The following is a 57671-nucleotide window of genomic DNA, read 5'->3' on the forward strand; positions in this document are numbered from 1 at the left end:
CGAAATCACCCCCACCCAACTCACCCAGCTCCGCACCCTCGGCCACATCGCCGCCCACTACACCAACACCACAACCACACCCGAAACCACACCGAACACCGAACCCACCCACGACGCCGAATCAATCCTCCTCGACGTCGTCGCCGAAAAAACCGGATACCCCCGCAACATCCTCGAACCCCACCTCGAACTCGAAACCGACCTCGGCATCGACTCCATCAAACGAGTCGAAATCCTCTCCCACCTCCGCACCCGCCTCCCCCACGCACCCGAAATCACCCCCACCCAACTCACCCAGCTCCGCACCCTCGGCCACATCGCCGCCCACTACACCAACACCACAACCACACCCGAAACCACACCGAACACGAATCAGCCCGCATCGATTGTTCGTGCTGTGACCAAGGTGGTTCCCGCTGTCGTTCCGGGACTTGAGATTCCCGGCTTGCGCAACGGCCCCGTCGTCGTGGTCGACGGCGGTTCCGGCTTGGCGCAGGCGGTGGTGCGGGCGCTCCGGGAGCACGGCGTCGACGCGGCCGAGCAGTCGGCTGCGGTTCCGGGCATGAGCGCATTGGTGCTCCTCGGCGGGCTCTGTCCTGCAGTCACCGCTGAAGAGGCGATCGCGGTGAACCGCGACGTCTTCGGCACGGCGTGCAAGGCGGTCAAGGAGTTCGCGACGCCGGAGCGCACGCTCGTCGTGGTGCAGGACACCGGCGGCGACTTCGGGCTTCGGGGGGCCGGGGAACGGGCTTGGCTCGGCGGGTTGGCCGGTCTTGCCAGGTGCGCGAACCACGAATGGCGGTCTGGTGTGGCCAAGGCCATCGACGTGGAGAGGGGCGGTAGGTCCGCTGAGGAGCTCGCCGCGGTGATCGTCGCCGAACTGCTCCACGGTGGCGCCTGCCCGGACATCGCGCTGCGTGCGAACGGCACTCGGTGGACGCTGCGGGACGAGCGCGAGCCGATCACGTCCGAGGACTCGTGGAAACCGAAGAACCCGGTGCTCGTGGTGACCGGCGGAGCCAGGGGCGTGACCGCCTCGGCCCTGCTGGCCCTGGCCGCAGATGGACATCCGTCGGTGGCGCTCCTGGGCCGTACCGAGGTGACCGAGGAGTCACCTGAACTGGCTGGTGTCACGGGTGAACGGGAGTTGCGGCAGCGAATCGCCGAACTCAGCACTCACGCCGCACCCGCTGAGATCGGCATCAAGGCCAAACAGGTCATCGCGGCCCGAGAGATCCGGGCCACGCTCGCCGAACTGGAGAAGGCGGGGTGCACCGCTGCTTACTTCGCGGTCGACGTCCGCGATGAGGCAGCCGTATGTGCGACGCTCGATCAGGTGCGGACCGAACTGGGCCCCATCACCGGCCTCGTGCACGGCGCGGGCGTCCTCGCTGACGCCCTGCTGGAGGACAAGACCGGTGGGCAGTTCGACGCTGTGTTCGACACGAAGGTGGTCGGCCTGCGAACACTCCTCGCGGCGACCGAGAACGATCCTCTCGACCTGGTGTGCACGTTTTCCTCGGTGGCGGGCCGCTTCGGCAACGCCGGGCAAAGCGATTACGCGATGGCGAACGAGGTCCTGGCCCTGGTCGCCTCGGACGTGGCAGCACGCCGGCCCGGTTGCACTGTTCGGTCCATCGCGTGGGGCGCCTGGGACGGCGGCATGGTGGGACCAGCGCTGCGGGAGCACTTCACCACACGCGGAGTCGCGTTGATCGACGAGGCCGAGGGAGCGGAGGCGTTCCGCCGCGAAATCGCGTGGGGAACGGGTCCTGCGCGAGTCACCGTTGTGGCGACGGATCGGCCCGACGACACCGCTTTCGGTGGTCTTTTCGACGGCGAGCTGATCGGAGCGGGCTCTTCCGAGGCTGAGCCCGCGGCTGTCGGCACAGTCAGGCTGACCTCGCACACCCACCCCTTCCTGGAGGACCACGTCATCGGGCAAATGCCCGTGCTCCCCGTCGCGCTGGTCCTCGAGTGGTTCTTCGGCGCAGCACAGGCGCTGCTGGTGTGTGAGATAGGCACCATCTCCCTGCGGAACCTGGAAGTGGTGCGGGGCGTTCGGCTGCCGGACCTGGATGGCAACGGCCACGAGCTCACCGTCAAAGGGCATCGCCGCGGATCCGCTGCGGTGGGTCTGACGTTGACGGATGGCGACGGCAGGCTGTGCTACCGGGCCACTGCGGAGATCTCGACGCCGCGCGACGCGCAGAACACCTTCGCGACGTCGAACGGGATGCTGCTCGACTCCAGTTTCTGGTCCAAGGTGGATTCCCTCCCCGACTCGGCCGCCAAGGAGGACCACTACGCCGGAGAAGTCCTCTTCCACGGCAAGGCCTTCCGGGCACTCACCGATCTGCGGTGCCGCTCCACGGCCGGTGCTCTGGCGGACCTCTGCGGGGTGAACGGCCTCGACGGGTGGCCGCCAGCCGTCTGGCACACCGACCCCGCCGCCGTCGACGGCGCACTGCAACTGGCTCTGCTGTGGGCGGCCCAGGCGACCGGCGGCGCTCATCTCCCTATGAGCGTGGAGGAGATCCGGATCCATCTGCCCGGTCTGCTCACCCAGGGCCTCAGTTGTGCCGCGCTGGCGGTGAACCCGGACCCGGTCCAGCCCATCTGCGACATCACGATGTTCAGCGAGGACTGGGGCGTCGTGGCCGAACTCCTGGGAGTGGGACTCGTTCGCCGGCCCGGCCATGAGCAGGTGCGGGGATGAACGGTGCGGCCAGCGAACCCGTCGCGATCGTCGGGCGGGGGTGCGCGCTACCCGGTGCGCTCGACCCGGAGATGTTCTGGCTCAACGTGGTCATGGGCCGCTCGTCGGTCCAGCCGGTTCCGTCCGGCAGGTGGAGGTTCCCGCACACCGGTGCGAACCTGCCGCGCCGGATGCGCACCGGAACCGGCGGTTACGTCGAGGGCTTCGCGGATGTCTTCGAACCGGACGCCTACCGGTTGCCGGCAGGGCTGGCGGCGGACCTGGATCCCGTGGTCCAGTGGACGCTGTACGGCGCGGGCCAAGCCCTGCGTGAGGCAGGTCAGAACCAGCTGCTCGATCGTACCGGCCTGGTCATGGGCAATCTGTCCTACCCGACCTCAGGACTCGCCGAGTACGCGGAGGCCGTCTGGAAGAACGGGGACACACCGTCGCCGCACCACCGCTTCTCTTCCGGCCTGCCCGCTCAGCTGACCGCGCGCGGGCTCGGGCTGGGACTTGGCGGATTCGCCCTCGACGCCGCCTGCGCGTCCTCGCTGTACGCCATCGCAGTCGCGTGTGGACGGCTGCAGCGCCGAGAGGCGGCGATGATGATCGCCGGTGGCGTCAACGCGGCCGACAGCCTCTTCATCCATCTGAGTTTCGACAAGTTGTCCGCGTTGAGCCGCACCGGGAGAAGCATGCCCTTCCACGAAGGCGCGGACGGGCTGCTGCCGGCGGAGGGCGCCGCTTTCGTAGCGTTGATGCGGCTCCCAGACGCCATCGCGGTTGGAGCAAGGGTGTTCGGCGTGATCCGGGGAACGGGTCTGTCGAACACCGGGCGTGGCCGTGGTCCTCTGGTGCCGGACGAGCGGGCTCAACGCGATGCGATGGTCGCCGCGTACCGCGCCGCAGGGGTGTCTCCCACAACTGTTGGGCTGCTTGAAGGGCACGCGACCGGCACCGCCGTCGGCGACGGTGTGGAGATCCGCAGCACCGCAGCGGTGTTCGGAGACTCGCGCGATCTGCCGGCGGGTTCGGTGAAGTCCAACATCGGGCACACGATCACCGCGGCCGGGGCAGCGGGTTTGCTCAAGGCGCTGGGTGCGTTGGCCGCGGGTGTCCGGCCGCCCAGCCTCGGAGAAGGAACTCCCTCCTCCTCGTTGAACGGCACCCCTCTGCGGCTGCTGCGGGAGGCCGAGGAGTGGACCGGCTTCCGCCGAGCCGCGGTGAGCGCGTTCGGATTCGGGGGCAACAACGCCCATCTCATCGTCGACGCGTGGACCGGTGACGACCATGTCGCCGGAACGCCGATCATGCCTCCCGTGCCCGTACGGGAACCGTTGGCGATCGTGGCGATCGGCTCACGTGTGGCCAGCGGGCAGGACGTCGGCGATCTGCGGCGGTCGCTGGTCGAAGGCGTGCCTGACACTGCGGCACGCGAAAGCCTGGAGGTGTCCACCGCCGGACTGCGGCTTCCACCGCTCGACCTCCAGCACGTCCTCCCGCAACAACTCCTGCTGCTGGAGGCCGCGAGGGAAGCCGCCGCGGCGACCACCCTGCCGCCGGAGCGCACGATGGTGCTCGTCGGCATGGGATGCGACGCCGAAGCCGTCCGTCCAGTAGCGCGGGTGCGCGTCGGCACCGCGGTGGACCGGCCAGGGCAGGTGCAGGACGTGGCAGGCGCGACGCAGACCGCCGCAGCCGTGATCGGGGCCATGCCGAACATGGTGGCCAACCGCGTCAACGAGCTTCTGGACCTGCGAGGCCCGAGCTTCACGGTGAGCGACGAGGAGTCTTCCGGGTTCACCGCGATCGAGCTGGGCGCCGCAGCACTGCGGGCGAACGAAGTGGACGCCGTCCTCGTCGGAGCCGTGGATCTCTCTCACGAACCTGTGCACCGGGTGGCACTGGAAGCGCTCGGCGACCGGCGTCCGGTCGGCGACGGGGCCGTGGTGATCGCACTCAAGCGCTTGTCCAGCGCGGAAGACGACGGCGACGACGTGCTCGCCATCCTCGACGAGACGCGGGGAGAGAACGATGAGGAAATCGGATTCGTCATCGGAGATGGCTCTCACGACGACCTCCTCGACCCCGGACAGCTGTTCGGACGGGCACACGCGGCTCATGGTCTGCTCTCGGTCGTGACGGGCGTGCTCGCCCTGCGGCACCGCTTCCGGCCGCGAGGTGCCGGAACGCCGGCTGTGCCGACTTTCGGTCAAGCTGAGGTGACATGCGTGAGCCAGCCGCTGGAAGGACCGCGCAAGTGCCTTCGGCTGCGTGCTGGAGAAACAGCCGGCGTGGCCGACGCACTGCCCGTTAGGTTCCGCATCTACTCGGGAGCGAACCAGGAAGACGTTCTGGACGCGCTGGCCGCGGGTCGTGAGAGTGATGCGGGTCCGGCCCGGCTCGTCTTGTGGGCGCGTGGCGAGGACCAGTTCATCGCGCTGGCCGAGAGGACCGCTCGCTGGTTGCGCGGGAGTGGAGCGCAGCCGTTCGGCGCCGCCTTCCGCGCGAGACCGGTCAAGGGCGATGTCGCCTTCGTCTACTCGGGCGGTTCGATGGCCTACGAGGGCATGGGCCGGGAACTGGTGCTGGCCTTCCCGGAACTGGTTGACGCCGTGCGGCAACGGACCGGTCCTTTGGAGGACGCCATCGGCTGGGCGTTCGGAGAAACCGGCCAGCCGCCCCATCCGCTCGACCAGATCGCCGGGGCTTCGGTGCTGGCCCAGTTGCACACGAGGATCACGCAGGACGTGCTCGGTCTGCGGCCGCGGGCCGCGCTCGGCTACTCCTCCGGTGAGTCCAGCGCCCTTGCGTCACTCGGTGCCTGGCGCGATGTTTCTCCCCTGCTCATCGGTGCGCGCTCGTCGACACTGTTCACTTCGGACGTGGTCGGTACCCTTGACGCTCCGCGCCGAGCATGGCGGCGCGAGGGCGTCGGCGGAACCCGTTGGGCGAGCTACGTGGCCGAGACTTCCGCGGAAACGGTCGAGGCGGCGCTCCGCGAGGAGCCCTCGGTGCACCTCATGGTCATCAACGCACCGGACTCCTGCGTGTTCGGCGGAGAAGCCGACGCCTGCGAGCGGGTCGTGCGAAGGCTGTCCGGTGTGCCGACGCTCCGCATCCCGTACCAGATCGCCGCACACGTGCCGGAGGTCGCCGAGGTGGGCCCGCAGTGGCGCGAGCTGCACCACCTGCCCACGACCGAGGTGTCCGGCGTTCGGTTCTACACCTGCGCCACCGGCGACTGGTACAGCCCCACTGCGGACAACGCCGCCGACGCGATCACCGCACAAGGGCTGGGCATGATCGACTTCTCGCGCACGGTGGAGCGTGCGTGGGAGGACGGCGCCCGCACCTTCATCGAGCACGGTCCCCGGCGCCAGTGCACCGGCTGGATCAAGCGGACCCTGGGAGACCGCGAGCACCTGGCGGTGCCGCTCGACGCCGTGGACGGCAGGCGCCTCGACCAGCTGCACCAGGTCGTGGCCGAACTGACCGCCGCAGACGTGCCGGTCGACTCCGAACGACTCGAGGCGCACCTGCGGTCGCTCAACGTGGACCGTGCGGCTGGAAACGAGGGAACCACGGTGCGACTGCAGGCTCATCTTCCCGAGATGCGGCTGCCGTCGACCGCGAGCGCCGAGGAACCAGGCCGGCTCGTCGCGGTTGTGGCCCCGGTGGCTTCCGAGGCACCGGTTCCGACTTCCCTCGCTCTGCCGGCCCCGGCTCCGAGCACTGCATCCGCGCCCTCGCCCGCCTTCTCGACGAGCGACCGCTCCCCGGAGGTAACCGTGGTGGAACCGGCCGCTGCCGCGATCAGCGACACCCGCAGGAGCGCGGCTGCGGTCTTCTCCACCATGCAGGCGGAAATCGCCGAGGTCCATCGCCAGTTCCTGTCCGTTCAGGGCAACGTGCAGCGCCAGCGCTTGGACGGGCTGTTCAGGACTGCCGAACTCGTGCGCGCCGCGCTCGTCGGCCATTCGACCGTGGTGCCCGAGCCACCGACGCCGGTCGAGGCGGCGGCCGGAGCCGCAGCCGAGAACGGCTCGGCACCTGTCTTCTCACGAACTCAGCTCGAACAACTCGCCACCGGCCGGATCTCGGACGTCTTCGGGCCCCTGTTCAGCACGCAGGACGGGTACGCGCGGCAAGTCCGGATGCCCGCTCCCCCGCTGCTGCTCGCCGACCGTGTGACCTACCTCGACGGCGCACCCGGTTCGATGGGCACGGGCACGATCCACACGGAGACCGACGTCCAGGCCGGCACCTGGTACCTCGAGCCCGCAGGCCGCATGTCCACCGGCGCCCTGATCGAGGCCGGGCAGGCGGACCTCCTCCTCATCAGCTGGCTGGGAATCGACCAGATCAACCAGGGCAAGCGGGTGTACCGCCTGCTCGGCTGCGACCTGACCTTCCACGGCGAGCCGCCGTCGCCCGGTGAGACGCTGCGCTACGAGATCACGGTGGACGGGCACGGCGAGCACGGCGGCGTACGCGTGTTCTTCTTCCACTACGACGCCTACGTCGGGAACGAACTCCGGCTGTCGATGCGCGAAGGACAAGCCGGCTTCTTCACCGACGAGGAGCTCGCGAACACGCGCGGGGTGTTGTGGACTCCGGAAACCGCCCCGCTCAACGGGGGGCCGGCCGCCGCTCCCCCGCAGATCGCGCAGCCACCCAAGGCGTACAGCGCGGAGCAAGTGCTGGCGTACACCGAAGGGCGACCTGCCGACTGCTTCGGCGAGGACTGGAACCTCGCACGCTCGCACATCCGCAGCCCCCGCCTGGGCGAGGGACCGATGAGGCTGCTCAGCCGCGTGGTCTCGCACGACGCTTCGGGCGGCCCCTGGGGCAAGGGGTACGTGAAGGCCGAGACGTCGATCTCGCCGGACGACTGGTTCTTCGACGGGCACTTCCACAACGACCCGTGCATGCCCGGGACCTTGATGCTCGACGGTTGCTTCCAGGCCATGGCCTTCCACCTGGCGGCATGCGGGTACACCGTGCAGCGGGACGGGTGGCGATTCGAACCGGTTCCCGGTTCGACGTATCGCATGGCATGCCGGGGCCAGGTGACGCCGAGCAGCAAGTTGCTGACCTACGAGGTGTTCGTGTCCGGACGTGCCGCCGGCCCGGAACCCGAGTTGACGGCGGACGTCCTCTGCACCGTTGACGGAGTGCGCGCCTTCCACGCTTCAGGGTTGAAACTGCGACTGGTGCCCGACTGGCCGCTCGACCAGTGGAGCCCGCTCGCCCCTCCCGCTGTTCAACGGACGGGCCGCCCCGTGGCGCACCGTGAGCTCGCCGGACTGGCTGGGCACCACGAACATGTGCCGATCGCCGAGGTGAACGGCTTCCGGTATGACTACCAGGCCATGTTGGCCTGTGCCTGGGGCCGCCCCACCGAGGCGTTCGGTCCGGCCTACGCGCCGTTCGACGGGCACCGCCGGCTCGCCCGACTACCTGGCCCGCCGTTCCACTTCATGAGCCGGGTCGTCGAGGTCGAGGGACCGCCTCTGGTGATGCGGGCGGGCAGCGCGGTCACGGTCGAGTACGACGTGCCGGACGAGGTCTGGTATTTCGAGCAGAACGACGATCCCGGCACCATGCCGTTCAGCGTCCTGATGGAGGTCGTGCTGCAGGCGAGCGGCTGGCTGGCCTCCTACGTGGGTTCCGCGCTGACGAGCGAGACCGACCTGCTCTTCCGGAACCTGGACGGCAACGGCACCGTGCACGGCGTCGTCACACCGGAGACGAAGGTGTTGCGCACCAGGACGGTCCTGCTCGACGTGTCAACCGACGGCGACATGATCATTCAGACCTTCGGCGTCGAATGCGCCGCCGACGGCGTGCCGTTGTTCAGCCTCCGCACGGTGTTCGGCTTCTTCCCGCCGAGCGCGTTCGCCACCCAGGTCGGTTTGCCTCCCTCAGAAGACGAACGCGAGCTCCTCACGGCACCGAGCACCTTCCACGTCGACCTGAAAGCCCGGCCCCAGCGCTACTTCAACGGATCGCTGAGGCTGCCGGCACGGATGCTGCTGATGCTTGACCGGGTCACCGGCTATTGGCCCGACGCGGGTGCTGCGGGCCTCGGGCGGTTGCGTGCGGAGAAGGAGGTCGACGCGGACGAGTGGTTCTTCAAGGCCCACTTCTTCCAGGATCCCGTCCAGCCAGGTTCGCTCGGCGTGCAGGGATTGCTCCAACTCCTGCAGTTCTACGCGATCGAACGGGGCCTGGGCACCGGCAGCTCGAAGTTCGTGCCGGTCGTGCTCGACGAACCCGTGACTTGGCGCTACCGCGGTCAGGTCACCCCAGCGTCGAGACTGGTCACCGTGGAGGTCGAGATCGTGTCGGTCACCACCGACCGGAACGGCACGCAGCTCATTGCCGAGGGCTGGCTGTGGGCCGATGGAATCCGGATCTACCACGTGGGCCGTTTCGGCGTGGGAATCACCGAAGTCTGAACGGGCTTCGGCGCATCGTCGAACCGCCGGTACCCGTACTGCGACCCGATTTCGATGCTCGGTGAGACCGGGCAGAAGTGGTGGGCCGACCAGAGCTGGCGGGTCACGACGGGGTCGTCTCCGGGACATCTCCCGGAGACGACCCCGCAAGTCCGTTGTGGATCGTCCAACGGCGCGGGCTCGCCCGGCCGCCACCGGTGCTGGGCCGCTGGTGGGTCACAGATCCCGGTGAAAAACGGCCGGGTGGCGGCTCACGGGCGGACGCGCCCCGAGGAGACCAGCTCGTCGAGCACCTCGCCCAGCCGCGTCATCCAGGCCCGCGGGCCGAGGAACATCTTGTGCGAGATGACGAACCCGGTGACGTCCGCCGCCCGTTCCGCCTCCGGGCAGCCGTCGTTGCGGTGGTCGATCGGGTTGTCGAGGAACAGCGGGCGCCGGTACACCGGGTCGAGGTGGCCCTCGTGCGCCGACACCCCCTCCGCCGACAGCGCCTCGACGAGCTTGTCGCGCGACACCTGCTCCGGGTCCACCCGGAAGGGCACCGCGAACAGGCTCCACCTGGTCGTCGCCGCGAGCGGGGTCACCTGCTCGACCCCGTCCACGACAGCCGCGCGCAGTGCCTCCGCGTTGGCCGCCCGGTGCTCGACCTGCTCGTCGAGGCGGGGCAACCGGGCGCTGAGCACCGCGGCCTGGAACGGCGTGAGCCTGCCGTTGGTGGAGACCTCGTGCTTGTCCTGCTTGGGGGCTCCGCGCATCCAGAAGCCGTTGTGGTGGGCGAAGACCCGTCCGGCGACGGCCGGGTCGCGGGTGGCGACCGCGCCGCCCTCGCCCGCGGTGAGCTGCTTCTCCTGGTGGAAGGAGAAGGTGCCCGCGTCGCCGAACGTGCCGACCTGGCGGCCGCGCCAGGTCGAGCCCAGCGCCTGCGCGCAGTCCTCGACCAGGAACAGCGAGCGCCGCGCGCACAGCTCGCCGATCGCGTCCAGGTCGACCGGGATGCCCGCGAGGTGCACGACGAGCACCCCCACCGTGCGGCTGGTGACCCGCTCGGCCACCGACGCGGGAGAGATCGTGAAGGTCGCCGGGTCGATGTCGGCGAACACCGGGACCGCGCCCAGGCGCACCACGGGTGAGACCGAGGCGAAGAACGTCGACGCGGGCACGATCACCTCGTCGCCGGGACCGACGCCGAGTGCGGCGAGCGCGAACTCGATGGCGACCGTGCCGTTCGCCGTGGCGGTGACCTGCTCGGCCCCCAGGTAGCCGCCGAGCGCGGCCTCGAACCGGCCGACCTCGCCGCCGGCCCAGTCGCTGTCGCGGCTGCGCGACCACACGCCGGAGTCGAGGACCCGGCGCAGGCCGTCGAGCTCGTCGGGGTGCGTGCCCGGCCACAGGGCCTTGGCCTCGTTCGCGTCGAAGGCGGGGGTTCCGCCGTCAAGCGCTGGGGTGCGCATGGGTCTCCTCCTGGGGGCGGTGCGGGATGCGGCCGGTGGGACGGGCTGACTCGCCGATGCGCGGTGGCCTGCCCCGGTGCCTGGCGCGGAACCCGGCCAGCGCGCCGGCGAGGGCGTCCAGGCGCAGCAGGCGCACCCGGTCGCCGTCGACCCGCCAGTCCGAGGGGCGCAGGCCCAGCGCCAGGCACACCCAGCGCCACTGCTCGTCGGCGGCGTCGCGGCGCTTGCGCACCTTGCGGGTGAAGGCGAGGTCGCCGGAGAGCACGTCCTCGAACAGCTCGGCGTTCTCACGGGTGAGCCTGGCCGAGGGGCGGGCCAGCTCCAGCAGGTCGTGCGGGTCAGGGGACTTGATGCGCGCGGTGACGTCGGCGGAGAAGAAGTTCGCGTAGCCGCCGGACCGGTTGTAGGGCTCCACGTCGGCGGCCACCCGCAGCAGCCACCGCCGGGGCGAGCCCTCCGCCCTGGTGCGCAGCGCGCCGACAGTGCCCACCTCGGGGCGGAACACCGGCCCGTCCCAGCGGCCGCGCACGCAGCTGAGCCGCTCACCGAGGTCGACGTCCTCGCCGAGGCGGCGGTCGGGGGTGTAGCCGCCCATCGCCGCGAACGCCTCCGCGGTGATCGCGGTGTTCCAGCCGCTGGTCACCACCCGGTTCCAGGTGAAGTCGTAGTCGGGGTTGCGGTGCGGGTGCAGCGACTCGCGCATGAAGTAGGCCTCGGTGAAGTTCCACGAGCGGCGCAGCAGCACGAGCAGGTCGTTCTCGCACATGATCCACGGGCAGCGGTCCTGCTGGCCGCGCACGCCGTCCAGCGCCGGGTCGGCGTCGAGCGCGGCGACCTGGATGGCCAGCTGCCGGGGGTCGAGCCACACCGTGTCGGCGTCCTCCAGCGCGAAGTACAGCGGCGCGCGCTGCCGGCCCCGCAGCGCCCTGACCGCGGTGATGTCCGCGCACAGCCGCCTGCACAGCGTCAGCGGGTACGGCTCGTCCGCGTCGAGCACCACGTCGACGAGGTGGAAGGCCGCGCCGACCGCGCCCGCCTCGGCGCGGAACCGCTCGAACACCGCGGCGGAGTCGTCCGGGTCCTCGCCCGCGAGCCGGTTGGTCAGCACCAGCACGTCGAAGCTGCCCGGCGGCAGCGGCGAGCCGTCGATGTCGCGCTGGTCGGCGTAGACGTCGAGGAAGCGGCGCAGGTACTCGGCCTCGAACCGGGCGGGCACCTGCACGCTGATCCGGCAACGCGGGTCCAGCGGGGGCAGCCGGTCGGCCAGGGCCAGCACCCTGGCACGGTGCGCCTGCGGCAGACCGTCGAAGTAGCGCCGCAGCTGCTCGCGCTCGCGCTCGACGTCGCGCCGGGGCGGGGCCAGGTCCTGGCCCATCAGACCCGCCGGTGTGCGCACGTAGGGTGCGCTGCCCGCGAGGGGGCCGAGGTTGTCCAGGTGGTCGGTCAGCGAGAGACCCATCAGCACCAGCCTTGTCGGTCGCGGCGGTCGGGCGATCGGACGCTAACAAGCGACCGTGGCCGGGGCAAAGGCGCGCGTGTGGTGCTGAACAGTCCTTATGGAGCAACGGATGCCGGGTGCGGCACGCGATCTCACTCAGCGCGTCTGGCCAGTGTGGACGCAGGTCACGTCCTCACCCGTGCGCGCCCGGCGCCGCGCCTCGCCGACCACCGCGCGTGGCCGGCAATCATGTTGAACACCAACGGTGTGCACGGTGGCGGTCTTGGCCGCGTGCACCCGGCCCGCCTACCTTGCGGCCTTGAACCGCCCACCCCGCAAGGAGGTACCCCGACCATGGTGTCGCCCACGAGGCCGCAGACCGGCCTTGACCTGGTGTACTTCGGGTTGTTCGACAACTGCAACGCGCGCTGCAACATGTGCGACTGCTGGCTGTTGCCGCGCAGCACCCTCGGCGTCGAGCACTACCGCGAGGTCCTGGACAAGGTCCTGGAGCTGGCCCCGAAGTCGTTGCGCTTCACCGGCGGCGAGCCGCTGCTGCTGCACGGCCTGTCCGAGCTGGTGCGCCGCGCCACCGACGCGGGCGCCAGGGTGTCGGTGATCTCCAACGGCCGCGTCCTGGCGTCCAAGGTCGCCGAGCTCGCCGGGGCCGGGTGTCAGGAGGTGGTGCTCAGCATCGACGCCGTCGGTGCGCGCCACGACACGATCCGCGACACGCCACAGTTGTTCGACCGGTGCGTGTCCGCCATGCGCCGCATGCACGAGGTCGGCCTGCCCTTCGGCGTCAACTCCGTGTTGCAGCGCATCGGCATCGACGACCTGGAGGAACTGGGCGACGTGCTGCTGTCGCAGCCGAGGCTGCCCGACTGGTGGCACCTGATCCCCATCCGCGGCGCGGCGGAGCAGCTGCCGACGCCGGAGCAGGTGCGGCGGGCCACCACGGTGATCGGGCGGTTGCGCGTCCGGTGCGCCGACGCCGGCGTGCAGCTCATCGCCCGCGAGGAGGGCTTCGCCGAGGACGACTCGCCGCACCCGTGCAGCGTGCCCACCTTCACCGCCTACGTCCGCGCCGACACCGGTGACGTGTTCGGCTGCAACATGCTCGTCTACGCCGACGCGCCGATCGGCAACCTGCTCACCTGGCGCCCGCGCGACGCGTGGAACAGCCTCAACGCCCTGTCCCTGCGGGCGCGCTGCGCGTCGGGGACCAATAGCGCCTGCGGGCGCTGCGACGTCAGCTCCCGCGTGATGAACCACTTCCTGCGCGAGCGCGCCACTGCCGTGGAGGTCTCCTGATGAGCGCACCGGTCGGCCTCGGCATCGTCGGGGCGGGCATGATCAGCCGCTCCTACGCCAAACACCTCGCCAAGCAGCCCTCTGTCCGGCTGGCCGCTGTGGCCGACGCCGACCCGGCGCGGGCCAGCGCGCTGGCACGTGAGGTCCCCGGACTGCGCGCGGTGCCCGTCGAGGAACTGCACCACGACCCGGAGGTCGCGGTCGTCCTCGTGCTGACACCGCCCGCCCACCACGCCGATGTCGCCCTCGCCGCCATCGCCGCGGGAAAGCACGTCTACACCGAGAAACCCCTTGGCGTTGACCGGACTGAGGCCGCCGCTCTGCTCGACGCCGCCGCCGCGGGCGGGGTTCGCGTGGGCAGCGCGCCGGACACCTTCCTGTCCCCTGCCTTCCAGCTCGCCAAGCGACTCGTCGACGAGGGCCGCATCGGCACGCCGGTGGGGGTCACCGCGCTGACCCTGAGCCCGGGGCCGGAGTGGTGGCACCCGGACCCGGCCTTCTTCTACCGGTCCGGCAGCGGTCCCCTGTTCGACATGGGCCCCTACCAGCTCAGCGCCCTGGTCTGCCTGCTCGGCCCGATCGCCGCCGTCTCCGCCGCCGCCGCGACGACCTGGCCCACCCGCACCGTGACCAGCGACCCGCTGGCCGGGTCCGTGGTCGAGGTCGAGACGCTGACCCACCTCTCCGCCGTGCTGGAGTTCGCGGGCGGAGCCGTCGGCACCCTCACGACCTCTTTCGACACCGCCGCCGATGTGTCCAGTTTGGACGTCCACGGCACCGAGGCGACGTTGCGCTGCCCCGACCCCAGCTCGTACGACGGACCCGTGCTGCTGCAACGGCGCGGCTCGCAGGAGTGGACGGAGGTCGAGCTGCCCGAGCCCGCCGGACCGCCGGTGCGGCGGGGAGCGGGCGTGGTCGACCTGGCGCGGGCGCTGCGGGAGGGCGGGCAGCACCGGGCCAGCGGGGAGCTGGCGCTGCACGTGGTCGACGTGCTCGACGCCGTGCTGACGTCGGCTGGAGAGGGGCGGCGGGTGCGGCCGGAGGGGCTGCGGACGCCGGTGTGACGCGCCGGCAGGCCCATCACGACCTGGGCAGCCGAGTGGCGGTCCCGCCCGCAGACGGGACCGCCACTTGTCCAGCCCACACCACCACCGGTCACCGGGCCGCGGACTCAGACCCCGATTCCCCGCCGGTCGAGACCGCAGCGGCGCAGCTGCTCCGGGTCGAGCTGGTTGCGGGTGTCGACGACCACGGTCCCGGCCATCAGGCCGGCCACGCGGTTCCAGTCCAGCGCCCGGTACTGCGGCCAGTCGGTGAGGAGCGCCACCGCTGCCGCGCCCTTGACGGCGAGGTCGACGTCGTCGACCAGGGTGATGCCCGGCAGTGGCGCGGTTCCGGGGGCGATGGCCGGGTCGTGGGCGACGACGGTCAGGCCGTGGGCCGACAGACGGGCGGCGACGGCCAGTGCGGGGGACTCGCGCAGGTCGTTGGTGCCCGCTTTGAAGGCCAGCCCCAGCACCGCCACCCGGTCGCCACCCGCTTCCCCGGCCGCGGTGCGGACCTTGTCCGCGATGCGGTCCTGGGTGGCGGAGTTGAGGTCCGCCGCGGCCCGCACCAGGGTCAGGTCCACGCCGCGGCGGTCGGCCAGGTGGAGCAGGGCCCTGGTGTCCTTGGGCAGGCAGGAACCGCCCCACCCCGGGCCGGGGCGCAGGTGGCCGGGGCCGATGCGCGGGTCGTGGCCCATCCCCTCCGCCACCGACCCGATGTCGCCGCCCACCCGCTCGCACAGTTCGGCGATGCTGTTGACGTAGGACAGCTTCAGGGCCAGGAAGCAGTTCGCGGCGTACTTGACCAGTTCGGCGCTGACCGGGTCGGTCACCACGACCGGGGCTGCCACCCCGGCGTAGACACCGGCCAGCGTGGTGGTCCCGGCCGGGTCGTCGCACCCGATGACGAGCCGGTCGGGGTGCAGGAAGTCGGTGACGGCGGAGCCCTCCCGCAGGAACTCCGGGTTGCTGGCGACCGCGACGCCCGCTGTGCGCAGGCGGTCGCGCACGGCGTGCGTCGTCCCCACCGGAACTGTCGACTTGAGCACGAGGACGTCGCCTGCGACCAGTGCTCCGGCCACCTCGTCCACAGCGGACTCCACCGCCGTCAGGTCGGCCCGGCCGTCGGCGTCCGAAGGCGTGGGAACGCAGAGGAACACCGCCCGCGCGCCGGGAACGCAGCCGCGCACGGCGGCCCCGGCCCCCAGCTCGAAGCGCAGCGACCCGTCGGCCAGGCCGGCCGCCACCAGCTCCGGCAGACCCGGCTCCAGGATGTCCACCCGGCCGGCGCGCAACCGGTCGACCTTGGCGGCGTCGACGTCCGCGCAGACCACGCGGTGGCCGAGCGAGGCCAGGCACGCCGCGGTGGTCAGCCCGACGTACCCGGCACCGATGACGACGACCGCGGTCGCCCGCCCGCCCCGCTCAGCCACGCGCTTGCGCGTCGACCGCGCGGTGCCGGTGCTCGCGCCCGCCGGTCGCCAGCACGATCTCGGCCACCTGCGCGGCCCCGGACGTGCCCAGCCTGGCCGCCAGCGCGCCCCAGTCGGTCCCGCCCGCGGCCACCGCCCGCAGCGCGTCGGCCAGCGCGGTGCGCAGCGCGGGGCGCACGGCTGCGGGCCGGGCGCGGGAGATGCCGCCGTAGACGACCTCCAGCGCCGCCTCCTCACCGCCCGCGCTGGCCGCGACGGCCTCCTCGTCGGTGAACACCCCCGCGGGCCAGCGCACGCCGAAGCGGTCGCCGACCGCGGCCCGGTGGAACCGGGCGTTGAAGACCTGGCTCAGGTTCTGCGGCGGCAGCGCCACCACCGGAACGCCCCGGCTGCTGGCCTCCAGCAGCGTGGTCAGCCCCGGCGAGGTCACCAGCACGTCGCAGCCGCCGTCGAGGCGGGCCAGGAAGTCCGCGCGGGCCAACGGCCCCGCCGACACCCGCAGCCGCTCCGGGGCCGAGCGGACGAGTTCCGCGGCCAGTTCGGCCGGCACGTTGCCGGCCACGTGCGCCTCCTCGAACCCGGTGTCGCGCAGCGCGGTGAGCACCGCGGGCACCACCAGGCGCGGGTAGGCGGCCCAGTCGGCGGCGTGCGGCGACCGCAGGCCGCCCAGGTTCACCAGCGCCCGGCCGCCCGCACCGCGCCACCGCCCGGCGGGGACACCCGGCCCGCCGGCCGCCGCGTGCTCGACGACGGGGTCGACCCAGTGCAGCCGCTGGACCTGCCCCAGCACCTCCTCGCTGCCGGCGGGCAGCTCGAGGCAGCGCTGCGCGCAGTAGGCGGCCACGGCCACCGGGAACCCCGGCAGGTCGCCCCTGGTCCACAGGAACGGCAGGCTGTCGACGTAGGTCGTGGGCACACCGGCCGCGGTGCAGGCGTTGGCGATGGCGGGGTCGAGCACGACGAGCGCCGCGTCCACCTCCTCCTCGGCCAGCACCTCGGCCACCGCACCCGGCGTGGACACCTCGTGCACGGCGTCGATCCCGTGCCCGGCCAGCAGCGGGCGGCCCAGGCCGGAGCCGAGCAGCACCACCCGCCTCGGCCGGGGGTCGCCGGCGCGCAGAGCTGCCAGCACCGCGCTGAGCTTGCCCGCGCTGCCCCAGCCGAACTCCGCGGCCGCCACCGCCAGGGTGGGCGCGAGGGCGGTCATCCGACCAGCTCCGGCGTCGCGGTCCGCACGTAGCCGAGCGAGGTGTCCAGCGCGGTGCCCCGCCACGCCACCGGCGGCGAGCACTCCCTGGCCAGCTCCACCGTCGCCGCGGTGATCGCGTCGTGGGCCGAGGGGTCGAGGCCGTCGCGCACCACGAGCTCGCGCACCGGGGTCGTGGTGGACAGGCCCTGCACCATCTGGCTGTGCTCGACGCCCTCGTCGAGCACCAGCAGCACCGGCTTGTGCATGGCCGAGGCCCAGCCCAGTTCGAGGCAGACCCCGCCGGAGGCGGGCGTGCCCAGGTAGGCGCAGACCACGTCGGCGGTCTGCATGGCCCGGAAGTCGTTGGGCACGCACACCTCCGGCGGCAGCCAGCCCTGGCCCCAGCCCTCGTTGTGGTGGGCGTTGAACACCGGCAGGCCCAGGTCGAGGAAGGCCGTGCGCAGGCCTTCCAGCCGCTTGCGGGCCACCGGGTCCACGGTGCCGTCCGGCGCGAGCCACTGCGCGAACGGGGCGGCGAGGAACACGCGGAAGTCGTCGGTCATGTCGTCCTCCTGGGGACGGACGGCGCGCGGGTCAGTCCGTGGCGAACCCGCGCAGCCAGTCGTGTTGGCTGGTGAGCGCGTGGTAGGTCTGCAGCGAGCGGCACTCGGCGATCTCGAAGGCGTCCGGCCGCTTGCGGTGGTTGCGCTGGATGTACTCGGCGGCGTCCGCGGCGTTGAACACCCGCACCGCCAGCGGCAGCGCCGCCCGTTCCCGGTCCGACAGCGGGCGGACCCGCTCGTAGTCGGCCAGCAGGGAGCGCATGGCCGCGGTGTCGAAGCGGTCCTCGTCGTCGGTGGCCCAGGTGGTGAGCAGGGCGGCGACGTCGAGCACCACCGGGCCGGGGTAGGCCTCGTCGAAGTCGATCAGCCCGAGCACCCGGCCGCCCGCGTCGACGAGCACGTTCTCGTGGTAGTAGTCGTGGTGCACCGCGCCGTGCGGCAGGCCCGCGCCGAGCAGGTCGTCCACTTCGGACAGCAATGTGCGCAGCTCGCCCGCCAGCTCGCTCGCCCCTGCCTTCGTCGCCAGCGGGCCGCCGGCGTCCAGCTCGGCCAGCAGGTTCTGGATGCGGCCCCGGTCCGAGCGCGACCGGCGCGCTCCCGCGGGCAGGTCGGCCGTCGCCAGGTGCAGGCTCGCGGCCAGCTCGGCCACCGTGCGGCGGCTGGCGGGGGCGTCCTCGTCAATCGGCGAGCCGGGCACCAGCTCGAACAGCACGGCGTGCGTGCCCTCGTGCTCGACCCGCCGCGCGCCGTCCGCGGTGCGCAGCACGCGCGGGGTCGGGAAACCGCGCTCGACCAGGTGGTCGATGAGGTCGAGCTCGACGTCGACCTCATCGGCCGGGGTCACCCGGTAACAGCGGAGCACGAATTCCGAGTTCACCGATGCGGTGAAGTTGTCGGCTCCCTGGTTGAGCGGTTCCACGGGCTTTCCGGCGAGCCCGTAGTGGTCGAGGACGGCGTCGAGGAAATTGTTCGTGATCACGTTTCCCGACCCTACCGCGAACCCGCCGCGGTCAATTGCGGGCCCTTGTCGTCGTAGCGGCCACCTTGGGCGGCGAACGCGAAGGCGACATCCTCGTTGGCCTGCACCCACTCCCACACCTTGAGCACGGCGCGGGCGCTGACCACGCCGTCGTCCGGCGTCATCAGCGGCCCCGACTCCAGGTCGACCGCGCGGCCGAGGTCGAGGTCGGCGACGGGGAACTCGCCCGCCCCGCCGACCCGCCCGCGCAACCACTCGATCGTGTGCAACGCGGCGTGCGGGGGCTTGGCGGAGACGTTCTCCCACTCCACCGCGCGCACGAACCAGTCGCGCAGCGGCAGGTACCGCGGCGGCAGCAGCACCACCTTGCGGAAGTACGAGTGGAACGCGACGTCCGGCGGCCGCTGCACTTCGAGGCCGCTGCCCGCGAGCTCGTCGTCGTAGGCGTCGGACACCGCGCGCCTGGCGGCCACCTCGGCGTCGAGCGCCTCCACGCCCTGGATGCCCAGCACCGCGCTCATCTCGGGCAGGTTGTAGGAGAAGCCCATCACCTTGTGGGTGAACCAGCCGTTGTCCTTGCCCTTGTTGGCGACTCGCCGCACGCGCAGCGCGAGCTCGTCGTCGTCGGTGACGACCATGCCGCCCTCGCCGGTGTTGATGTGCTTGCGGGGCGCGGCGAAGGAGAAGCAGCCGAGGGAGCCGAAGGTGCCCATGAGCGTGTCGCCCCACCGGGCGCCGTGGCTCTGGCAGGCGTCCTCGACCACGACGAGCCCGTGCCGCTGCGCGAAGGCGGTCAGCGCGGGCGCGTCGCCGGGGTAGCCGTACATGTGCACCGGCAGCACGGCCCTGGTGCGCGCGGTGACCTGGGCCGCCGCGGCGTCGAGGTCGATGGCCAGCGACCCCGGCAGGCAGTCGACCAGCACCGGGATCGCGCCGAGCTGCAGCACCGCGGTGGCGGCGGTGAAGAAGCAGCTGGTGGGCACCAGCACCTCGTCGCCGGGGCCGATGCCCGCCGCGGTCACCGCCGTGTGCAGCGCCGAGGTCCCCGAGCTGACCGCGATCGCGTGCCGGACGCCGAAGTGCTCGGCGAAGCGCCGCTCGAACTCGGTGCACCACCGGCCGCCGTAGAAGTCGCTGAGCGCCCCGTCCGCGAGCAGCTCGGCGACCCGCTGCCTGGTCGCCCCGGTCGGCTCGAACCGCGCGGTGATCTTCGCCGGACGCTGCGGCTCACCACCGAGAATTGCCAATGCACCCATGCGCTGGAACCTCTTCCGAAGAATGAGAATCGCACCGGCGGAGAATTCCGGTGCACATTCATGTCGAGTGCTTGTCCGCTGGGATTGATTTGAGTTTGAAGTAGGCTCTCGCAGGCTGTCAAGGCACCGCAGGCGAAGGGTCCAGGTGACGCGAATATGAATTCGGAAATCCATCGGAAGAACTTGACACCGCCTTTCCCGGGCACTAGCGGGGCGCGCTGGCTGGCCGGGGTGCTGCGCGCGCGGCCCGGCCTGGTCGCCGCGGCCGCCGGCACCTCGGCGTTGTGGGCGACACCGGGGGCCCTGCTGCCGTTGGTGGTCGGCGGCGGCGTGGGCGCGATCGACGCGCACGACACCGCGCGGGTGTGGTGGTGGGCCGCCGTCGCGGTTGCCCTCGGTGTGGCGCAGTCGGTCCTCAGCGCGGCGTCGGATCACTTGAACACCGGGCTGCGCCTGCACGGGGCCGAGCTGACCCAGCGGCTGGTGACCGCGCACCTGGCCAGGGTCGGCCCCGCCGTCCACAGCGCGACGACGGTCGGCGACGTCACCGCCGTCACTTCGTCCGATGTGGACTACATCGGCGCGGCGTGCAAGTCGGTCGGGCGCGCGTTCGGCACCACGGTCGGGTTCGCGGTGACCGCGGCCGCGCTGCTGGCCACGTCCGCCCCGCTGGGGCTGGCCGCGCTGCTCGGCGTGCCGCTCGCCGTCGTGTCGATCAAGCCGCTGTTCCGCCCGCTGCAACGGCGCAAGGCCGCTCAGCGCGGGCTGTTCGCCGCGGTGGGAACGCTCGGCGCGGACATCGCCTCCGGGCTGCGCGTGCTGCACGGCACCGGCGGTGAACGCCGCTTCCGCGCGCGGTTCGCCGCGGCCAGCGGCCGGGCCCGTGACGCCGGCGGCCCGGTCGGGCGCAGCGAGGGCGTGCTGTCGGCGGCCAACGTCGCCATCCCCGGCCTGGTCACCGTCGTCATCGTCTGGCTGGGCGCCAGGCTGGCCGTCGCGGGCGAGATCTCCGCGGGCGAACTGGTGGCGTTCTACGGGGCATCGGCGTACCTGGTCATCCCGGTGACGACCGCGACCGAGGCCGTCGACGCGCTCTCCAGCGGCGTCGTCTCGGCCAACCGGGTGCTGGCCCTGCTGGCGATCGAGCCCGCGCTGGCCGACGCCGCCGCACCGGTGCCACTGCCACCCGGCCCACTGTCCCTCGTGGACACCGAGACCGGGCTGGTGCTCGCGGCCGGGGCGCTGACCGTCGTCGCGGGCCCCGCTCCCGGCCTGGCCGACCGGCTCGCCCGCCTCGCCGACCCGGCCCCCGGGCAGGACGTGCTCGTCGGCGGCGTGCCGGTGCGCGAGGTGGCGTTGGGGCAGCTGCGTCGCAGGGTCGTGCTGGCCCGCCACGACGACCCCTGGTTCGCGGGTGTGCTGCGCGAGGAGCTGACCCCCGCACACCCCGGGACGGTCGGACCGGCCGCGGCCGTGCGCGCGGCGGACGCCGACGACGTCGTCGACGCGCTCGACGGCGGGCTCGGGCACGCGGTCGGCGAGCGCGGCCGCGAGCTCTCCGGCGGCCAGCGCCAGCGCCTCGCGCTCGCCCGCGCGCTGGCCACCGACGCCGACGTCCTCGTCCTCGACGAGCCCACCTCCGCGGTGGACGCGCACACCGAGTCCAGGGTCGCGGCCGGGGTGGCCGGGCTGCGGCGCGGCCGCACCACCGTCGTGCTCAGCGAGAGCCCCCTGTGGGCCGGGGTCGCCGACCGGGTCGTCACCGCAGGGGCGGTGGCCCTGTGACCGGGCTGCCCACCGCGCCGCCGCGCGCGGTCCGCGACTGGGCCGTGGCCACCGCCCGCCGCCACGGCGGGCGCTTCGCCGTCGTCCTGCTCTGCTTCGGCCTGGCCACCCTGATCGGCCTGGCCCGGCCCAGGCTGCTCGGGGCCGTGGTCGACGGCGTCGGCTCCGGCGCCGGCCGGGGGCACGTCGACCTGCTGGCCTGCCTGCTGCTGCTCGCGGTGGTAGGCCAGGCCGCCGCCCGCGGCCTGGCCAAGGCCAGGTGCCGGGTCTTCAGCGAGACCGTCCTGGCCGACACCCGCGAGCGCCTGGTCGACGACGCGCTCGCGCTGCCGCTGGACGTGGTCGAGACCGCGGGCGCGGGCGACCTGCTCAGCCGCGCCACCAAAGACGTGTCCCGCGTGAACCAGGCGGTGCGCGTCGCCGTGCCCGAGGTGCTGATCGCGGTGACGACCGTGCTGCTGACCACGGTGGCGATGCTGCTGACCTCGCCGCTGCTGAGCCTGTGCCTGCTGGTGGCGCTGCCGGTGCTGGTCGCGGGCAACCGCTGGTACCAGCGCAGGGTCCCGGACGCGATGATCACCGCGCTCGGCCGGTGGGGTCGGGTGCAATCGACCGTCCACGAGAGCGTCGACGGCTCCCGCGCCGTGGAGGCGCTGTCGCTGGGCGGGCGCCGCCGCGACCTGGCCGATGCCGCGCTGGCGGACGCGCTGGCCGCCGAGCGCGGCATCCGGCGGCTGCGGGTGCGGTGGCTGGCCACGCTCGACATCGGTTACCTGCTGCCGATCGCGGTCGCCCTGGTCCTCGGCGGCCTCGCGCACGAGCGCGGCTGGGCCAGCCTCGGCGAGGTCGCCGCCGTTCTGGCCTACCTGCTGGCGATGATCACCCCGCTCAACGAGGCCCTGTGGTGGCTGGAGGAGCTGCAGGTGGCCTCCGCGGCGCTGCGCCGGGTCCTGGGCGTGAGCCAGGTCCGCGGCACGGCCACCGTCCGCGACGGCTCCCCGCCCGAGGGCCGCGACCTGGTGCTCTGCGGCGTGCGCTTCGCCTACCCCGGTGGCAAGCAGGTGCTGCACGGCATCGACCTCGTCGTCCCGCCGGGGCAGCGGCTGGTCCTGGTCGGGCCCTCCGGCGCGGGCAAGTCGACGGTGGGCAGGCTCATCGCCGGCATCGCCGCGCCGACAGCGGGCCGAGTGCTGATCGGCGGGGCGGACGTTGCCGCCATGCCGGACGACGTCCGCCGCGGCGAGGTCCTGCTGCTGACCCAGGAGAACCACGTCTTCGCGGGCACGATCCGCGACAACCTGACCCTGCCCGCCCGCCGGGGCGGCGGCGAGTTCAGCACCGAGGAGATCACCGCGGCGCTGACCGCGGTCGGCGCGCTCGCCTGGGTCGAGTCCACACCGGACGGACTGGACACCGCGGTCGGCTCCGGCGGGGCTCCCGTCCCGCCCGCCGTCGCCCAGCGGCTGGCCCTGGCCAGGGTGCTGCTGGCCGACCCGCACACCCTGGTCCTCGACGAGGCCACCTCGCTGCTGGACGCGGGCACGGCCAGGTCCCTCGAACGCTCGGTGGACCGGGTGCTGGCCGGCCGCACGGTGATCGCCATCGCGCACCGCCTGCACACCGCCGCAGCCGCCGACCGGGTCGCCGTGGTCGACCGCGGCCGCGTCGTGGAACTGGGCGCGCCGGCGGACCTCGCCGCCGCCGACGGCCCCTACGCCCGGCTGTTGCGGGCCGCGCAAGGCTGAGTGGGCGCCGGCGGTGCGGCGCCGGCGGCGCGGTGCGGTCCTGGGCCGGGCTCGGTGGGCTGGCCGAATGGCTGGCTGGTGCTGAGCCCGGCCGCCCCGGCGCGGTGGTGCCGGGGTGACCGGGCTCAGCGGAGCCGGCCGCGCCCGCTTGGCGGGGCCGGTGCCCGGCCTGCTCCGCGAGACTTGACGCGGCGGACGGCCGGGGCGCGGCGGATGGCCGGGCGCGGCGGACAACTGCGCGCGCCCGGTTCCTGCCGCCGGTGCGGGGCGTTGGGTCGTCCCCGGTGCGCCTGGTCACGGCGTGGCGTGCCCGCACTGGCCGCCGTCGCGCTCGTCCGGGTGCCGTCGTCCGGTGTTGGCGGCCACCTGTGCGGTGCCAGGTGGCCCCCGCGGGAGCCTGCGCCGTTGTCAGGCTGGGCGTTTGCCGGTGTGGCGGCTGCCGGTGTGGCGCTGTTCGATGCGGGTCGCCAGGTCCGCCCACCGGCGGGCGCACTGCTGGGCGGCCTCGACGACCGCGTCGGCGCAGTGTTCGGGGAGCGAGTCGAGGATCGCGCTCCACCAGTCCGCGTCGGCGGAGGTGGCGGCCATCAGGCGGAGCATGTTGCGGCCGTTCTCGGTGTGCCGGACCGACGGGTCGTTCTTGAGGACGTCCAGGCCGCCGACCGGCCTCGGTGGCGGGCGGCGGGGCAGGGCCGGGGCGCGGTCGGGGGTCCTGGCCGGAACGACGTCGCGGCCGAGGCGCATGCGCTCGCGGACGTCCTTGACCGTGGCCACGGCGATGCCCGCTGTCCTGGCGATCTCGCGCAGGGACGCGCCGGGGTTGGCCGAGATCAGCTCCGCCGCCGCGATCCGGCCGGGAGCGGGGTCGACCGGCCTGCGCCTGCCGTCCTTGCCGACCCGGCTGGCCAACCGGGGAACCTCCTCGGTTGAACGGCGCAGCGCGGCCACGGTCTTGTTGTCCAGGCCGGTGGTCGCCGCGACCGCGCGGTCGGACCAGCCGGGGTGCGACACCAGCAGCCGCTGTGCCGCGGCGGTCCGGTCCGCCTGCGTCAGCGGCAGGCCGTGCGCGGCGTTCACCCCGACCGAGAGCGCGAACGCGTCGTCGGCCGAGCCGTCGAACCACCGCACCGCGATGGTCGCCGACCCGCGCAGCACCGCCGCACGCAGGCGGTGCATGCCGTCGACCACCCGCTTCGTCGAACGGTGCACGATGATGGGCGGGAATGTCGTCGCGGAATCAGCCAAACGGCGCACGTGCGCCATGTCCTCGCCACCACTGCGCGGCGAGTCGCCGGGAATGAGAGAAGCGGGCGGAACCATTTCCACTGTGTCGCCGACTCCCGGCAGGGCCGATGTCGACAACCGCGCGCCCGTCTCCTTGCCCGAGTCCGCTCCGCTGACCACGAATCGCCCTTCCACTGCTATAGTCCTGCATCCGCGCCAACACCACTGCGCGTTCGCTGCGCCCGCATCACCGTTCTGACCTGCGGTGATATGCCCACCAGCGTCGACCTCCGCTCATCCCATGTCTGTGTCCCCGCCAGCGAAGCAGCAATTCTTTCAGTCACCCGCGACCGCGCGGAACCTCCGATCGGGTGGCCTGACACCTCTCTCCAAATAAGGAAAATCGCCGTCACGCATGCTTATTCCTGTGCGTTGCGACTATCCCAGGGGCACCTTGGAAACGTGCTGATAAATGGTGTTCAACCGGTGTCAACCAATTCGCGTTGAACACGGCCCGAGTGCCTGGGCCGGTCGGGGTGTTCCCCGGTGCCGGGCCGGTGTTCAGTACGAGTGGGCCATGGCCTGGTAGCCCGCCGCCACCGAGCGGGAACCGCCCTGGGGGAAGGCAATCCGGTCGCGCACCCCGTCGGAGGTGTAGCGCACGCTCGCGCCGGCGGCGAGCTTGTCGAGCCACACCGACGAGCCGAAGGCCGCCTCCTGGCCGGTCGGGCCCTGGGACCGGATGCGCGGGATGCGCAGCCGGTCGAAGTCGGCGGAGTACGGCGACGGGGCCGGGTTCGCGCCGACGAGCAGTGCGCCCGTGTACTCGTAGCCGACACCGTCCGCGCGACCCTTGACGGCCAGCTCCTCCTGGACCGGGTGGACGCCGAAGGGCAGGGAGATGGTCACCGGCGTCGGCCCGGCCGCACGGATGGCGGCGTCGCCGCGGGCGATGTCGCGCTGGGCCTCCTCCGCCGGCGCAGCACCCAGGTTCGAGTGGGTCAGGGTGTGGTTGCCGACCTCCATGTCGTGGTCGGCCAGCCACTTCAGCGTCCGCTTGCCGCCGGGGTCCCCGAACGGGTCGCCGTTGACGTAGAAGCTGGCCACTGGGCGGAAGCCGGGGTGGCGGCCGGCGACCTCCAGCATGATCGCCACCGCCGTGCCGGGAACGGGTGTCCCCTCCGGCGTCAGCGCGAACTGCGTGGGGTGGCCGTCGTCGAAGGTGAGGACGACCGGGTGGGTGCCCGCCGGGATGTCGATCTCGCCGGAGGCGTACTCGGCCGTGGTGATCGGGACGTACCCCTCGCCGGCGAGGCGCTCCAGTTCGGCGCGGAAGTCGGCGGGGGTGCGGTCGTACACCGTCGCCGGGGTGTCGACGATCCGGTGGTACATCAGCACCGGGACGTCACCGAGCTCGTTGGCCGAGTACGTCCCGGGGTCCGGCGGCGGGGTGGTGACACGCTCCGATGAGGACGGTGCCGCCGCCAGGGGCGGCTCGGGAGCCGTCCCGCACGCGACCAACAAGACAGCCATCGCGCTCAGTGCGCCAACACGCCTACCAGTCACGTTCCCACGGTTGACGGCGATCCAGGCGGTCGCAACACGCGGACACGAACGTGTGCGTTTTGGTTGAAACGGACCTTGCTGGATACGCCACAGCGGAACGACATCGGCCGGGAGGGTGCGCATGCGATCTCGCAACAGCAGTCGCCGCAGCGTGTTGGTGGGGGCGGTCGTGCTCGTCGCGCTCGCCGTCGTCACCCCGTTGACCGTTCGCGCCTTCTCGGCCAGCCCCGTCGTGATGGGGGTGGACGACGGCGCCGTGCTGACGTCGGCCGCGGCGAAGGAGCTGGCGGTCACCCTGCCGGAGGGCATGGATCACGGCGAGGTGCGGCTGCTGCTCGACGGCAACCCGGTGTCCACCACGTCCGAGGGCAACCGGCTCGTGGTCACCGGCACCGAGCCGGCCGACGGCGAGCACGTCCTCACGGCGCAGTCCCCCGGCGCTGTGCCCCTGCTCCCCGACGACGAGGTGAGCAGGCGGTTCACCGTCGACAGCGCGCCGCCGGTCCTGACGGTCGACTCCGAGGCCGTGACCGACCTCCGCAAGCCCGTCGAGGTCAAGGGCAGGGCCGAGGGCGCCTCCGCGCTGAGCGTGGACGGCAAGCCCGTGGAGCTCGGCGACGGCGGTAGCTTCGCCGTGACCCTGCCGACGGCCGCGACCGCCCGCTTCGAGGCCCGCGACGTCGCGGGCAACGTCGCCAAGCAGGAGTTCGCCGTCAAGACGCGCCACCCCGGCATGCGCGCGGTGCACATGTCCGCGGCCGGGTGGTCGGCCGAGGTGCTGCGCGAGCCGGTGCTGCAGATGATCAAGGAACGCCGCATCGACACGGTGCAGCTCGACATCAAGGACGAGAGCGGCGAGATCGGCTACCGCTCCCAGGTCCCGCTGGCGGGCGAGATCGGCGCCACCCGGGACTACTACGACGCCAAGGCAACGGTGGACGAGCTGCACCGGCTCGGCGTGCGCGTGGTCGGCAGGCTCGTGGCGTTCCGCGACCCGGTCCTCGCCAAGGCGTCCTGGGAGTCGGGCAAGCGGGACCGCGTCATCCAGTCCTCCGCCGGCACCCCGTGGGCCGGCTCGTACGGCCAGTACTCGTTCACCAACTTCGCCAACCCCGACGTCGTCGCCTACAACGTGGAGCTGGCCGAGGAGGCCGCACGGCTCGGGTTCGACGACATCCTCTACGACTACATCCGCAAGCCGGAGGGCGCTCTGGAGCAGATGCGGCTGCCCGGCCTGAAGGGCTCCCCCGAGGACGCCATCGTCGACTTCCTGGCCCAGAGCCGCAAGGCGGTGCGGGCGCACGGGACGTTCGTGGGCGTGTCGGTGTTCGGCATCGCCGCGACCCGACCGGGCGCGGTCGCCCAGGACATCCCGAGGATGGCCGAGTACGCCGACTACGTCGCGCCGATGGTCTACCCGTCGCACTGGGGTCCCGGCGAGTACGGGGTCAGCCGCCCGGACAGCGAGCCCTACGAGATCACCAACCGGTCCGTGGCCGACTTCCTGAAGAAGGTCGAGGGCACCGGCAGCGAGATCATCCCGTGGCTGCAGGCGTTCAGCATGGGCGTCTCCTACGGGCCCAAGGAGGTCCGCGCTCAGATCGACGCCTCGAAGGCCGCGGGCGCGCCGTCGTTCCTGCTGTGGGACCCGGCCTGCCGGTACGACCCGGCCGCGCTGGAGCCGAAGAGCTGACGACTGCGCTTTTCAGGTGAAGGTTCACGGGGCCGTGTGGCGAAGCCGCTTTACTCGTTCTGGCAGCACGACCTGGCCAGACGGCGGATTCCCTGGAGTGGACCATGAGACCAGCACGGCACAGACAGTTGCTCGCGGTTGCCGCGGCGTTGCTCGCGTCGGCGCTCGTACCCGGTACCGCCGGCGCGGCGACGCCGATCACCGAGTACGGCCCGGTTCCCTCGTCACTGCCGGTCGGCGGTGTGTGCGAGGTGGAGTTCGACCACAGCGGAAACCTGTGGGTCGAGCAGTACCTGAGCAGCCAGGTCGCCCGGTTCGACCCGGCCACCGGGCAGTTCACCAACTTCTCCACGCCGATGCCGCTGTCGGTGCCCGGCGGCATGGACCTGGACGCGGCGGGTGACCTGTGGATGCCCCAGGTGACGGGCAACAGCCTGCTCCGCGTCGACACCGCCGACGGCTCCATGACCGAGCTCCCGCTGCCGTGGGCGGGCGCGTTCACCCCGCAACCGCTGGGGCTGCCGCTGCACAGCGGCCTCGGGTTGGCCAACGACCTCGCCCGCGGGCCGGACGACGCCCTGTGGTTCACGCTCGGCGGGCTGGACTCCATCGGCCGCTACGACCCGGCGACCGGGCAGTGGAGCAAGTACCGCGTGCCCGGTGAGGTCCTCGGTCAGGTCGCCGCGCTATTCGGCATCATCAAACCGGGCCCTGGACGCACCGTCGTGTTCGACCTGCCGCAACTGAACAAGGTCGCCACCCTCGACGTCGACACCCACCTGTTCACCCAGTACACGATGCCGACGCCGGCCTCCTTCCCCGTCGGCGTGCGCACGGCCGCGGACGGCACGATCTGGGTCGGCGAGTCCCTCGGCATGAAGATCGCCCGCATCGACCCCGCCACCGGACAGATCACCGAGTACCCGTTGCTGGGCGTGGGCGGCCTGCTCACCGGCATCCTCAACGGGCTGGGGGTCGGCAGCATCGGCAACCCGCTGCCGATGCCGGGACCGATCGCCGAGGCGAGCGACGGCAACATCTACTTCTCGGTCAGCTTCCCCGCGCTGTTCGGGCTGGGCAACCAGGTCGCCCGGTTCAACCCGGTCACGCACGAGGTCCGGATGTGGAGCACGCCGTCGTCGGCCTCCTACCCGTGCGACATCAACGTCCACCAACCCGGCGCGGTGTGGTTCGGCCTGCTGACCACCAACAGGGTCGGCAAGCTGGACATCAGCGCCACCTGACCAGACCTCCCACCGCGCCGGCCGCCTCAGGTGACGCGGAAGACGGGCCAGCCGATCTCGGTGCGCCACGCGGCGGGATCACCCGAGTCACGCGGGCCGACGGTGTAGACCTCCCGCACCGGCCCGGCCACCGACATCGCGTTCTCCACCACCCAGGCCCCGAGCTCGCCGTACGTGACGTCGGCGTTGTCGTGCTCGCCGACGTGGGTGGTGACGGCCAGTTCCGCGGCCGGGAGAACCACGGGGTGCACGCGTCCGGTGCGGGGTGGTGCCGCAGTGGGCAGGTAGAGCAGCGCGTGACCGCGTTCCTGTTCGAACAGGGCGTTGTCGTAGCAACCGCCGGGAGGTCCGGTCGCGGCGGAGCCGACGGCCGCCTCCAGCTCGGCCATCGCGCCCGCGAACCAGGACGCGATGTCACGACCTGCGACCACGGCCTCCACCGCCGCGACCGTCCTGGCCGGCTCCGCACGCAACTCGACGGCGATCGGCGCGGGATCGGGCCGGAGCAGGCGCCGCAGCGACACGACCGCGGCCCTGGTCCGGTCGAGCACGTCTTCGAGGCGCTGCAGGTGGTCCGCGACCAGTGCCGCCCGGACACCGGGGTCGGGGGTCCGCAGAATCCGCTGCACGTCGCTCAGGGGGACGTCGAGCTCGCGGAGCCGGTGGATCACCTGGGCGGTCGGGATCTGGTCGACGGCGTAGTAGCGGTAGCCGGTGCTCTCGTCCACCACGGCGGGCTCCAGCAGGGTCGCCTCGTGGTAGCGGCGCAGGGTCCGCACGCTCAGGTGGGTCAGACGCGAGAACTCCCCGATGGTCAGCACCCGTTCAGTGTGGACTCTCCCCCTGGGAGAGGGTCCACGGCTTGACCCTCCCGCGCCGTGAGGCGACACGGTGGGCTCATGACACAGCACACCGACCTCCCGTCCGACCTGCTCCCGGCCACCGTGCGCGAGTTCTTCGCCGCCCACGTCGCCCGCGACGCCGACACCGCCTCGTCGTTCCTCACCGAGGACGCGGTGATCGTCGACCAGGACGAGACCTTCCGCGGCCGGGAGGAGACCCACGCGTTCCTGCGGGACGCCGGGTCCGAGTTCGAGTACACGACCGAGCAGATCGGCGCTCACCGCGTCGACGGCAGCCACTGGGTGGTGACCGTCCGGATCGAGGGCACCTTCCCCGGTGGTGTCGCCGAGCTCGACTACCGGTTCGCGTTGCGGGACGACCTCGTCGCCGAACTCGTCATCGCCAACCACGCAGCCTGACCGCGCCCGCGTCACATCGATCTTCAGTGGAGAGACAAATGTCAAGTTCGGATCGCGACCGCCTCGACGGTCGCCGGGCGCTGGTCACCGGCGGTTCGAAGGGCTCGGGCAAGGCCGTCGCCGAGAGGTTGCGGGAGATGGGTGCGGACGTCTTCGTGACGGCGCGGACGATGCCCGACGGGTACGAGCACCCCGACCGGTTCATCGAAGCGGACACGACGACGGTCGAGGGCACCGACGCCGTGGCCGCTCGGATCAGCGAGACCGGCGGCGCACTCGACATCCTGGTGCACGTCGTCGGAGGTGCGTCGACACCGGCCGGCGGGTTCGCGGTCATCACCGATGACCAGTGGCTCACCGAGCTGAACCTCAACTTCCTGGGAGCGGTGCGGCTCGATCGAGCGCTCCTCCCGGCGATGATCGAGTCCGGGTCGGGCGTGGTGCTGCACTTCACCTCGATCCAGCGCGAGCTGCCGCAGTACGACGCGTCCTTGGCTTACGCGGCAGCGAAAGCCGCGCTGCGCACGTACAGCAAGGGACTGGCCAACGAGCTCGCGCCGCGCGGCGTGCGGGTCAACGCGATCAGCCCCGGCGGGATCGAGACCGAAGCCTACGAACGGTTCGTGGACCGGATCGCTGAGGGCAACGGGATCACGCGGGAAGCAGCCAAGCAGACCATCTACGACTCCCTCGGAGGAGTACCGCTGGGACGGTTCGCGAACACCGAGGAGATCGCGGACCTGGTCGGGTTCCTGGTCTCGGACCGCGCCACGGCGATCGTGGGCGCCGAGTACGTGATCGACGGCGGGACCGTCCCGACCGTCTGAGCCGAAACCCCTTCCACCTCATCGACGACCTGCGACTGCGGCAGGCGGACGTCCCGCCGCCTGCCGGTAGGAGAACCCATGACCACGCGGACAACGGAGCGGTCTTCCGGGCGGCCGGTCGGACCGCCGCCGCCCTTCGACCCGGAGCTCGCTCCCGTCGTCGAGGTGCTGACCGGCCTGCGTCCTCCCGACGCGTACCGTCCGGACAACATCGCCGAGATGCGCGAGCCCGTTCCCGGGGTGGAGACCCCGACCGACGAGGTCCTCTCGCGCGGTGGCGCCTACAGCGTGCGGGAGCGGGTGGTGCCGGGACCGGACGGGGAACCGGACATCTCGCTGCTGATCTGCCTCCCGGTGCACGCGGCGACCCCGACGCCGGCGATCTACCACGTCCACGGCGGCGGCATGATCGTCGGGGACAACCGGTTCGGCCTGGCCGAGATGCTGGACCTGGCCGAACCCATGGGCATGGCCGTGGTCTCGGTCGAGTACCGGCTCGCACCCGAGACACCCCACCCCGGTCCCGTCGAGGACTGCTACGCGGGCCTGGTGTGGGTGTCGGAGCACGCCCACGAGCTCAACATCGACCCCGGGCGCGTCGTCATCGGCGGTGCGAGCGCCGGCGGCGGCCTCGCGGCGGGTGTCACGCTGATGGCACGCGACCGCAACGGCCCGGCGGTCCTGGCCCAGCTGCTCCTGTCGCCGATGCTCGACGACCGCAACGACTCGCCCTCCGCGCGGCAGATGCGCGGCCTCGGCATCTGGGACAGCTCCTCGAACGAGACCGGGTGGAACGCGCTCCTCGGCGACGGCGTCCGCGGAGGACCGGACGTGTCCTCGTACGCCGCGCCTGCCCGCGCCGCGGACCTCTCCGGCCTGCCGCCCGCGTTCGTCGACGTCGGGTCGGCCGAGACGTTCCGGGACGAGGACGTCGCCCACGCGACCCGCATGTGGCAGGCGGGCTGCCACGTCGAGCTGCACGTCTGGCCGGGCGGGTTCCACGGGTTCGACGTCGTGGTGCCCCACGCCGTGCTCTCGCAGGACGCCATCGCCGCCCGAGCGGCGTGGCTGCGCCGTCAGCTGGCCCCCCGGTGAGGCGCTGAGCGGGACCGCTCGGGCGCGTCAGCGGCCGAGCGGTCCCGGGAGGCGTTCGAGCAGCACGTCCTCGTACTGCCGGTAGAGCCGCTGGCCGAACCCGCCTGGTGGTCCGAACTGGACGGTGACCGCCCCGTCGTCGTGGTGACGCGGGGAACGCCGGCCGACGACGACCTCGCCGAGCTGGTCGTGCCGGCGCCGTCCGGCAGGTGCTCGCCACGCCGTCCTATCGCGACAACGTGGCAACGTTGTCCAAGGCCTACCGGGTGATCAACGCATACCGGAAAAACCTCCGCAAGCGGAAGATTGTCGACGCAACCACGTGAACACGCCGTGGGTGCGCGGAAAATGGTCGGCCCCAGCGTCCACACCGGAGTCGACATATTCGGAGTTATGTCCGTTTCGCGGGAAGGATTCACCGTTCCGGCGGTGTATCGGTTACCCATGTCATTTGCCATGCACCGGCCCCGAGGCCACCTGTGGATCTTGGCCGTGGCCCGGACGCGCCGGGCGGCACCGGGGCGCCGCCCGGCGTGCGGCACTTCGGTGTCCCGTACCCGCCGCGGCGGCGTGACTACGGTTGCGACACGGATTCGATCAACACGATGATGTCCCGCTCAGGCTGTGCTACGGCATGCTCCGGAATCGCGCACCCGAGGTTCGGCAGACCGCGATTCGGCCGTACCGGTTAGCCCGTTCGCCGCCAATTGAGACGCGATCGGCCACATTCGGATTCGTGATTCCAATGGTTGCCAGGCGTGCCGCGAACACGTTTGGCCGCTGTTCTCGGGCGATGTCACCAAAGGCGCTGGACAAGCCGGGAAGCCGTGCTATAAAGCGTCCACTTGGGGTGAGCTGCAGCGGAAAGACCATCGGTGGCCATGTTGGAGGGAACTGGACGGTTGGTGCCGACAGACCATGGTGGTGCGCTTGCCGAGCTGGTCGGCCTGCTCGCGGAGTGCTCGGCGGGAACAGGCAGGCTCGCGCTGGTCAGCGGCGGTGTGGCCAGCGGGAAGACCGAGCTGCTGCAACGGTTCCAGCGGCACGCCGCCGCTTCGGGCGCGTTGTTGCTGACCGCGACCGGCGCGCCGGCCGAGCGTCCCCTGCAGGCGGGCGTCATCGACCAGTTGTTCCACGGCGCAGGTCTGCCGCCGGAAATAGCGGACCGCGTTTCCCACCTCATCACGCCGATTGCCGCGACCGTGACCGACCCCGGCGCGGACGTGCGGAGAATTCCTCATTCTTATGTGCGGCCCGTGCATGAACTGTGTCAAATTCTGCTCGAATTGTCGCGGGAAAGACCGGTCGTGCTGTGCGTGGACGACGTGCAATTCGCTGACAGTTCCTCGTTGCAGTTCATCCTCTACTTGCGACGGCGGATGAGAGCAGGACGGGTGGTCGTCGTGCTCGCCGAGTGGCAGCAGCCGCAGCCGACGCTGCCGCTGTTCCACGCCGAGCTGACCCGGCGGCCGCACCACCGCATCCGGCTCGCTCCGCTGTCGGTGTGCGGGATCGCCGAGCTGCTGCGCGACCGGGTGCCCGATCCCGACGCGCTCGCGCCCGCGTGGCACGGCCTCAGCGGCGGCAACCCGATGCTGGTCCGGGCCATGGTCGAGGACTTCGAGGCAGGGCACGAGATCGGTCAGGACCAGGTCGGTCCCGCGTTCAAGCGCGCGGTGCTGGAGTGCCTGCACCGCTGGGAGGCGGGGCTCCTCGAGGTCGCGCGCGCCATCGCCGTGCTCGGCGAGGAGCGGACCCCGGTCCTGCTCGGGCGGCTGGCCGGCACCACGCCCGAGGCCGTCGAGCAGGCGGTCGACGTGCTCACCGCCGCCGGTCTGCTGCTCGACGGCAGTTTCCGCCACCCCGGCGCGGGGCCGGCGGTCCTCGACAGCACGCCGGGTCCCGAACGGGTGCGGCTGCGCGCCCGTGCCGCCGAGCTGCTCTACCAGCGCGGTGCGGCGGCGGCCGTGGTGGCCGACCACCTCGTGGCCGCCGACCGGGTCGCGCCGGGCTGGCCGGTCTCCGTGCTGCGCATCGCCGCCGAACAGGCGCTCATGGGCGACGACGTGGCAGCGGCCGTGCGCTACCTGGAACCCGCGCTGCCCGTGGTCGAGCCGGACGAGCGGCTGGGCATCACCAGCGTCCTGGTGCGGGCGCTGTGGCGGGTCAACCCGGCCGCCGCCGTCGTGCACATGGAACCCCTGCACGAGGCGATGTGGGCCGGCCGGCTGCGCGGGCGCGACGCCATGACCGTCGTGCACCACGCGCTGTGGATCGGGGACGAGGCAACGGCCGTGCGCGCGCTCGCCGTGCTGAACCAGAACCCCGGCATGCTGGACGCGCAGAGCGCGGCCGAGCTGCGGATCGTCTGCCAGTGGTTCCACGGCCTCGACCCGGCGAGCGCCGTGGCCAGCGACGTGGTGGCCGACGCGGACCCGTGGGTGGCCGCGGCGCAGGCCATCGGCACCTTCTGGACCGCCGAGTTCCACCCCGACGCCATCGCCAGCGCCGAGCACATCCTGCGCAGCTGCCGGCTCGGCGACATGTCGCTGGAGGTCGTGCTCACCGCCCTGCTGATCCTGGTGCACAGCGGCCACCCCGACCGGGCAGAGCGGTGGTGCGACCGGCTCACCGCCGAGGCCGTCCGCGGCGGCGCGGTGACCTGGCAGGCGGTCCTGGAGGTCGTCCGGGCCGACATCGCCCTGCGGCGCGGGGAGGTGGCGGTGGCCGCCGCACGCGCCGAGACCGCACTCGCCCTGCTGCCGCACCAGGGCTGGGGCCTGTCCATCGGCTACCCGCTGGCCGTGCTGCTGGAGGCCAACACCGCGCTGGGCCGGCACCACGTGATCGCCGAGGTGATGCGGCAGCGCGTGCCCGACGCCATGTTCGCCACCGCCGCCGGCCTGCGCTACCTGCACGCCCGCGGCAACGGCAACCTCGCCGTCGGGCGGGTGCTCGCCGCCATCAGCGACTTCCAGAACTGCGGCACCCGGATGCTCGCGTGGGGCCTCGACCTGCCGGTGCTCGCGCCGTGGCGCTGTGGCCTCGCCCAGGCCAACCTCACCCTCGGCCGGCCGGAGGCGGCTCGCAAGCTGATCAGCGAGCAGATGCTGCTGCCGGCCGGCGACCGCCGCACCCGCGGTGCGGCGCTGCGGGTCCTCGCGGCCGCGGGCGAGCCCGCCGAGCGACCCGCGCTCCTGCGCGAGGCCGTGCGGCACCTGCGGCGGGCGGGTGACCGGGTCGAGCTGGCCCGTGCCCTGTCCGACCTGGGTGACGCGCTCGACGCCCTGGGCCAGCACGCCGAGGCGCGCGAGCTGTCCCAGATCGCGGTGGCCGAGACCGGGGCGTCGTGCCCCGGCGCCCTGCCCCTCCCGGCCGACTGGGAGGACGGCGACACCGGTGACGGGCGATCGGTCCTGAGCGACTCCGAGCTGCGGGTGGCCGAGCTCGCCGCGAAAGGCCACACGAACCGCGAGATCAGCGGAATCCTCTACATCACCGTCAGCACCGTCGAGCAACACCTCACCAGGGTCTACCGCAAGCTGGGCATGCGCAGCCGGGCGGACCTGCCGCGCCGCCTGTCCCAGCGGACCGGCGCCGGACCACGGGCCTTCGAAGCACGGGGGTGACCCGTGCCCCTCCCGAGTAGAAAGAACCCGCCAATGCCCAACCAGTCCACCTGCCGCGTCTGCGCAGGGACGGTCACCGAGTTCCTCGACCTCGGTCAGCAGCCGCTGTCCGACGCGTTCCGGCTGCCCGAGGACACCTCCGTCGAGTTCACCTACCGCCTCGCCGTGGGCGCGTGCGCGGACTGCGCGATGGTGCAGCTGATGGAGGAGGTGCCCAGGGAGAAGATGTTCCACCAGGACTACCCCTACCTGTCGCAGGGGTCCGCGGTGATGCGCGAGCACTTCCGCGCGCTGGCCGAGCGGTTCCTGAGCACCGAGCTGGCGGGCGAGGACCCGCTCGTGGTCGAGCTGGGCTGCAACGACGGCACCATGCTGCGCACCGTCGCGGCGGCGGGCGTGCGGCACCTGGGCGTGGAACCGTCCGGCGCGGTCGCCGACCTGGCCGCCGAGGCGGGTGTGCGGGTCCGCAAGGACTTCTTCGAGGAGTCCACCGCGCTGTCCATCCGCGACCAGGACGGTCCGGCCGACCTCGTGTACGCGGCGAACACGTTCTGCCACATCCCTTACGCGGACTCGATCCTGCGCGGTGTCGTGGCACTGCTCAAGCCCGGCGGGGCGTTCGTGTTCGAGGACCCCTACCTCGGTGACATCGTCGAGCAGACCTCGTTCGACCAGATCTACGACGAGCACTTCTTCCTGTTCAGCGCCACCTCCGTGGACGCCATGGCCCGCCGGCACGGCCTGGAGCTGGTCGACGTCGAACGCCTGCCGGTGCACGGCGGCGAGGTCCGCTACACCCTGGCCCTGCCCGGTGCGCGCACCCCGTCCGCGGCCGTCGCCGCCCTGCTCGCCGAGGAGCAGGCGCGCGGCCTGCACGACCGCGCCGTCCTCGACGGGTTCGGCGACCGGGTCCGGACGATCCGCACCGACCTCCTGGCGTTGCTGAACGAGCTGAAGGCGAAGGGCGAGCGGGTCGTCGGCTACGGCGCGACCGCCAAGAGCGCCACCGTCACGAACCTCTGCGGCATCGGACCGGACCTGGTCGAGTTCATCAGCGACACCACGCCCGCCAAGCAGCACCGGCTGGCACCCGGCTCGGGCATCCCGGTGCGCCCGCCGGCCGCCTTCGCCGACCCCTACCCCGGCTACGCGCTGCTGTTCGCCTGGAACCACGCCGACGAGATCATGGCCAAGGAGGAGGCGTTCCGCGAGGCGGGCGGCAAGTGGATCCTGTACGTGCCCGACGTCCACGTGGTGTGAGCGTGCCGGGAGAACTGGGCGGCGCTCTCGTCGCGGTGCTCGGCGGGTCGGGGTTCGTGGGTTCCGCGGTGTCCGCACGGCTGGCGGCGCGGGGCGCGCGGGTGCGGGTGGTGGCACGTGGTCCCGGCGTGCCGCCGTTCCCGGCCGAGGTCGTCGCGGCCGACCTGACCGAGCCCGGCGCGGTCGCCGCCGCGGTCGCGGGCGCGGACGTGGTGCTGCCGCTGGTGCTGTTCACCGGCGGCGGCACCTGGCGGGTCGCCGCCGGTGGCGCGGCCGACGCCGCCAGGGTCAACGTCGGCATCGTCGCCGAGGCCGTGGACGCGGCTCGTGGGACGGTCGTGTTCGCCGGCTCCACCTCGCAGGTCGGGCCGGGCGCGCCGGAGCGGATCGACGGCACCGAGACCGACCACCCCGAGTCGGAGTACGACCGGCAGAAGTGCGCCGCCGAACGGCTCGTGCTCGACGCGGGCGGCTGCTCCCTGCGGCTGCCCACCGTGTTCGGCCCCTCCCCCGGCTCTCCTGACCGGGGTGTGGTGACCGCGATGGCGCGGCGTGCGCTCGCGGGCGAGCCGCTGACCGTGTGGGGAGCCGGGGACGTGCGGCGCGACCTGGTGTTCGTGGAGGACGTCGCCGAGGCGTTCGCGGCGGCCGTGGCGCACGCCGACCGGCTGGCCGGACGGGCGTGGCTCGTCGGCTCGGGCACGGGCGTCCCGGTGCGGGCGCTGTTCGAGCTCGTCGCCGCCACCGTCGCGGAACACACCGGTCGCCCGGCCGTGCCGGTGCTGTCGGTGCCACCACCGCCGTACGCCACCGCGTCGGACTTCCACAGCCTCGTGGCCGACCCGGCCGGTCTCACCCTCGCCACCGGGTGGCGGGCCCGGGTTCCCCTCGCCGACGCGGTGTCGAGGACCGTCGCCCACCTGATTCAGTCCTCAGTGGACGGTCTGCGGCCGGACACCCCTAACCGCGGATAGGGGTTCCCCTAAGCTGGTTGACCACGCGGTTCGGGCCGCTGCACGCTGATCACCGTCCTGAGACGGAGGTCGTCGATGAAAGCCCGCGCACTCTCTGTCGGCGGGGCCTGGGAGTTCGAGCCCGAGGTGTTCCCGGACGACCGCGGCCTGTTCGTCTCCCCGTTCCAGCACGACGTGTTCGCCGAGGCGGTCGGTGCGCCGCTGTTCGCCGTGGCCCAGGCCAGCGCCAGCGTGTCACGCCGCGGGGTCGCCCGCGGCGTGCACTACGCCCGCACGGCACCGGGGTGCGCGAAGTACGTGAGCTGTTCCCGCGGGCGGGTGCTGGACATCGTGGTGGACCTGCGGGTCGGCTCGCCGACGTTCGGCGAGTGGGACTCCGTCGAGCTGGCGGGCGACGGCTTCCGCGCCGTCTACCTCCCGCCAGGGCTCGGCCACGCGTTCATCGCCCTCGACGACCACTCCACCGTGCACTACCTGCTGTCCCGCGGCTACGAACCCGCGGACGAGCTGGCGGTGTCCATCGTGGACCCGGACCTGGCACTGCCCGTTCCGGCCGACGTCGTGCTGTCCGAACGCGACCGCGCCGCACCGGGCCTGGCCCTCGCGCGGGACACCGGACTGCTGCCGGTCCACGCCACCTGAGCAGAGGAGAGCACCCCAGGTGACCGCACCCACCCGCCGTCCTGCCCGGACGCGCCTGGCCGAGTCGATGCTCGCCGCGCGTGACGCCGACGCCGTGCACGCCTGGCTCGCCCGCACCGCGGAGCACAGCTGGATGAACGTCGAGCGCGTGCCGCTGGACGACCTCGCCGGCTGGCTCACCGAACCGGGCACCGGCAACCTGCGCCACCACACCGGCCGGTTCTTCAGCGTCGAGTCGCTCGCCGTCGACCTGCCCGGCGCGCTCGTGCCGCACTGGTCGCAGCCGATCATCAACCAGCCGGAGATCGGCATCCTCGGCATCCTCGTGCGGGAGGTCGACGGCGTGCTGCACTGCCTGATGCAGGCCAAGCACGAACCGGGCAACGCCAACGGCCTGCAGCTGTCGCCGACCGTGCAGGCCACCCGCAGCAACTACACCCGCGTGCACCAGGGCAAGCCCATCCCCTACCTGGAGCGCTTCCGCGACACCTCCGGCCACCACGTCCTGGTGGACATCCGGCAGTCAGAGCAGGGCGCGTGGTTCTACCGCAAGCGCAATCGCAACATGGTCGTCGAGGTCGACGGCGACGTCGAGGTGCGTGAGGGGTTCCGCTGGTTCACCCTCGGCGAGATCGCCGGCCTGATGACCGTGCCGGACCTGGTGAACATGGACGCCCGCACGGTGCTGGCCTGCCTGCCCGGCGGCGGCGCGGCACTGGCCGCGGCGGCCACCGACCCGTTCAGCGAAGCCCTGGTCCGGTCGGGAGACCCGGCCACGCCCGGCGTGCACACCACCGGGGAGGTGCTGAGCTGGATCACCGAGGTCCGCACCCGCACCGACCTGCGGGTCGCCCTCGGCCCGCTGGCCGGGTTGCCGGACTGGAGGCGTGAGAACGGCGTCATCGCGCACCGCAGCGGCGGGTTCTTCACCGTCGTGGGCGTGGACGTGCGAGCCGGCGGGCGTGAGGTCGGAGCGTGGTCCCAGCCGATGATCGAACCGGTCGGCACGGGGGTGATCGCGTTCCTGGTCAAGGAGATCGGCGGCGTGCTGCACGTGCTCACCCACGCGCGCACCGAACCCGGCTACGCCGACGTGACCGAGCTGGCGCCCACCGTGCAGTGCGTGCCAGAGGCGCACGACCACCTGCCGGCGCGGCCCCGGTTCCTCGACGAGGTGCTCGGCTCGACCAAGATCCGCTTCGACGCCGTGCTGTCCGAGGAGGGCGGCCGGTTCCTCGGCGCCCGCAACCGGTACCTGGTCGTGGAGACCGACGCCGAGGTCGCGCGGGACGACCCCGAGTACCGGTGGCTGACCCTGCACCAGTACGAGGAGCTGCTGCGGCACAGCTTCTACGTCAACATCCAGGCCCGCAGCCTGCTGCTGTGCCTGCGCAGCCTCCTCCCGCGCGGGTGAGGCGGGCGGTGCCGCCCGCCACCGACCCGGTCAGAGCGTCGCCAGCACCTGCTTGAGCGCGTCCACCACGTGCTCCTGCGTGTCCTGGGGCAGCGACGGGTACATCGGCAGCGAGAAGATCTCGACGGCCACCCGCTCGGTCACCGGCAGGCTGCCCTCGGCGTAGCCCAGGTGTGCGAACCCGGTCATGGTGTGCACCGGCCACGGGTAGCTGATGTTCAGGTGGACGTCGTGCGCCTTCAGGCGTTCCAGGATGTCGTCGCGCCGCGGGTGGCGCACCACGTGGACGTAGTACGAGTGCGTGTTGCCCGGCGCGGTCGACGGCAGCACCAGGTCGGTGTCCGCCAACGCTTCCGCGTACCGCGCGGCCACCGCCTGCCGCGCCGCCACGTAGTCGTCCAGGCGGACGAGCTTGCGGCGCAGGATCTCCGCCTGCACCTCGTCGAGCCGGCAGTTGTGGCCGGGCGTCTCCACGACGTAGTAGGTCTTCTCCATGCCGTAGTACCGGTGGCGGCGCAGGTTCGCGTCCACCTCCGGGTTGTTCGTGATCGTCGCGCCGCCGTCGCCGTAGGCGCCGAGCACCTTGGTGGGGTAGAAGGAGAACGCGGCGGCGTCGCCCATCGACCCGGCCACCCGGCCGTGGTGGCGCGCGCCGTGCGCCTGGGCGCAGTCCTCCAGCACCAGCAGGCCGTGCTGCCGTGCGAGCTCCTGCAACGGTTCCATGTCCACGCACTGGCCGTACAGGTGCACCGGCAGCAGGACCTTGGTGCGCGGCGTGATCACCGAAGCCACCTGGGCGACGTCCATCAGGTAGGTGTCCGGGTCCACGTCGACGAACACCGGTGTGGCGCCGACGGCGTCGATCGCCAGCACGGTCGGCGCGGCGGTGTTGGACACCGTGACGACCTCGTCGCCGCGGCCGACGCCGAGCGCCTGGAGCGCCAGGCGGAGGGCGTTCGTGCCGTTGTCCACGCCGACGCAGTGGGCGACGCCGTGGTAGGCCGCGAACTCCGCCTCGAAGGACGACACGCTCGGCCCGAGGACGAGCCTGCCGGAGGAGAACACGGTCTCGACCGCGTCGAGTATGTCCTTGCGCTCCATTTCGTATTCGCGCGAGTAGTCCCAGACGAGCGTGGCCATCGGCAGCCCTTTCGCTGTGGTCGGCTTCCCGGCCAGCCTAGGTCTGGCCCCCGGCTAGGGGGTAACCCCTAATCTGCAGGTCAGGGTGGCTGGAACCGACCCCCTGGAGGCAACCGGCGACCCGTTCGTCCGTGGCCGGGGAACAGGAGTGATAGGGGTGTCCAGGCCGCTTCCGGTCGCTTTACGGTGACCACGCTCCCGGCAGGGTCGCCGGATTCCAGCACAACAATCGGGGCGAGGACGACAAATGTCGCGGCATTTCCTGTTCATGTGCCACCCGGACCACGGGCACGTCATCCCGAACCTCGCGGTCGTCACCGAACTGGCCGCGCGCGGGCACCGGGTCACCTACCTGACCGCACCGAGCATGGCGGAGATCGCCGCCGAGGCGGGCGCCACCGTCGTGACCTACCCGTCCCGGTACCGCGACGCCGACTTCGCCCTCGTGGCGAACGATCCCGGTTACCTGATGGGCGTGCTGCTCGACGAGAGCGAGGCCATGCTCGCCACCGCGACGGCCGAGCTCGACGGCGACCGGCCGGACTGCCTGGTCTACGACACCTCGGTGCTCCACGGGGCCCGTGTGCTGGCCCGGCACTGGGACGTCCCCGCCGCGCAGGTGATCCCGGTGTTCGCCTCCAACGAGCACTTCTCCTTCCTCAACGCCATGTACAACCCCGAGTCCGACGCCGCGGAGCAGCCGGCCCGGGAACGGCCGAGGGAGATGCCCGAGTGGGTCGCCACCACGATGGGGCGCATCGGCGCGCTGTGCGCCCACTACGGGGTGGCCGCCGCGCCGCACGAGGTGTGGTTCGAGGTGCCGCCGCTGAGCCTGGTCACCGTGCCGCGGGAGTTCCAGTACGCGGGTGAGACCTTCGACGAGCGGTTCGCGTTCGTCGGGCCGTGCGTCGGCGACCGCGGCTTCCTCGGGACGTGGACGCCGCCCGCCGGCGACCTGCCCGTGGTGCTGGTGTCGCTCGGCGCGGTGTTCAACGAGGACGAGGGTTTCTTCCGCACGTGCGTCGAAGCGTTCCGCGGCCGGCCGTGGCACGCGGTGATGACCACCGGCGGCGGTGTGGACCGCGCCTCGCTCGGCGACCTGCCGCCCAACGTCGAGGTGCACGACTTCGTGCCGCACGTGGCGGTGCTGGAGCACGCGGCCCTGTGCGTCACCCACGCCGGCATGGGCACAGTGATGGAGGCACTGCGGTCCGGCACGCCGATGGTGTGCGTGCCCGGTTCCGCGCTCGACCGGCCCACCGGGTGGCGGGTCCGCGAACTGGGCCTCGGCACCGTGCTCGACCCCGCCGGCCTCACGCCCGAGGCGCTGGTCGACGCGGTCACGTCGGTGCTCGGTGACCAGGAGATCGCGGCCAGGTCGGACCTCATGCGCAAGGCCGTCGCGGAGGCGGGCGGTGCGGCGCGCGCCGCCGACGAGGTCGAGAAGCACCTGGCGCGGTCGCGTTGACCCCCGCCCCTGTCGAGTTCGGCGTGCTGGGCCCGATCCGGTTCCTGCGCGCCGGCGTCGAAGTGCGGGTGGGCGGTCCCCGCGAGCGCGCGGTGCTGGCACGGCTGCTGTTCGACGCCAACCGCGTGGTCAGCGTGGACCGGCTCATCGAGGCGGTGTGGCACGGCGACCCGCCGGCCAGCGCACGCGGGCAGATCGCGATCTGCGTGTCCCGGCTGCGGCGGGCGCTCGGCGAGTCGGGCAGGGCCGTCGACACCGCGAGCCCCGGCTACGTGGCGCGGCTGGACGAGGACTCCGTGGACTGGTTGCGGTTCAACGGACTCGTCGGCAGGGCCCGGCCGCGCGCGGCGAGCGGTGACGTGGCGGGCGCCGCGGCGCTGTACCGCGAGGCGCTGGGGTTGTGGCGCGGTGTGCCGTTCGAGGACCTGCCCGGTCTGCGCGCGGAGGCGGTGTCGCTGCAGTCGGCGCGACTGGACGCGGTGGAGGCGTGCGCCGAGCTGGAGCTGCGGCTCGGGCTGCACCACCGGGTCGGCAAGGACCTGGCCGCGGTGGTGGCGGAACACCCGCTGCGCGAACGGGCGCGGGCGCAGCTGATGCTGGCCCAGTACCGGTCGGGCCGGCGGGCCGACGCGCTGCGCACCTACCAGGACGCCCGGCGGGTGCTGATCGAGCAGATCGGCCTGGAGCCCGGTCCGGAGCTGCGGGAGCTGCACGAGCAGGTGCTGCGCGACGCGCCGGCGCTGCTCGCGCCGGTCCGCGTCGAGGTGCCGGCGGTGGCACCGTCCCAGCTGCCGCGCCAGGTCCTGCCGTTCGCCGGCCGGTCGGCCGAGCTGGCCGGGCTGGACGCCGCCCTCGCGCCGGGCACCGACGTGCCGGGCGTGGTCGTGCTGTCGGGCCCCGGTGAGGTGGGCAAGACGGCGCTGGCGCTGCGCTGGGCGCACCACCGCCTCGACCGGTTCCCGGACGGGCAGCTGCACTCCGAGCTGGTGGACGACTTCGGCCGCCCGGTGCCGCCGGCCGTGGTGCTCGACCGGTTCCTGCGGGCGCTCGGCGTGCCCGCGGCGTCCATTCCGGACGATCCGGGTGAGAAGGTCGCGCTGTACCGCAGCACGGTGTCGCACAAGCGGGTGCTGGTGGTGCTGGACGGTGCGGTGGACCACGCCCAGGTGCGGCCGTTGCTGCCCAGCGGCGCGCACACCAGGGCCATCGTCACCAGCAGGCACCCGATGGACGAACTGGTCGCCCGTCAGGGCGCGCACCGGGCGTTCCTGGAGCCGCTGACGGCGGACGAGTCGTGGCAGCTGCTGACCATGCTGCTCGGGAACGACTGGGTGGCGGAGGAACGCGGTGAGGCGAGCAGGATCGTCGGCTCGGCGGACGGCTTCCCGCTGCCGCTGCGCCGCGCGGCGGCGGGCGTCCGGCCGGCACCGCACCGCCAGGACCGCCGCTGGCTGACCGGCGTGCCCGCGTGACCGGTGCGGCCCGTCGAATCGCGCGACGTGCCCGCTTGACTGGTGCCACCCGCCAACCTCGCGACGTGCCCGCCTGACCGGTACCGCCCGCCAACCTCGCGGCATGCTCGCTTGAACGGCGCGGCGCGCCAAACCGCGCGACGTGCCCGCCTGACCGGTGCTGCCCGCCACACCGCGCGGCGGGCAGCACCACTCCGGCCAGTGGGCCGGTCAACCACGTGCGAGAACGGCGTCCACCGCCACTGACAGCGCGTCCGTCGACGCGGTGTCCGTGCTGCGCCAGGCCACGTGCCCGTCCGGCCGCACCAGCACCGCACCTGCCGCCCCCACGCCGTAGACCGTGGCCCAGTCCGGTGACACCACCGCGGTCGAGCCGTCGGCCGACACCTCGACCGCGCTGATCGCCACGCCGGTCCGGGAGCCGGCCTCCTTCGCCGCCTGCGCCCAGCCGCTGCCCGCCGGGGTGAGCAGGACGAACCCCGCGCCGAACAGGTCCAATGTGGACAACACCTCCGCACCCCTGGTCAGCGGCACGTGCGGCGCGCGGTGGCCCGGTCGCGCGGTCGGGACGTAGGTCCGGTAGGGGTCCTCGACCACCGGTGCGCCGGTGCCGTCCGGTACGACGGCGGCGGAGTCGTAGTGGAAGCCGAGTACCAGGCCCTCGCAGCTGCGCCGGCCCGCCTGCTGCGCGATGGCCTCCTTCATGGACAGCTTGCCCTCCATCATCTGGAACGTGATGAAGGCGTTCGCCAGGCTCTCGCCGACGGTGCGCTCGCCGATCGGGTGGCGCTCGGCGTCGTAGGTGTCGAGCAGGGCCTCGCCGGCCGTGCCCGCCACCACCGCCGCCAGCTTCCACACCAGGTTGTGCGCGTCCTGGATGCCGCAGTTCATCCCGAACCCGCCCTGCGGCGTCGACACGTGCGCCGAGTCGCCCGCCAGGAACACCCGGCCCGAGCGGAAGCGCGTCGCGGTCACCGCCTGTTGCAGCCACGGCATCACGCCGACGAGCTCGACGTCCAGGTCCGGCACGCCGACGGCCTCGCGCACCACCTGCACGCAGAACTCGGGCGTGAAGTCGGCCTCGCTGCCACCCTCCGCCGGGTCGTAACCGGTCTGGATGATCCAACGCCGCTGGTTGTCCACCGCCTCCACCGCGCACGGGATCGCGCTGCGGATGAAGTACAGCGCGCACATCCTGCCGGTCAGCAACGGCACCAGGTCGGCGTCGAACATGATGCTGATCATGTGTCCGAGCGGTGGCGGGCCTTCGACGCCGATGCCGAGCCGTTCGCGCACGGTGCTGCGCCCGCCGTCCGCGGCGATGGCGTAGCGGGCGCGCACGGTGGCGCGGCCGGAGGCGGACTCGACCACGGCGTCCACACCGGACTCGTCCTGCTCCAGTGACGTGAGGGTGGTGGCGAACCGGACGTCCGCACCGGGCGAGCGCTCGGCCAGGCCGCGCAGCACCACCTCGAACCTGTCCTGCGCGCAGATGTAGGTGTACGTGGGGCTGTGCGGCGCGTCCTCGGCGAGCGGGGCGACCTCGCGGTGGAAGTCGTCCGCGGTCAGCGAGGAGCCGACGCCGACGGCCAGGCTGTCCTCGCGCGGCAGTCCGGCGCGCTCGACCTCCTCCCCCACTCCCCACGCCCGCACCAGCTCCATCGTGCGGGTGGACACCAGGCGCGCCTTGGGGAAGATCGACGTCCCCTGGTGCCGCTCCACCAGCAGTGACGTCAACCCGTTGCGGGAGCACTCGATCGACGCGGCGAGGCCGACCGGGCCACCACCCACGATCAGGACGTCGACCTCGAAGTCAGCCATGGGCAGGAGCCTGCGACACCGTCGCGGGGACGTCAAGGAGGCGGATATCGAAGTGATAGAGCACTGAAGTCGCAGGTCAGTAGCGTTGCGCCGAACGACGGCGTGCACAGCGGGCAAGCCTTGGACAACGTGAGGGGGCACCATGTTCGCCGAAGGATCGGTCGCCGTGGTCACCGGCGGCTCGCGCGGGATCGGGCGGGCCGTCGTGGTCGACCTGGCGGCCCACGGCGTGCACGTCGTGGTCAACTACTCCCGCTCGGAGGAGCAGGCCGAGGAACTTGTCGCGCAGGTCGAGCAGAACGGCGGCAGCGCGAGCGCGGTGCGGGCCGACGTGACCGACGAGGACGCGGTGCGCGAGCTGTTCCGCTCCGTGCGCTCCGAGCACGGCCGGCTCGACGTGCTGGTCACCAGCGCGGGCGTGACGCGGGACCGGCACCTGGTCGCGATGAGCAGCGCCACGTTCCGCGAGACGATGGACATCAACGTGCACGGCACGTTCCTGGCCTGCCGCGAGGCGATGCGCATCATGCAGCACCAGCGGCGCGGGGCGATCGTGACCCTCAGCTCCGCGAGCGGCCTGGACGGCGGCTTCCCCGGCCAGACGAACTACGTCGCGTCCAAGGGCGCGATCATCGCGTTCACCAAGGCGCTGTCCTACGAGGCCGCTCCGCACGGCGTGCGCGTCAACGTGGTGGCGCCGGGGTTCGTCGAGACCGACATGACCAAGGTCATCCCCGCGAAGCTGCGCGACGACTACTCCTCGCGCATCCGGCTCGGCCGCATGGGCCGCCCGGAGGAGATCGCGAACCTGGTCACGTTCCTGGCTTCCGACAAGGCGTCCTACATCACCAGCGAGACGTTCGTCGCCAACGGCGGCGGGCTCGGCTGATCCCCCGGGCCGGAACACCCCCGAGCCGGACAACCCAGCGGACGGAAGGACAAGCGTGACCCTCGACGAACTGCGCGCCACGGCGGCCGCCCGGCACGACACGTGCGCCCAGATCAAGAAGATGATCGTCTCTCGGCTCGACCTGCCGATCGAGCCCGCGTGGATCACCGACGACCAGCCGCTGTTCGGCCGCGGACTGGAGCTCGACAGCCTCGACGTGCTGGAGCTGTACGTGGCGATCGAGGCCGAGTTCGGCGTCGCCCTCTACGACAGCGACATGTCGGTGTTCGGTTCGGTGTCGCGCCTGGCCGACCACGTGAACCCGGCACTGGCCGAGCAGGCCTCGACCGGTTCGGCATGACCACGACCCGGGAGCCCGTGCGTGCGGGGACGTCGCTGACCAACGACCAGCTCCGGGAGGTCCTGCCGCACCGGTGGCCCTTCCTGCTGATCGACCGGGTCGAGAAGGTCGAGCCCGGTGTCGGCGCGGTCGGGATCAAGAACGTCGCGGCCACGGAGATGTGGTTCCAGGGGCACTTCCCGAGCGCGGCCGTGCTTCCGGGCGTGATCGTCGTCGAGGCGATGGCCCAGCTCGCCGGCGTGGTGTTCGCCCTCGCCGGCGCGGGGCCGATCGGCTACCTCGCGGGCGTGCGGTCGATGCGGTTCCGCCGCCCCGTCGTGCCGGGTGACCAGCTCGTCATCACCGCCGACCGCACGGCGGGAGCCCGCGGCTTCAGCGAGTTCAAGGTGAGCGCCAGGGTCGACGGCCAGATCGCCGCCGAGGGCACCATCACCATCGCCGACCCGGCAGCCACCAGCCCTACCGGAAAGGTTTGACACGCCAATGGAACCCCTGACGTCGCCGGTGAAGGCCGCGCACCCCGAGGGCACCGCGCACGGCACCGTCCTGGACGCCGAGGTCGCGCTCCGGTTCAGCACGCTCGACGCCGAGTACGAGGCGATCCGGGAGCGAGCCGCCCTGCTGGACCTGTCCGGCGAGCGGATCATCGAGCTCTCCGGCGGCGCCGCCGTCGACTTCGCGCAGAAGGTGCTGGCGCGCGACGTGGAGTACCTGACCGCCGAGCGCTGCATGACGAGCCTGGTGCTCGCCGAGGACGGCACCGTCGTGGACCAGGTCGTGGTGTGGGGCCGGGAGGACGGCCTGCTGCTGGAGTCCTCCACCGGCGCGGGCACCCGGCTGCTGGAGCACCTGCGCGCGCACGCCGAGCCCGGTGTGGAGATCACCGACCGCACGGACGAGTACGCGCTCTTCGGCCTGGAGGGCCCGTACGCGTGGGGCGTGGTCGGCCGGCTGATCGACGGCGAGCTGGCCGCGCTGCCGTTCGAGTCCGTTGTGGACAGCCAGTGGGACGGCGTGGACATCCTCTTCGCCCGCACCGGTGTGACGGGCGAGTACGGGTACAAGGTGCTGGTGCCGCGCGAGTCGGCAGAGCGGCTGTGGACCAAGGCGCTGGAGCACGCCGTGCCCGCCGGTCAGGACGCCGTGGAGCTGGCGATGCTGGAGGTGCGGCAGCCGGTCGTGCGCCACGAGGCGGGCGACGGCGTCGACGTGCTGGAGATGGGCGCGGGCTGGCTGGTGGACATCACCAAGGACGAGTTCGTCGGGCGTGCCGCCGTCGTGGCCGCCTTCGAGGGCACGGCCGAGCGCCGCACCGTCGGCTTCTCCGGCGGCACCGAGGTGCCCGCGCCGGGCACGCCGGTCACCGTGGGCGGGGAGAAGATCGGCGAGGTCGTCCACGCCGTGCACAGCATCGGGCTGAAGTCCTCCCTCGGCCTGCTGCGGCTGCCGCCGGACCTGGCCGCGGCCGGGCTCACGGTCACCGTCGGCGACACCGAGGTCGTCACGCTGACCAGCCCGTACGTCACGCCCAAGAGCTGGAGCACCCCGATCATCTGATCTGGTCCCCCGAGCGGTCGCCCGGGGTTTGCGAGGAGGAGCGAGCATGGCGCTGCGGCCAGTGGTCATCACCGGAGTCGGGGTGATCTGCGCGGCGGGCAGGGACCCGGAGGAGTTCTGGGCCCGGCTCACCGCCGGCGCGGGCGGCATCACCGCCGTGGACGACGAGCGGTTCGCCGCGTTCGAGGCCAGGTTCGCGGGCCAGGTGCCCGACGAGTGGATCGACGCGCAGCTGCCGGCCGAGGACACCGGGCTGGACCGCACGGCCCGGCTCGCCCTCGTCGCCGCCCGGCAGGCGGTCAGCAGGGCGGGGCTGGGCGCGGTCACGCCCGCGGAGCTGCCCGGCGAGCGGTTCGGGTTGGTCCTCGGCAAGTGCCAGGCCACCCCGACCGCGGCGGGCGGCTACCAGCCCATGCACGCCACCGGTGACGTCATCGCGGGCAAGCTGGGCATGACCGGCCCGCGCGTCCTGGTCTCGACCGCGTGCGCGGCGGGCGGCAACGCGGTCGGCCTGGCCAAGGACAAGATCCTCACCGGTGAGGCGGACGTGGTGCTCGCCGGTGGCGTCGACCCGCTGCTGTTCGGCACCTACGCGGGGTTCGCGGGCCTGCAGGCCCTCAGCGCCCGCCCGTGCGGCCCCTACAGCCGCTCGGACGGCCTGAACCTGGGTGAGGGCGCGGCTTTCCTGGTCGTGGAGGCGCTGGACCACGCGCTGGCCAGGGGTGCGGAGCCGCTGGCGGAGGTCGCGGGCTACGGCCTGTCCGCCGACGCCTACCACGCCACCGCACCGGACCCGACCGGCCGCGGCGGCATCACGGCCATGCGCAGGGCTCTCGCCGACGCCGGTCTCGACACCGACGCGGTGGACTACGTCAACGGGCACGGCACCGGCACGCCCGCCAACGACGCCATGGAGAAGAAGGTCATGCGCGCCGTGTTCGGCGAGCGGGCGCCTCAGGTGCCGACCAGCAGCATCAAGAGCTTCATCGGGCACACGCTGGGCGCGGCGGGTGCGGTCGAGGCGGTGGCCAGCGTGCTGGCCCTGCGCACCGCGACCGCGCCGCCCACCATCGGGTTCACCGACGAGGCGATTGCGGAGTCCACTTTGGACTTCGTGCCGAACACCGCGCGTCCGCTACACATGGACGTCGTGGTGTCCAACAACTACGCGTTCGGCGGCAACAACGCCTCGCTCGTGCTGCGCCGCCCCGGCGGCCCGCGCGAGTACGACGAGCTGCCCGCCACCGAGGTCGTCCTCACCGGCCTCGGACCGGTCACCGGTCTGGGCACCGGCATCGCCGAGGTCGCCGAGGCGGTCGCCAACGGCCGCACCGCGGTCGGCGCGGAGCCGTCGCTGGAGGGCCGCACGTTCGCGCCGCGCTCGCTGTGGCGGCACATGAACCACCTGTCCCGCATGGCGATCGCCGCCTCCCGGCTGGCCTGGGAGGACGCCGGGCTGAAGCTGCCCCGCGCCGCCCTGGACAACGTGGGCGTCGTCTTCGCCACCGCGGCGGGCTCGGTGGAGAGCACCGGCGGGTTCGACGAGAGCGTGCTGGCCAACCCGAACAAGCCCGCCGTGCTCAGCTTCTCCAACGTGGTGCTCAACGCCACCGGCGGCGCGGTGTGCCAGACCCTGGGCCTGCGCGGCCCGACCACGACGATCTGCAACGGCGGCGCGTCGGCGTCCATCGCGCTGGACTGCGCGGTGGAGATCATCCGGTCCGGCAAGGCGGACGTGGTGGTCGTGGTCGCCGCCGACGAGTCACCGCAGCCCGGCGACGGCGCGCAGGTCGACCCCTACGACCGCAACTCGGGCGAGGCGTCCGCGTCGGCGTCGGTGGCCCTGGTCGTCGAGTCGGCCGCGCACGCCGCCGCCAGGGGCGCGACCCCGTACGCGCGGGTGCTGAGCAGCGCCCACGCGAGCGCCGGAGCGGACGACGAGCAGGCCCTGGTGGAACGCGCCATCGCCGCACTGCCCACCGACGGCGTGGACCTGGTGGTCGGTGCGGCCACCGGCAGCGCGACCGACGAGGCGGAGGCGGGCGCGGTGCTCGGCGCCGTCCCGTCCGCCCGGCTCACCGCCACCGCGGGACTGACCGGTGACGCGGGAGCGGCCACCGGCGCGCTGAACCTGGCGCTGGCCGCGCTCGCGCTGCGCGACGGCGTCGCACCGGCCATCGCGGGACTGACCAGCCCCCGTGCCGGCACGGTCGAGTCCTACGTCACCAAGCCCGAGCTGCCGGCCAGGCCGGCCAAGGCACTCGTGCTCAGCGCCGCGCCCGGTTCGGTGCGCGGAGGAACCCTGCTGGGTGCGGTGTGACCGGCCTGCCCTTCGACGTGCTGGAGACCGACCGGCTGCTCACCACCACCCGGTCGGTGCGCCGCCGGCTCGACCTCGACCGGCCGGTGCCGCGCGCGGTGATCGAGGAGGCTCTGGAGATCGCCGTCCAGGCCCCGACCGCGAACGACCAGCAGAACTGGCGCTGGGTGGTGATCACCGAGCAGGCGGTGAAGGACCAGCTGGCGGAGCTGTTCGACATCTCCTGGCAGTTCCACCAGAAAGAGGTGTGGACGCGCTCCGGGCGCCGCCGCAACAACCCGCAGATGAGGAAGAACAACGCCTCGGCGGCCGCACTGGCCGAGACCATCGCCAGGGTGCCGGCGCTGGTGATCCCGTGCGTGCTCGGCCGTCCGCCGGACATCGGCGCGATCGACGCCGAGTGGCTCGGCTCCACCGGTACCCGCAACCTCGGCACCTGGCAGGAGGGTGTGCGGATCGGGGCCATGCGGGCCAGCAACTTCTACGGCTCGATCTTCCCCGCGGTCTGGTCGTTCCAGCTGGCCCTGCGCAGCCGCGGGCTCGGCAGCACGATCACGTGCATGCACCTGCCGTTTGAGCGGCAGGTGGGCGAGCTGCTCGGGATTCCCGCCGGTGTCACCCAGGTCTGCCTGGTACCGGTCGCCTACACGATCGGCACGGACTTCCGGCCCGCCAAGCGGGTTCCGGCCAAGGAACGCACGTCCTGGGAGAGGTGGCAGGCATGACCGTCGAGCACACCGGAGTCGACGTCGTCGTGGTGGGCGGCGGTATCGCGGGCGCGTCCGCCGCGGCCAACCTCGTGCAGAACGGCCTGTCCGTGGTGCTGCTGGAGAAGCAGGAGACCTACCGGGACATCGTGCGCGGTGAGTGGATCGCGCCGTGGGGCCTGCGTGAGGCGCAGACGCTGGGCGTCGAGGAGGCGTTCGGCCTCGGCGGCGCGTGGGAGATCCGCGAGTGGACGCAGTGGGACGAGACGGTCGACCCGGCCGAGGCGGAGACCGTGGACATGACGCGGTTCGTGCCCGGTGTCGGCGGCCCCATGTCGTTCCCGCACCACGAGGTCTGCGCGCTGATGGCCGAGCAGGCGGAGGACGGCGGCGCGGAGGTGGTCATGGGCGCGCAGCGGGTCCAGGTCACCGCCGGAACCAGCCCGGAGGTCCGCTGGACCCACGCGGGGCAGGAACACCTGGCCAAGCCGCGCATCGTCATCGGCGCCACCGGCCGCGGCTGCACGGTCGGCCGCCAGGTCGGCGTGTCCATGGCGACCTCGGTGCACCACTGGGGCGGCGGGCTGCGGGTCACCGGCCTGGACGACTGGCCGATGGACGTGCAGGCGATGGGCACCGAGGACGAGAAGATGTTCATGGTGTTCCCGCAGGGCGACGGCAACGCCCGGCTCTACATCAACTTCCCCACCGCCAACCGGAAGCTCTACCAGGGCCCGGAGGGTGAGAAGCGGTTCATCGCGGACTTCGAGCTGGCGTCGCTGCCCGACCGCGGCAAGGCCGTCTACACCGCCGCGACACCGATCGGGCCGCTCAAGCTGTGGCCGTCGGTCGCGATGTTCCCCGAGCAGCCGATCGTCATGGACGGCGTGGTGCTCGTCGGGGACGAGGCGGGCAACGCCGACACCGTGCTCGGCACCGGCCTGTCGTGCAGCCTGCGCGACACCCGTGCCGTGTGCGAGGTGCTGACCGGTGGCGACGACTGGTCCCCCGCGGCCTTCGAGGGGTACCTGGCCGAGCGGAAGTTCCGGATGGACCGGCTGCACTTCGGCGCGGACATCATCGCCAAGCTGCACTGCGAGTTCGGTCCCGTCGCGGCCGAGCGCCGGCGCCGGGCGCGCGAGCTGATGGCGGACAACTTCGCCGCGTCGGTGACCGGCCTGCTCAACATGGTCCCGCCAGAGGACGTGCCGGAGTTCGGGTTCAGCGAGTTCTTCGCCGAGAGGCTGTTCAGGGAGAGGGCATGAGCGTCAAGGACACCCTGCTGACCGGGTCGGCACACGTCAACGGCATCGACATCGCCTACGTGGACAAGGGAGAGGGCGACCCGGTCGTGCTGCTGCACGGCTTCCCCGACTCGCACTACCTGTGGCGGCACCAGATCGACCCGCTGGTCGAGGCGGGCTTCCGGGTCATCGCACCCGACCTGCGCGGCTTCGGCGAGTCGGGCAAGCCGCAGGAGGTCGAGGCGTACGACATGCGCACGATCGTCAACGACGTCGTGGCGCTGACGCAGCACCTCGGCATCCCCAAGGCGCACATCGTCGGACACGACTGGGGCGCCGCCATCGCGTGGATGTACGCGTTCCTGATGCCGCGCCGCGTCGACCACCTCGCCGTGCTGTCGGTCGGGCACCCCGGTGTGTTCAGCACGCCGTCGATCGAGCAGCGCAAGGCCAGCTGGTACATGCTCTTCTACCAGTTCCCCGGCGTGAGCGAGCAGTTGTTGCGGCGCAACGGGTGGCGGCTGTTCAAGGAGATCATGGGCGGCGAGGGCGACCACCAGCGCTACCCGCGCGAGCTGGCCAAGCCGGGCGCGCTCACCGCGGCGCTGAACTGGTACCGCGCCAACCGCTCCCCCGAGTCCGAGCTGCGCGTGGAGGGCAACTTCCCGCCCGTGCTCGCGCCCACCCTCGGCATCTGGTCCACGGGGGACAAGGCGCTGCTCGAAGAGGGCATGACGGGCTCGGTGAAGTTCGTCAAGGGCTCGTGGCGCTATGAGCGCGTCGAGGACGCCAGCCACTGGATCCCGCTGGACCAGCCGGAGATCGTCACCAAGCTGCTGCTGGGTTTCCTGGGCACCGAGAAGGCCGCGGCGGTGCCGTCCCGGCGGCGCCGGCTCTGACCGGCACCCGGCTCGTCGGCAAGGGCAGCGCAGAGGACTGGAGGTGCGCAGGTGATCGGCTTCGTGTTCCCCGGCCAGGGAACGGTCCGGATCGGCATGGGCGGCTGGCTGCGCCGCGACCCGGTGGGCGCGGCGGTGGTCGCGCGCGCCGACGAGCTGCTGCCCGAACCGGTGTCGGAGCTGTGCGCCCGCGGGCCGCTGGACAGGCTCGTCGACACCCTGCACGCGCAGCCCGCCGTGACCGCGTGCAACCTCGCCGCGCTCGCGGTCCTGCGGGACCGCGGCGTGGAACCGGACGTCGTCGCCGGGCACAGCGTCGGTGAGATCAGCGCGCTGTGCGCGGCGGGCGTGCTCGACGCCGACACCGCGCTGCGCCTGGTCGCCGTCCGCGCCCGGCTCATGGCCGACCTGCCGGACACCGGTGGCATGACGGCCGTGCTGGGGCTGACACCGCACCGGGTGGAGGAGCTGGCCGCCGAGGCTGCAGGGCCGGACGAGCCGCTGGTCGTCGGTCTGGAGAACGCGCCGGACCACACCGTCGTCTCCGGCGCGACCGCCGCCGTCGAGCGGCTCGTCGCGCTGGCCACGGCGGCCGGCGCCCGCAAGGTGGTGGCGCTCAAGGTGAGCAACGCGTTCCACTCGCCGCTGATGGCGGGCGCGCTGGACGGCTGGGCCGAGGCGGTGCGCGCGACACCGATGCGCTCGCCGCGCGTCCCGGTGGTCCCGAACACGACCGCCGAACCCACCACGGACCTGCCGACCATTGTGGACGCCCTGATCGCTCAGTTCACGGAACGGGTGCGGTGGACGGAGACCATGCGCGTGCTCGCCGACGCTGAGACGCTGGTCGAGGTCGGCGACAGCAAGGTGCTCACCGGACTGCTCCGCGGCGTCGGCACCGGCTGCGTCAGCATGGCCGACCCGGCCGCCGTGCGCAGGCTGCGCCGCCCGGAGCCCGCGGCATGACCGGGTGGGGCAGCGCCGCGGTCGCCTTCGGCGAGCTGACCGCGCCGTGGCAGCTGGTCGAGCCGATGCCGCTGGAGGTCGTGTTCACCCGCCCGGAACGGCTGCGGTCCGGCGCCGGCCGCACCCTGCAGCACTGGGCGGGCCGGCTCGCGGCCAAGTACGCCGTGCTGCGCCTGCTGGACGAGCCCGTGACCGCGGAGAACCTGGGTGCGGTGGAGGTGCTGCCGCTGCCCGCTCCCCTCTGCAGCCGCACGGCGGCCTGCCTGCACGGTCACCCGCCGGGTGTGCGCCTGATCGGCCCGCTGGACGGCAGGGAGGCGCCGGGCACCCGCGTCCGGGTCTCCGTGAGCCACACCGCCGACCTGGCGTTCGCGGTGGCGCTGACCTCCGCCCGACTGGCCGAGGACCACGACCTGGAAGCGGTGACCGCATGGACCTGATCGAGACCGCCGTGCGGTGGGCAGCGGCCTGGCGCGAGCGCGACGCCGCCGCCATCGCCGGCGCGGTGGCGGAGTTCGCCGACCCGGACACCCCGGAGCCGGTGGCGGGCGCGGACCTCGTCGCGCACGTCGAGGCCGTGCTGACCCGGTTCCCGGACCTGGTGCTCGACTTCGCACCGGCCGCCGACGCGGGCGGCACCGCCGTGCTCACCTGGACCCTGACCGGCACGCACCGCGCCCCCTACCTCGGGATACCGGGCACGGGCGGTGCGGCGCGGGTGGACGGCGTGGACGTGCTGACCGTCGTGGACGGCGCGGTGCGCGTGCGGCGCCACTTCGACCGGGTCGCCCTGGCCTCGTCGCTCGGCCACACGGCGCGCTTCCTGCTCAGCCACGACGAGGTGCAGGAGTACGGCATCAGCGCACGCACCACAGTGGACAGAACCGACTACCCGCGGGTGCTGACGTTCACCTACCTGGACGTCCGCGACGACGTCGAGGGCGCGGAGGTCGACCTGCTCAGCACCGAGGTGGTCAAGTCGATGCGCGCCTCCAAGGGCTTCCTCGGCATGAGCACGTTCGAGATCGGCGCCCGCAAGTACACGATCAGCGCCTTCGACCGCCCGGAGTCGGTCCGCGCCGTGCACGCCCGGCCGCACCAGCGGTCCCTGCGGAAGTTCTTCCGCGGCGGCCTGTGCACCGGCGCGTACACCAGCGTGTGGGTGCTGGAGCGGGAGAGCTTCCACCTGCGCTGCCCCGACTGCGAGGAGATGGTCGACGCGGGCGCGGGCAGGACCTGCGCGTGCGGCACCACCCCGACCCCCGACCCCCTGTTCTGACTTCTCCGTTCCGACGCTCTGTTCTGACGATGCCAGGAGCTGCCCGATGACGGTCTTCACCGCCGACCACCGGCCCGCGGCGGGCGGGCGACCGCTGGTGGCCTTCATGTCCGCCCTGTTCGCGGGTGGCTGGATCTGGGACCACCCGTTCACCGCCCTCGCCGACGCCGGGTGGCCGGTGCTGCGCACCGAAGAGCCCATCTGCGGCGTGGACGCGAAGATCGCGGGTTCCATCGAACGCCTCGGGGACGCCCTGATGGAGTCCGTGGACGCGGCCGGCGCGGAGGAGGTCGTGGTCTGCGCGAACTCCCTGGGAGGTCTGGTCGCCATCGACCTCGCCGGCCGTTTTCCTGACCGGGTGAAGGCCATCGCGGTCAGCGGTGCGCCCGGCCTGAGCGCCGACCCCGACGTGGGCCTGAACATGGACCGGCGCGGCGACGTGCGGTTGCAGGGCGAGCAGTTCCGCGACCGCATGCTGGCCGCCCTCTTCCACGGTGAGCCGCTGTTCACCGACGAGCAGGTGGAGTCGACCGCGCAGCTGCTGCGCCAGGGTTCCGCGATGGTCGCGATGGCCCGCAGCATCCGCGCCACCAGGACCTACCGGGTCGACCCGGCGATGGACAAGGTCACCTGCCCGTCGCTGTACGTCTGGGGCCGCCACGACCGCATGACGCCGATCGAGCCGTGGCTCGAACTGGTGCCACGGCACGCGAACACCGAGTTCGTCACCGTCGAGGACTGCGGGCACATCCCGATGATCGAGCGCGGCGAGGTCTACACCGCCGAGCTGCTGCGGTTCCTCGGCGAGGTCACCGGGTGACCGCGCCGCCGATGCTGTTCGGGGTGGACGTGGTCGACGTCGCCAGGGTCACCCGCGCCATGTCCTACAGCGGGCCCGCCTACACCCGGCACGTCGCCTCCCCCGGTGAGCGGGACCTGCACGCTGACCCCGGCCTCGCCACCGCGGCCGCGGTGGCGGTGAAGGAGTGCCTCGTGAAGGCGGTCGGCGGCCGGCCGCGCGGGTTCTCGTGGCACGACTTCGAGGCGTGCGGCGAGGCGCCGCCGCCCGGTGCGGAGTGGGCGGACGCGCTGCTGGCCGCCGCCGTGCCCGAGGTCGAGGCGGCCACCAGGGTCTCGATGACCGAGCGGTGCGCCTACACCGTGTTCGGCGCCAGCGGTTCGGCCGCACTGGCGCGGCTCACCGAGCGGTCCGCGGAGCCCGGCGACGGCGCGGCCGTCGCGGGCATGGCCCGGTGGGGTTTCCGCGGTGACCTGATCGTCGCCCTTGCCATACTGATCGCCACGCCGAGAGGAGCGCTGCGATGTCCGTGACCGAGGTCACGACCGAAGTCCG

General features: G+C 72.4%; 45 protein-coding genes (1 of these 45 cut by a window edge). 32 read left to right on the plus strand and 13 right to left on the minus strand.

Going from position 1 to position 57671, the window contains the following annotated elements; genetic code table 11:
- Positions 1–2719 (plus strand): SDR family NAD(P)-dependent oxidoreductase (locus tag ACZ7CF_RS40360; protein ID WP_470372324.1); only part of this gene is annotated, 2719 nt, incomplete at its 5' end.
- The gene (locus tag ACZ7CF_RS40365; protein WP_470372325.1) at positions 2716–9165 is read left to right on the plus strand and encodes a beta-ketoacyl synthase N-terminal-like domain-containing protein; all 6450 of its coding nucleotides are present in this window, start codon (positions 2716–2718) and stop codon (positions 9163–9165) included. The genes ACZ7CF_RS40360 and ACZ7CF_RS40365, both read left to right, overlap by 4 nt.
- A gap of 251 nt (positions 9166–9416) precedes the next feature.
- Here the strand turns inward: ACZ7CF_RS40365 and ACZ7CF_RS40370 are convergent, their stop codons facing one another.
- Both ACZ7CF_RS40370 and ACZ7CF_RS40375 read right to left on the minus strand, forming a co-directional pair.
- Complete coding sequence (locus ACZ7CF_RS40370; RefSeq protein ID WP_470372326.1) at positions 9417–10616, minus strand: DegT/DnrJ/EryC1/StrS family aminotransferase; 1200 nt, start codon at positions 10614–10616, stop codon at positions 9417–9419.
- Positions 10597–12075, minus strand: coding sequence for a hypothetical protein (locus ACZ7CF_RS40375; protein WP_470372327.1), 1479 nt, complete (start codon positions 12073–12075; stop codon positions 10597–10599). The genes ACZ7CF_RS40370 and ACZ7CF_RS40375 overlap by 20 nt, the downstream gene beginning before the upstream one ends.
- Positions 12076–12408: 333 nt before the next feature.
- Between ACZ7CF_RS40375 and ACZ7CF_RS40380 the strand changes: the two genes are divergently transcribed.
- Positions 12409–13368, plus strand: a complete 960-nt coding sequence (locus tag ACZ7CF_RS40380) for a radical SAM protein (RefSeq protein ID WP_470372328.1) — start codon at positions 12409–12411, stop codon at positions 13366–13368.
- Complete coding sequence (locus tag ACZ7CF_RS40385; protein WP_470372329.1) at positions 13368–14432, plus strand: Gfo/Idh/MocA family protein; 1065 nt, start codon at positions 13368–13370, stop codon at positions 14430–14432. The genes ACZ7CF_RS40380 and ACZ7CF_RS40385 overlap by 1 nt, the downstream gene beginning before the upstream one ends.
- A gap of 107 nt (positions 14433–14539) precedes the next feature.
- On the opposite strand, the gene ACZ7CF_RS40390 is transcribed toward ACZ7CF_RS40385, so the two are convergent.
- From ACZ7CF_RS40390 to ACZ7CF_RS40410, 5 genes are read right to left on the minus strand one after another with little or no spacing between them, the layout of a single operon-like run.
- Positions 14540–15847, minus strand: a complete 1308-nt coding sequence (locus ACZ7CF_RS40390) for a UDP-glucose dehydrogenase family protein (protein ID WP_470372330.1) — start codon at positions 15845–15847, stop codon at positions 14540–14542.
- On the minus strand, positions 15840–17054 hold the full coding sequence (locus tag ACZ7CF_RS40395) for a hydroxymethylcytosylglucuronate/cytosylglucuronate synthase (protein WP_470372331.1): 1215 nt from the start codon (positions 17052–17054) through the stop codon (positions 15840–15842). Before ACZ7CF_RS40395 ends, ACZ7CF_RS40390 begins: the two co-directional genes overlap by 8 nt.
- Positions 17051–17599, minus strand: coding sequence for a nucleoside 2-deoxyribosyltransferase (locus ACZ7CF_RS40400; protein ID WP_360393571.1), 549 nt, complete (start codon positions 17597–17599; stop codon positions 17051–17053). The genes ACZ7CF_RS40395 and ACZ7CF_RS40400 overlap by 4 nt, the downstream gene beginning before the upstream one ends.
- Before the next feature lie 31 nt (positions 17600–17630).
- Positions 17631–18578, minus strand: a complete 948-nt coding sequence (locus ACZ7CF_RS40405; protein WP_458431614.1) for a phosphotransferase — start codon at positions 18576–18578, stop codon at positions 17631–17633.
- Positions 18579–18589: 11 nt separating this feature from the next.
- A complete protein-coding gene (locus tag ACZ7CF_RS40410; protein ID WP_470372332.1) occupies positions 18590–19834 on the minus strand; it encodes a DegT/DnrJ/EryC1/StrS family aminotransferase in 1245 nt (414 codons plus the stop codon).
- 156 nt (positions 19835–19990) lie between these two features.
- On the opposite strand from ACZ7CF_RS40410, the gene ACZ7CF_RS40415 reads away from it, so the two are divergent.
- Both ACZ7CF_RS40415 and ACZ7CF_RS40420 read left to right on the plus strand, forming a co-directional pair.
- Positions 19991–21619, plus strand: coding sequence for an ABC transporter transmembrane domain-containing protein (locus ACZ7CF_RS40415; protein ID WP_470372333.1), 1629 nt, complete (start codon positions 19991–19993; stop codon positions 21617–21619).
- On the plus strand, positions 21616–23364 hold the full coding sequence (locus ACZ7CF_RS40420; protein WP_470372334.1) for an ABC transporter ATP-binding protein: 1749 nt from the start codon (positions 21616–21618) through the stop codon (positions 23362–23364). The genes ACZ7CF_RS40415 and ACZ7CF_RS40420 overlap by 4 nt, the downstream gene beginning before the upstream one ends.
- Positions 23365–23772: 408 nt before the next feature.
- Here the strand turns inward: ACZ7CF_RS40420 and ACZ7CF_RS40425 are convergent, their stop codons facing one another.
- Together ACZ7CF_RS40425 and ACZ7CF_RS40430 are read right to left on the minus strand one after the other, a co-directional pair.
- Positions 23773–24783 carry a streptomycin biosynthesis protein gene (locus ACZ7CF_RS40425; protein ID WP_470372335.1) on the minus strand — a complete coding sequence of 337 codons (1011 nt, stop codon included), beginning with the start codon at positions 24781–24783 and terminating at the stop codon, positions 23773–23775.
- A gap of 366 nt (positions 24784–25149) precedes the next feature.
- A complete protein-coding gene (locus ACZ7CF_RS40430; RefSeq protein WP_470372336.1) occupies positions 25150–26121 on the minus strand; it encodes a polysaccharide deacetylase family protein in 972 nt (323 codons plus the stop codon).
- 154 nt (positions 26122–26275) lie between these two features.
- Between ACZ7CF_RS40430 and ACZ7CF_RS40435 the strand changes: the two genes are divergently transcribed.
- Together ACZ7CF_RS40435 and ACZ7CF_RS40440 are read left to right on the plus strand one after the other, a co-directional pair.
- On the plus strand, positions 26276–27847 hold the full coding sequence (locus ACZ7CF_RS40435) for a putative glycoside hydrolase (RefSeq protein WP_470372337.1): 1572 nt from the start codon (positions 26276–26278) through the stop codon (positions 27845–27847).
- Positions 27848–27951: 104 nt separating this feature from the next.
- Positions 27952–29091: a Vgb family protein gene (locus tag ACZ7CF_RS40440; protein WP_470372338.1), complete on the plus strand. Its 1140-nt coding sequence runs from the start codon at positions 27952–27954 to the stop codon at positions 29089–29091.
- Between the two features lie 26 nt (positions 29092–29117).
- On the opposite strand, the gene ACZ7CF_RS40445 is transcribed toward ACZ7CF_RS40440, so the two are convergent.
- Positions 29118–29912 carry a MerR family transcriptional regulator gene (locus ACZ7CF_RS40445; RefSeq protein WP_360393545.1) on the minus strand — a complete coding sequence of 265 codons (795 nt, stop codon included), beginning with the start codon at positions 29910–29912 and terminating at the stop codon, positions 29118–29120.
- Between the two features lie 78 nt (positions 29913–29990).
- On the opposite strand from ACZ7CF_RS40445, the gene ACZ7CF_RS40450 reads away from it, so the two are divergent.
- The 3 genes from ACZ7CF_RS40450 (at position 29991) to ACZ7CF_RS40460 (ending at position 32275) form a co-directional block, all read left to right on the plus strand.
- Positions 29991–30353 (plus strand): nuclear transport factor 2 family protein, encoded by a 363-nt coding sequence (locus ACZ7CF_RS40450; protein WP_458431608.1) that lies wholly within the window; start codon positions 29991–29993, stop codon positions 30351–30353.
- 38 nt (positions 30354–30391) lie between these two features.
- Entirely contained in the window at positions 30392–31180 is a 789-nt protein-coding gene (locus ACZ7CF_RS40455) for an SDR family oxidoreductase (RefSeq protein ID WP_360393540.1), read from the plus strand.
- A gap of 78 nt (positions 31181–31258) precedes the next feature.
- Positions 31259–32275 carry an alpha/beta hydrolase gene (locus ACZ7CF_RS40460; protein ID WP_470372339.1) on the plus strand — a complete coding sequence of 339 codons (1017 nt, stop codon included), beginning with the start codon at positions 31259–31261 and terminating at the stop codon, positions 32273–32275.
- 27 nt (positions 32276–32302) lie between these two features.
- On the opposite strand, the gene ACZ7CF_RS40465 is transcribed toward ACZ7CF_RS40460, so the two are convergent.
- Positions 32303–32521, minus strand: a complete 219-nt coding sequence (locus ACZ7CF_RS40465; protein ID WP_470372340.1) for a hypothetical protein — start codon at positions 32519–32521, stop codon at positions 32303–32305.
- A gap of 659 nt (positions 32522–33180) precedes the next feature.
- Here ACZ7CF_RS40465 and ACZ7CF_RS40470 point away from each other — a divergent pair.
- From ACZ7CF_RS40470 to ACZ7CF_RS40490, 5 genes are all read left to right on the plus strand, one after another.
- Positions 33181–35904 carry an AAA family ATPase gene (locus ACZ7CF_RS40470; protein WP_470372341.1) on the plus strand — a complete coding sequence of 908 codons (2724 nt, stop codon included), beginning with the start codon at positions 33181–33183 and terminating at the stop codon, positions 35902–35904.
- A gap of 33 nt (positions 35905–35937) precedes the next feature.
- On the plus strand, positions 35938–37164 hold the full coding sequence (locus ACZ7CF_RS40475; RefSeq protein WP_470372342.1) for a methyltransferase domain-containing protein: 1227 nt from the start codon (positions 35938–35940) through the stop codon (positions 37162–37164).
- A 2-nt stretch (positions 37165–37166) separates the two neighbouring features.
- Complete coding sequence (locus ACZ7CF_RS40480; RefSeq protein ID WP_458431602.1) at positions 37167–38138, plus strand: NAD-dependent epimerase/dehydratase family protein; 972 nt, start codon at positions 37167–37169, stop codon at positions 38136–38138.
- Between the two features lie 75 nt (positions 38139–38213).
- Positions 38214–38780, plus strand: coding sequence for a dTDP-4-dehydrorhamnose 3,5-epimerase family protein (locus ACZ7CF_RS40485; protein ID WP_470372343.1), 567 nt, complete (start codon positions 38214–38216; stop codon positions 38778–38780).
- A gap of 19 nt (positions 38781–38799) precedes the next feature.
- The gene (locus tag ACZ7CF_RS40490; protein WP_470372344.1) at positions 38800–40194 is read left to right on the plus strand and encodes an NDP-hexose 2,3-dehydratase family protein; all 1395 of its coding nucleotides are present in this window, start codon (positions 38800–38802) and stop codon (positions 40192–40194) included.
- A 30-nt stretch (positions 40195–40224) separates the two neighbouring features.
- On the opposite strand, the gene ACZ7CF_RS40495 is transcribed toward ACZ7CF_RS40490, so the two are convergent.
- Complete coding sequence (locus ACZ7CF_RS40495; RefSeq protein WP_470372345.1) at positions 40225–41334, minus strand: DegT/DnrJ/EryC1/StrS family aminotransferase; 1110 nt, start codon at positions 41332–41334, stop codon at positions 40225–40227.
- Between the two features lie 247 nt (positions 41335–41581).
- On the opposite strand from ACZ7CF_RS40495, the gene ACZ7CF_RS40500 reads away from it, so the two are divergent.
- Positions 41582–42802 (plus strand): macrolide family glycosyltransferase, encoded by a 1221-nt coding sequence (locus ACZ7CF_RS40500; RefSeq protein ID WP_470372346.1) that lies wholly within the window; start codon positions 41582–41584, stop codon positions 42800–42802.
- Entirely contained in the window at positions 42799–44274 is a 1476-nt protein-coding gene (locus ACZ7CF_RS40505; protein WP_360393518.1) for an AfsR/SARP family transcriptional regulator, read from the plus strand. Before ACZ7CF_RS40500 ends, ACZ7CF_RS40505 begins: the two co-directional genes overlap by 4 nt.
- 210 nt (positions 44275–44484) lie before the next feature.
- Here the strand turns inward: ACZ7CF_RS40505 and ACZ7CF_RS40510 are convergent, their stop codons facing one another.
- Positions 44485–46095, minus strand: coding sequence for an FAD-dependent monooxygenase (locus ACZ7CF_RS40510; RefSeq protein ID WP_360393515.1), 1611 nt, complete (start codon positions 46093–46095; stop codon positions 44485–44487).
- 142 nt (positions 46096–46237) lie between these two features.
- On the opposite strand from ACZ7CF_RS40510, the gene ACZ7CF_RS40515 reads away from it, so the two are divergent.
- The 14 genes in view from ACZ7CF_RS40515 to ACZ7CF_RS40580 are tightly spaced (at most 55 nt apart) and all read left to right on the plus strand, a layout consistent with a single transcriptional unit that may run on beyond the window.
- A complete protein-coding gene (locus ACZ7CF_RS40515) occupies positions 46238–46984 on the plus strand; it encodes a 3-oxoacyl-ACP reductase family protein (protein ID WP_360393512.1) in 747 nt (248 codons plus the stop codon).
- 55 nt (positions 46985–47039) lie between these two features.
- Complete coding sequence (locus ACZ7CF_RS40520) at positions 47040–47345, plus strand: acyl carrier protein (RefSeq protein WP_360393509.1); 306 nt, start codon at positions 47040–47042, stop codon at positions 47343–47345.
- A complete protein-coding gene (gene fabZ / locus ACZ7CF_RS40525) occupies positions 47342–47821 on the plus strand; it encodes a 3-hydroxyacyl-ACP dehydratase FabZ (protein WP_360393506.1) in 480 nt (159 codons plus the stop codon). Before ACZ7CF_RS40520 ends, fabZ begins: the two co-directional genes overlap by 4 nt.
- Positions 47822–47828: 7 nt before the next feature.
- The gene (locus ACZ7CF_RS40530) at positions 47829–48902 is read left to right on the plus strand and encodes an aminomethyl transferase family protein (protein WP_470372347.1); all 1074 of its coding nucleotides are present in this window, start codon (positions 47829–47831) and stop codon (positions 48900–48902) included.
- Between the two features lie 46 nt (positions 48903–48948).
- Positions 48949–51222, plus strand: a complete 2274-nt coding sequence (locus ACZ7CF_RS40535; RefSeq protein WP_470372348.1) for a beta-ketoacyl synthase N-terminal-like domain-containing protein — start codon at positions 48949–48951, stop codon at positions 51220–51222.
- The gene (locus ACZ7CF_RS40540; RefSeq protein WP_360393498.1) at positions 51219–51947 is read left to right on the plus strand and encodes a nitroreductase family protein; all 729 of its coding nucleotides are present in this window, start codon (positions 51219–51221) and stop codon (positions 51945–51947) included. The genes ACZ7CF_RS40535 and ACZ7CF_RS40540 overlap by 4 nt, the downstream gene beginning before the upstream one ends.
- Positions 51944–53194 carry an FAD-dependent oxidoreductase gene (locus tag ACZ7CF_RS40545; protein WP_360393495.1) on the plus strand — a complete coding sequence of 417 codons (1251 nt, stop codon included), beginning with the start codon at positions 51944–51946 and terminating at the stop codon, positions 53192–53194. Before ACZ7CF_RS40540 ends, ACZ7CF_RS40545 begins: the two co-directional genes overlap by 4 nt.
- The gene (locus ACZ7CF_RS40550; RefSeq protein ID WP_360393493.1) at positions 53191–54072 is read left to right on the plus strand and encodes an alpha/beta fold hydrolase; all 882 of its coding nucleotides are present in this window, start codon (positions 53191–53193) and stop codon (positions 54070–54072) included. The genes ACZ7CF_RS40545 and ACZ7CF_RS40550 overlap by 4 nt, the downstream gene beginning before the upstream one ends.
- Before the next feature lie 51 nt (positions 54073–54123).
- Positions 54124–55038: an ACP S-malonyltransferase gene (locus ACZ7CF_RS40555; protein WP_360393490.1), complete on the plus strand. Its 915-nt coding sequence runs from the start codon at positions 54124–54126 to the stop codon at positions 55036–55038.
- A complete protein-coding gene (locus ACZ7CF_RS40560) occupies positions 55035–55478 on the plus strand; it encodes a holo-ACP synthase (protein ID WP_360393487.1) in 444 nt (147 codons plus the stop codon). Before ACZ7CF_RS40555 ends, ACZ7CF_RS40560 begins: the two co-directional genes overlap by 4 nt.
- Positions 55469–56317, plus strand: a complete 849-nt coding sequence (locus ACZ7CF_RS40565) for an ester cyclase (protein ID WP_360393484.1) — start codon at positions 55469–55471, stop codon at positions 56315–56317. Before ACZ7CF_RS40560 ends, ACZ7CF_RS40565 begins: the two co-directional genes overlap by 10 nt.
- Positions 56318–56363: 46 nt before the next feature.
- The gene (locus ACZ7CF_RS40570; protein WP_458431593.1) at positions 56364–57137 is read left to right on the plus strand and encodes an alpha/beta fold hydrolase; all 774 of its coding nucleotides are present in this window, start codon (positions 56364–56366) and stop codon (positions 57135–57137) included.
- The gene (locus tag ACZ7CF_RS40575; protein ID WP_360393479.1) at positions 57134–57649 is read left to right on the plus strand and encodes a holo-ACP synthase; all 516 of its coding nucleotides are present in this window, start codon (positions 57134–57136) and stop codon (positions 57647–57649) included. Before ACZ7CF_RS40570 ends, ACZ7CF_RS40575 begins: the two co-directional genes overlap by 4 nt.
- Positions 57640–57671, plus strand: partial view of a right-handed parallel beta-helix repeat-containing protein gene (locus tag ACZ7CF_RS40580; protein ID WP_470372349.1) — the 5' portion only. 997 nt of this gene lie beyond the right edge of the window; only the first 32 of its 1029 coding nucleotides appear in the window; its start codon is at positions 57640–57642; the stop codon falls past the right edge of the window. The genes ACZ7CF_RS40575 and ACZ7CF_RS40580 overlap by 10 nt, the downstream gene beginning before the upstream one ends.

It is taken from the genome of Lentzea sp. NPDC036955, from assembly GCF_055608005.1.

Excerpts from the sequence above, each read along its gene's own strand:
- ACZ7CF_RS40510 (WP_360393515.1), bottom strand. The coding sequence starts at position 46,095 with ATGGCTGACTTCGAGGTCGACGTCCTGATCGTGGGTGGTGGCCCGGTC.
- ACZ7CF_RS40410 (WP_470372332.1), bottom strand. The coding sequence starts at position 19,834 with ATGGGTGCATTGGCAATTCTCGGTGGTGAGCCGCAGCGTCCGGCGAAG.
- ACZ7CF_RS40535 (WP_470372348.1), top strand. The coding sequence starts at position 48,949 with ATGGCGCTGCGGCCAGTGGTCATCACCGGAGTCGGGGTGATCTGCGCG.
- ACZ7CF_RS40570 (WP_458431593.1), top strand. The coding sequence starts at position 56,364 with ATGACGGTCTTCACCGCCGACCACCGGCCCGCGGCGGGCGGGCGACCG.
- ACZ7CF_RS40450 (WP_458431608.1), top strand. The coding sequence starts at position 29,991 with ATGACACAGCACACCGACCTCCCGTCCGACCTGCTCCCGGCCACCGTG.
- ACZ7CF_RS40495 (WP_470372345.1), bottom strand. The coding sequence starts at position 41,334 with ATGGCCACGCTCGTCTGGGACTACTCGCGCGAATACGAAATGGAGCGC.
- ACZ7CF_RS40550 (WP_360393493.1), top strand. The coding sequence starts at position 53,191 with ATGAGCGTCAAGGACACCCTGCTGACCGGGTCGGCACACGTCAACGGC.
- ACZ7CF_RS40515 (WP_360393512.1), top strand. The coding sequence starts at position 46,238 with ATGTTCGCCGAAGGATCGGTCGCCGTGGTCACCGGCGGCTCGCGCGGG.
- ACZ7CF_RS40545 (WP_360393495.1), top strand. The coding sequence starts at position 51,944 with ATGACCGTCGAGCACACCGGAGTCGACGTCGTCGTGGTGGGCGGCGGT.
- ACZ7CF_RS40440 (WP_470372338.1), top strand. The coding sequence starts at position 27,952 with ATGAGACCAGCACGGCACAGACAGTTGCTCGCGGTTGCCGCGGCGTTG.
- ACZ7CF_RS40395 (WP_470372331.1), bottom strand. The coding sequence starts at position 17,054 with ATGACCGCCCTCGCGCCCACCCTGGCGGTGGCGGCCGCGGAGTTCGGC.
- ACZ7CF_RS40375 (WP_470372327.1), bottom strand. The coding sequence starts at position 12,075 with ATGGGTCTCTCGCTGACCGACCACCTGGACAACCTCGGCCCCCTCGCG.
- ACZ7CF_RS40500 (WP_470372346.1), top strand. The coding sequence starts at position 41,582 with ATGTCGCGGCATTTCCTGTTCATGTGCCACCCGGACCACGGGCACGTC.
- ACZ7CF_RS40415 (WP_470372333.1), top strand. The coding sequence starts at position 19,991 with ATGAATTCGGAAATCCATCGGAAGAACTTGACACCGCCTTTCCCGGGC.
- fabZ (WP_360393506.1), top strand. The coding sequence starts at position 47,342 with ATGACCACGACCCGGGAGCCCGTGCGTGCGGGGACGTCGCTGACCAAC.
- ACZ7CF_RS40485 (WP_470372343.1), top strand. The coding sequence starts at position 38,214 with ATGAAAGCCCGCGCACTCTCTGTCGGCGGGGCCTGGGAGTTCGAGCCC.
- ACZ7CF_RS40435 (WP_470372337.1), top strand. The coding sequence starts at position 26,276 with ATGCGATCTCGCAACAGCAGTCGCCGCAGCGTGTTGGTGGGGGCGGTC.
- ACZ7CF_RS40460 (WP_470372339.1), top strand. The coding sequence starts at position 31,259 with ATGACCACGCGGACAACGGAGCGGTCTTCCGGGCGGCCGGTCGGACCG.
- ACZ7CF_RS40380 (WP_470372328.1), top strand. The coding sequence starts at position 12,409 with ATGGTGTCGCCCACGAGGCCGCAGACCGGCCTTGACCTGGTGTACTTC.
- ACZ7CF_RS40365 (WP_470372325.1), top strand. The coding sequence starts at position 2,716 with ATGAACGGTGCGGCCAGCGAACCCGTCGCGATCGTCGGGCGGGGGTGC.
- ACZ7CF_RS40455 (WP_360393540.1), top strand. The coding sequence starts at position 30,392 with ATGTCAAGTTCGGATCGCGACCGCCTCGACGGTCGCCGGGCGCTGGTC.
- ACZ7CF_RS40385 (WP_470372329.1), top strand. The coding sequence starts at position 13,368 with ATGAGCGCACCGGTCGGCCTCGGCATCGTCGGGGCGGGCATGATCAGC.
- ACZ7CF_RS40565 (WP_360393484.1), top strand. The coding sequence starts at position 55,469 with ATGGACCTGATCGAGACCGCCGTGCGGTGGGCAGCGGCCTGGCGCGAG.
- ACZ7CF_RS40400 (WP_360393571.1), bottom strand. The coding sequence starts at position 17,599 with ATGACCGACGACTTCCGCGTGTTCCTCGCCGCCCCGTTCGCGCAGTGG.
- ACZ7CF_RS40430 (WP_470372336.1), bottom strand. The coding sequence starts at position 26,121 with ATGGCTGTCTTGTTGGTCGCGTGCGGGACGGCTCCCGAGCCGCCCCTG.
- ACZ7CF_RS40370 (WP_470372326.1), bottom strand. The coding sequence starts at position 10,616 with ATGCGCACCCCAGCGCTTGACGGCGGAACCCCCGCCTTCGACGCGAAC.
- ACZ7CF_RS40560 (WP_360393487.1), top strand. The coding sequence starts at position 55,035 with ATGACCGGGTGGGGCAGCGCCGCGGTCGCCTTCGGCGAGCTGACCGCG.
- ACZ7CF_RS40475 (WP_470372342.1), top strand. The coding sequence starts at position 35,938 with ATGCCCAACCAGTCCACCTGCCGCGTCTGCGCAGGGACGGTCACCGAG.
- ACZ7CF_RS40530 (WP_470372347.1), top strand. The coding sequence starts at position 47,829 with ATGGAACCCCTGACGTCGCCGGTGAAGGCCGCGCACCCCGAGGGCACC.